The 57,671-nt window shown below is 60.0% G+C and carries 41 protein-coding genes (1 of these 41 running past the window's edge); 21 read left to right on the forward strand and 20 right to left on the reverse strand.

Going from position 1 to position 57,671, the window contains the following annotated elements; genetic code table 11:
- Positions 1–205: 205 nt before the first annotated feature.
- The 3 genes from CAF80_RS21700 to CAF80_RS21710 all read right to left on the reverse strand — a co-directional run bounded on the left by CAF80_RS21700 (position 206) and on the right by CAF80_RS21710 (position 4,858).
- Entirely contained in the window at positions 206–574 is a 369-nt protein-coding gene (locus tag CAF80_RS21700; RefSeq protein WP_085667918.1) for a DUF6124 family protein, read from the reverse strand.
- Between the two features lie 375 nt (positions 575–949).
- Entirely contained in the window at positions 950–3,361 is a 2,412-nt protein-coding gene (locus tag CAF80_RS21705) for a glucose/quinate/shikimate family membrane-bound PQQ-dependent dehydrogenase (protein ID WP_085667919.1), read from the reverse strand.
- 135 nt (positions 3,362–3,496) lie between these two features.
- On the reverse strand, positions 3,497–4,858 hold the full coding sequence (locus CAF80_RS21710) for a carbohydrate porin (RefSeq protein ID WP_085667920.1): 1,362 nt from the start codon (positions 4,856–4,858) through the stop codon (positions 3,497–3,499).
- Between the two features lie 301 nt (positions 4,859–5,159).
- On the opposite strand from CAF80_RS21710, the gene CAF80_RS21715 reads away from it, so the two are divergent.
- Positions 5,160–5,390 carry a VF530 family DNA-binding protein gene (locus CAF80_RS21715; RefSeq protein WP_007956650.1) on the forward strand — a complete coding sequence of 77 codons (231 nt, stop codon included), beginning with the start codon at positions 5,160–5,162 and terminating at the stop codon, positions 5,388–5,390.
- A 1-nt stretch (position 5,391) separates the two neighbouring features.
- Positions 5,392–6,030 carry a Pr6Pr family membrane protein gene (locus CAF80_RS21720; RefSeq protein ID WP_074688503.1) on the forward strand — a complete coding sequence of 213 codons (639 nt, stop codon included), beginning with the start codon at positions 5,392–5,394 and terminating at the stop codon, positions 6,028–6,030.
- 18 nt (positions 6,031–6,048) lie between these two features.
- On the opposite strand, the gene CAF80_RS21725 is transcribed toward CAF80_RS21720, so the two are convergent.
- Both CAF80_RS21725 and CAF80_RS21730 read right to left on the reverse strand, forming a co-directional pair.
- Positions 6,049–6,834, reverse strand: a complete 786-nt coding sequence (locus CAF80_RS21725) for a siderophore-interacting protein (protein WP_064383885.1) — start codon at positions 6,832–6,834, stop codon at positions 6,049–6,051.
- Entirely contained in the window at positions 6,831–7,406 is a 576-nt protein-coding gene (locus tag CAF80_RS21730; RefSeq protein WP_039765773.1) for a PadR family transcriptional regulator, read from the reverse strand. Before CAF80_RS21730 ends, CAF80_RS21725 begins: the two co-directional genes overlap by 4 nt.
- Positions 7,407–7,907: 501 nt before the next feature.
- Between CAF80_RS21730 and CAF80_RS21735 the strand changes: the two genes are divergently transcribed.
- The 6 genes from CAF80_RS21735 (at position 7,908) to CAF80_RS21760 (ending at position 14,815) form a co-directional block, all read left to right on the forward strand.
- On the forward strand, positions 7,908–8,408 hold the full coding sequence (locus tag CAF80_RS21735) for a CS1 type fimbrial major subunit (protein ID WP_039765776.1): 501 nt from the start codon (positions 7,908–7,910) through the stop codon (positions 8,406–8,408).
- 83 nt (positions 8,409–8,491) lie between these two features.
- Positions 8,492–11,014, forward strand: coding sequence for a CS1-pili formation C-terminal domain-containing protein (locus tag CAF80_RS21740; protein WP_039765779.1), 2,523 nt, complete (start codon positions 8,492–8,494; stop codon positions 11,012–11,014).
- Between the two features lie 4 nt (positions 11,015–11,018).
- Positions 11,019–12,233 carry a hypothetical protein gene (locus tag CAF80_RS21745; protein WP_085667921.1) on the forward strand — a complete coding sequence of 405 codons (1,215 nt, stop codon included), beginning with the start codon at positions 11,019–11,021 and terminating at the stop codon, positions 12,231–12,233.
- Positions 12,234–12,277: 44 nt separating this feature from the next.
- On the forward strand, positions 12,278–13,021 hold the full coding sequence (locus CAF80_RS21750; RefSeq protein ID WP_039765783.1) for a pilus assembly protein: 744 nt from the start codon (positions 12,278–12,280) through the stop codon (positions 13,019–13,021).
- Between the two features lie 34 nt (positions 13,022–13,055).
- Positions 13,056–13,556, forward strand: coding sequence for a CS1 type fimbrial major subunit (locus tag CAF80_RS21755; RefSeq protein ID WP_052266521.1), 501 nt, complete (start codon positions 13,056–13,058; stop codon positions 13,554–13,556).
- On the forward strand, positions 13,553–14,815 hold the full coding sequence (locus CAF80_RS21760; RefSeq protein WP_235375864.1) for a hypothetical protein: 1,263 nt from the start codon (positions 13,553–13,555) through the stop codon (positions 14,813–14,815). The genes CAF80_RS21755 and CAF80_RS21760 overlap by 4 nt, the downstream gene beginning before the upstream one ends.
- Positions 14,816–14,883: 68 nt before the next feature.
- Here CAF80_RS21760 and CAF80_RS21765 read toward each other — a convergent pair whose 3' ends face one another.
- Positions 14,884–19,932, reverse strand: a complete 5,049-nt coding sequence (locus CAF80_RS21765) for an NEL-type E3 ubiquitin ligase domain-containing protein (RefSeq protein WP_085667922.1) — start codon at positions 19,930–19,932, stop codon at positions 14,884–14,886.
- Positions 19,933–20,083: 151 nt separating this feature from the next.
- The gene (locus tag CAF80_RS21770) at positions 20,084–23,227 is read right to left on the reverse strand and encodes a transglycosylase domain-containing protein (protein ID WP_085667923.1); all 3,144 of its coding nucleotides are present in this window, start codon (positions 23,225–23,227) and stop codon (positions 20,084–20,086) included.
- A 314-nt stretch (positions 23,228–23,541) separates the two neighbouring features.
- Between CAF80_RS21770 and CAF80_RS21775 the strand changes: the two genes are divergently transcribed.
- The 5 genes from CAF80_RS21775 (at position 23,542) to CAF80_RS21795 (ending at position 32,119) form a co-directional block, all read left to right on the forward strand.
- A complete protein-coding gene (locus CAF80_RS21775; protein ID WP_139831673.1) occupies positions 23,542–26,721 on the forward strand; it encodes a dermonecrotic toxin domain-containing protein in 3,180 nt (1,059 codons plus the stop codon).
- A gap of 301 nt (positions 26,722–27,022) precedes the next feature.
- Positions 27,023–28,444, forward strand: a complete 1,422-nt coding sequence (locus tag CAF80_RS21780; protein ID WP_039765788.1) for an amino acid permease — start codon at positions 27,023–27,025, stop codon at positions 28,442–28,444.
- Between the two features lie 172 nt (positions 28,445–28,616).
- Entirely contained in the window at positions 28,617–30,122 is a 1,506-nt protein-coding gene (locus tag CAF80_RS21785) for a glucosyltransferase domain-containing protein (RefSeq protein ID WP_074688489.1), read from the forward strand.
- Between the two features lie 108 nt (positions 30,123–30,230).
- The gene (locus CAF80_RS21790; protein WP_085667925.1) at positions 30,231–30,605 is read left to right on the forward strand and encodes a GtrA family protein; all 375 of its coding nucleotides are present in this window, start codon (positions 30,231–30,233) and stop codon (positions 30,603–30,605) included.
- Positions 30,602–32,119 carry a glucosyltransferase domain-containing protein gene (locus CAF80_RS21795; protein ID WP_052266524.1) on the forward strand — a complete coding sequence of 506 codons (1,518 nt, stop codon included), beginning with the start codon at positions 30,602–30,604 and terminating at the stop codon, positions 32,117–32,119. Before CAF80_RS21790 ends, CAF80_RS21795 begins: the two co-directional genes overlap by 4 nt.
- Before the next feature lie 38 nt (positions 32,120–32,157).
- On the opposite strand, the gene CAF80_RS21800 is transcribed toward CAF80_RS21795, so the two are convergent.
- Positions 32,158–33,777, reverse strand: a complete 1,620-nt coding sequence (locus CAF80_RS21800; protein ID WP_039765795.1) for an FMN-binding glutamate synthase family protein — start codon at positions 33,775–33,777, stop codon at positions 32,158–32,160.
- Positions 33,778–33,813: 36 nt separating this feature from the next.
- The gene (locus tag CAF80_RS21805; RefSeq protein WP_011335770.1) at positions 33,814–34,614 is read right to left on the reverse strand and encodes a LuxR C-terminal-related transcriptional regulator; all 801 of its coding nucleotides are present in this window, start codon (positions 34,612–34,614) and stop codon (positions 33,814–33,816) included.
- 125 nt (positions 34,615–34,739) lie between these two features.
- Between CAF80_RS21805 and CAF80_RS21810 the strand changes: the two genes are divergently transcribed.
- Positions 34,740–35,555, forward strand: coding sequence for a carbon-nitrogen hydrolase family protein (locus tag CAF80_RS21810; RefSeq protein WP_085667926.1), 816 nt, complete (start codon positions 34,740–34,742; stop codon positions 35,553–35,555).
- A gap of 222 nt (positions 35,556–35,777) precedes the next feature.
- The gene (locus tag CAF80_RS21815) at positions 35,778–37,103 is read left to right on the forward strand and encodes an APC family permease (protein ID WP_039765797.1); all 1,326 of its coding nucleotides are present in this window, start codon (positions 35,778–35,780) and stop codon (positions 37,101–37,103) included.
- A 7-nt stretch (positions 37,104–37,110) separates the two neighbouring features.
- Here CAF80_RS21815 and CAF80_RS21820 read toward each other — a convergent pair whose 3' ends face one another.
- Genes CAF80_RS21820 through CAF80_RS21840 form a run of 5 tightly spaced genes read right to left on the reverse strand, consistent with a single transcriptional unit; the run spans position 37,111 to position 45,410 of the window.
- Positions 37,111–38,514 (reverse strand): ATP-binding protein, encoded by a 1,404-nt coding sequence (locus CAF80_RS21820; protein ID WP_085667927.1) that lies wholly within the window; start codon positions 38,512–38,514, stop codon positions 37,111–37,113.
- A complete protein-coding gene (locus CAF80_RS21825; RefSeq protein WP_085667928.1) occupies positions 38,511–40,325 on the reverse strand; it encodes a DAHL domain-containing protein in 1,815 nt (604 codons plus the stop codon). Before CAF80_RS21825 ends, CAF80_RS21820 begins: the two co-directional genes overlap by 4 nt.
- On the reverse strand, positions 40,322–41,269 hold the full coding sequence (locus CAF80_RS21830; RefSeq protein ID WP_039765802.1) for a cytochrome-c peroxidase: 948 nt from the start codon (positions 41,267–41,269) through the stop codon (positions 40,322–40,324). The genes CAF80_RS21825 and CAF80_RS21830 overlap by 4 nt, the downstream gene beginning before the upstream one ends.
- Positions 41,266–43,140 carry a bifunctional diguanylate cyclase/phosphodiesterase gene (locus tag CAF80_RS21835; protein ID WP_074688485.1) on the reverse strand — a complete coding sequence of 625 codons (1,875 nt, stop codon included), beginning with the start codon at positions 43,138–43,140 and terminating at the stop codon, positions 41,266–41,268. Before CAF80_RS21835 ends, CAF80_RS21830 begins: the two co-directional genes overlap by 4 nt.
- On the reverse strand, positions 43,137–45,410 hold the full coding sequence (locus CAF80_RS21840; protein WP_085667929.1) for an EAL domain-containing protein: 2,274 nt from the start codon (positions 45,408–45,410) through the stop codon (positions 43,137–43,139). Before CAF80_RS21840 ends, CAF80_RS21835 begins: the two co-directional genes overlap by 4 nt.
- A gap of 256 nt (positions 45,411–45,666) precedes the next feature.
- Between CAF80_RS21840 and CAF80_RS21845 the strand changes: the two genes are divergently transcribed.
- From CAF80_RS21845 to CAF80_RS21860, 4 genes are read left to right on the forward strand one after another with little or no spacing between them, the layout of a single operon-like run.
- Entirely contained in the window at positions 45,667–47,025 is a 1,359-nt protein-coding gene (locus CAF80_RS21845; protein ID WP_085667930.1) for an HD domain-containing phosphohydrolase, read from the forward strand.
- Positions 47,026–47,082: 57 nt separating this feature from the next.
- Positions 47,083–47,517 (forward strand): NUDIX domain-containing protein, encoded by a 435-nt coding sequence (locus CAF80_RS21850; protein WP_085667931.1) that lies wholly within the window; start codon positions 47,083–47,085, stop codon positions 47,515–47,517.
- A gap of 23 nt (positions 47,518–47,540) precedes the next feature.
- A complete protein-coding gene (locus CAF80_RS21855) occupies positions 47,541–48,179 on the forward strand; it encodes a LysE family translocator (RefSeq protein ID WP_085667932.1) in 639 nt (212 codons plus the stop codon).
- Positions 48,180–48,181: 2 nt separating this feature from the next.
- The gene (locus CAF80_RS21860; protein ID WP_085647243.1) at positions 48,182–48,712 is read left to right on the forward strand and encodes a GNAT family N-acetyltransferase; all 531 of its coding nucleotides are present in this window, start codon (positions 48,182–48,184) and stop codon (positions 48,710–48,712) included.
- Here the strand turns inward: CAF80_RS21860 and metR are convergent.
- Entirely contained in the window at positions 48,696–49,613 is a 918-nt protein-coding gene (metR, locus tag CAF80_RS21865) for a transcriptional regulator MetR (protein WP_007953158.1), read from the reverse strand. The two genes, CAF80_RS21860 and metR, sit on opposite strands and share 17 nt — an antisense overlap.
- 111 nt (positions 49,614–49,724) lie before the next feature.
- Here metR and metE point away from each other — a divergent pair, with 111 nt between their 5' ends.
- Positions 49,725–52,037: a 5-methyltetrahydropteroyltriglutamate--homocysteine S-methyltransferase gene (metE, locus tag CAF80_RS21870; protein WP_085667933.1), complete on the forward strand. Its 2,313-nt coding sequence runs from the start codon at positions 49,725–49,727 to the stop codon at positions 52,035–52,037.
- 62 nt (positions 52,038–52,099) lie between these two features.
- On the opposite strand, the gene CAF80_RS21875 is transcribed toward metE, so the two are convergent.
- On the reverse strand, positions 52,100–52,600 hold the full coding sequence (locus CAF80_RS21875; RefSeq protein WP_074688480.1) for a hypothetical protein: 501 nt from the start codon (positions 52,598–52,600) through the stop codon (positions 52,100–52,102).
- Between the two features lie 246 nt (positions 52,601–52,846).
- Here CAF80_RS21875 and CAF80_RS21880 point away from each other — a divergent pair, with 246 nt between their 5' ends.
- Positions 52,847–53,881: an alpha/beta fold hydrolase gene (locus CAF80_RS21880; protein WP_074688478.1), complete on the forward strand. Its 1,035-nt coding sequence runs from the start codon at positions 52,847–52,849 to the stop codon at positions 53,879–53,881.
- Between the two features lies 1 nt (position 53,882).
- On the opposite strand, the gene CAF80_RS21885 is transcribed toward CAF80_RS21880, so the two are convergent.
- The 4 genes from CAF80_RS21885 to CAF80_RS21900 all read right to left on the reverse strand — a co-directional run.
- Entirely contained in the window at positions 53,883–54,212 is a 330-nt protein-coding gene (locus tag CAF80_RS21885) for a GlpM family protein (protein ID WP_166742312.1), read from the reverse strand.
- Between the two features lie 20 nt (positions 54,213–54,232).
- Positions 54,233–55,513 (reverse strand): sigma-54 dependent transcriptional regulator, encoded by a 1,281-nt coding sequence (locus CAF80_RS21890; protein ID WP_235375867.1) that lies wholly within the window; start codon positions 55,511–55,513, stop codon positions 54,233–54,235.
- Between the two features lie 44 nt (positions 55,514–55,557).
- Positions 55,558–57,471 (reverse strand): sensor histidine kinase, encoded by a 1,914-nt coding sequence (locus CAF80_RS21895; RefSeq protein ID WP_039765823.1) that lies wholly within the window; start codon positions 57,469–57,471, stop codon positions 55,558–55,560.
- 64 nt (positions 57,472–57,535) lie between these two features.
- On the reverse strand, positions 57,536–57,671 hold the 3' end of the coding sequence (locus CAF80_RS21900) for an amino acid ABC transporter ATP-binding protein (protein WP_007953170.1). Its footprint extends 599 nt past the window's final position; 136 of the gene's 735 nt are visible here — the last part of the coding sequence; its start codon lies beyond the right edge, outside the window; the stop codon is at positions 57,536–57,538.

The following is a 57,671-nucleotide window of genomic DNA, read 5'->3' on the forward strand; positions in this document are numbered from 1 at the left end:
TGGTGGTGGTGGTGGTGGTGGTGGTGCGAAGAGGAGGGAGTCGATTGGGGGCTTTAAAACCTGAGTGCGACTCGGTATCTCACGTCGGCGTACCTCTCCCAAACAACGCGGTCAGTCCCCTCTCCCTCCGGGAGAGGGCTAGGGTGAGGGCAGCGTCCTGACTGACTCACCACAAGCCTGACTCCCGCAGAGACCTCATCAGCATTTATGCCGGATATCGACTGACCTCGACGTTATCCAGCACCCGATTCACCGCCAGTTCCGCCAGCATGATCACCTGCTGAATCCCGAGGATCCGATGTCGCTGCGGCGTATCGACAAAAGCCGCTACATCACTGGCCATGACGCTTGCTGTAGCCAGGGACTCACAGGCATGGGCCAACAGGCTTTCATCGTCCATGTCTGGCGAGATCTGGAACATCTGGCTCGGTCGGCGACCGGGGCATTTTTTGGGGATGGGATTGAAATGGTGGTCGAGCGCGCGTTCGGCGGCTTCGTGGAGTTTCTTTGAATCGGCGGATTCGTAGGGCGAGGTTTCGTCTGTTTCGGGTGGATTCGGTGTTGGCTTTTTCATGATGGAACTCCATTCGGGATGTGGAGTTCGCCGCTCACTGCGACCAAGCAATAGGGTGGCGAACCGTACGCAGGTTGGTCGACCAGGGAATGGATACCCGGCAGGGCCGTTAGCCCTCCCACGCACAGTTCGCCATTAAGCATGCTGAAAAGTGCGCCATTCTAAACCCGGACGACCAAGCCCGTTCGCTGAATTTGCAGCGACCCCCAAAGCCTATCCACCCCATTTCCGAGCGACAACCGACGCGACATGTCAGAAACATCCCCTGCAAGCACCCTGTCTGTAGGACATACACACCCTGTGTAAAAAACGCAGCCCACAAAAAAGGCGACACCCCTCACAGGGCGTCGCCTTTCCTTTTACCGCCGTTACAACTTACTCCGGCAGTTTGTACGCAATCACATAGTCACCCATCTTGGTGCCCAGCGAGCCGTGACCACCCACCACGAGCAGGACGTATTGCTTGCCGTCCTTGCCGGTGTAGGTCATCGGAGTCGCTTGACCACCCGCGGGCAGACGCGATTTCCACAGTTCTTTACCGGTGTTCACGTCGTAGGCGCGCAGGTACTGGTCGAGGGTGCCGCTGAGGAAGCCGACGCCCCCGGCGGTGACGATCGAGCCGCCCATGCTTGGTACGCCCAGGGTGAAGCCGATCGGGATTGGCGAGCTGTCGCGGCTGGTGCCGTTTTTGCGTTTCCAGACGACTTTGCCGGTGGTCAGGTCGATACCGGCGACGTAGCCCCAGGCCGGAGCCTGGCACGGTACGCCCAGTGGCGACATGAACGGGTGCATGATCACCGCGTATGGCGCGCCGGTGTTCGGTTGAACGCCAGCGGTTTCGCTCTCGCGTTTGCTGCCGGCGGCGACTTTCTCGCGTGGCACCATTTTCGAGACGAAGGCCATGTAGTTCGGGCTGGTGAACAGCATCTGGCGAACCGGGTCGACCGAGACGCCGCCCCAGTTGAACACACCGACGTTACCCGGGTAGATCAGGCTGCCCTGTTCCGACGGAGGCGTGTATTGGCCTTCGTAGCGCAGTTCCTTGAACTGGATGCGGCACAGCATCTGGTCGAACGGGCTGGCGCCCCACATGGCTTTTTCGGTCAGTTCCGGGGCCAGCAGGTTCAGGTCCGAACGGGCCTGGGTCGGGGCGGTGTGGTCGCCTTTCACGGCGCCTTGGGGAACCGGGATTTCCTTGATCGGAATGATCGGCGTGCCGTCACGACGGTCGAGGACGTACAGGCTGCCCTGTTTGGTCGGGGCGATCAGCGCAGGCTTGATGCCGTCGGCGGTTTTCATGTCCAGCAGGGTTGGCTGGCTGCCGACGTCCATGTCCCACAGGTCATGGTGGGTGAACTGGTAGTTCCAGCGCACTTTACCGGTGGCCAGGTCCAGAGCCACGACGCCGGCGCTGAATTTCTCGGCGCCCGGGGTGCGGTCGGCGCCCCACTGATCCGGAGTCTGGTTGCCCAGTGGCAGGTAAACCATGCCGAGTTTTTCATCGACGCTGGCCAGCGACCACATGTTGGCCGAGTTGCGGCTGTAGGTTTCGCCTGGCGCCAAAGGCTCGGTGGCGTCTGGCTTGTCGCTGTCCCAGTTCCAGACGAGGTGACCGTCACGCACGTCGAACGCGCGGATCACGCCCGATGGCTCGTTGGTCGATTCGTTGTCGGTCACGTGGCCGCCCATGATTACCAGATCACGGGTGATCGCGGCAGGCGAGGTGGAGTAGTAGCCACCGGCGGTGAACGGGCCGATACCCTGGGTCAGGTCAACCACGCCGTTGGTGCCGAAGCCTTCGCAGATCTTGCCGGTGTCGGCGTTCAGTGCGATCAGGCGTGCATCGGCAGTCGGCAGGTACAGGCGACGCGGGCAGGCCTGGGCGACGGCTTTGCCGGCCTCGGAGATGACAGCGGACGCCGTGTTTTCAGACTTGGCGTACGCGGCTTCGTCGTAGTACGACACGCCACGGCAGGTCATGTGCGCGAAGCCCTTGAAGCCGACCGGGCTCTTGATCTGCGGGTCGAAGCGCCACAGTTCCTTGCCGGTGTCCGGGTCCAGCGCCAGCACTTTGCTGTGGGCGGTGCAGGCGTAGAGCATGCCGTTGGCTTTGAGCGGGGTGTTTTCGTTGGTCAGCTCGACCGGGTCATCGGCGGTCGGCAGGTCGCCGGTCTGGATGCGCCAGGCTTCCTGCAGCTTGCCGACGTTGGCCGGGGTGATCTGCTTGAGTGGCGAGTAGCGGTCACCGAACTCGGTGCGGCCATAGGCCTGCCAGTCGCCATCAGGCATGGCTGGCGCGGTGCTGGTGGTGTCGGCGGTGTCGCGACCCAGTTCGCCAAAGATTTCGCCCGGGTGGGTGAAGAGGCTGGCCAAAGCGGTGACGCCGGCCAGAATCACAGCCACGGTCAGGCCGCCGGTGCCCATCGGCGCAGGGCCTGCGAGCAGCAGCGGACGACGGAACCACGGCAGCAGCATCACAAAACCGAGGACAAACCACAGCGCCAGACGCGGCACCAGTTGCCACCAGTCCAGGCCGACTTCCCACAGCGCCCAGACGGTGCTGGCGAACAGCACGATGGCGTACAGGCCCAATGCTGCGCGGCGACGCATCAGCATCAGAATGCCGGTCAGCGTGATGCCGATACCGGCCAGCAGGTAATACAGCGAGCCGCCGAGCGTACTCAGCTTGATTCCCCCGGCCAGCATGGCCAGGCCCATCAGCAGAAGCAGAATGCCGAGCAGGTTCGGCAGAAGACGGCTTCGACTCGAAGCACCTTCAGTGCTCATAGTGTGATTCTCCGTGACGTTTATGTAGTCCCGCGCTGTAGTCACTTTAGATGACGATTGGGCGCAGGCATGGTTCAGATAAAAACTTGTCTTGCTATCGAATTTCTTTCGCAGGACTGAGCCGCGTGCGCTGGATTAGAACGACGACTGGATCTTGATCCCGCCGATCAGCGCGTCGTCGACCTTGTCCACACCGCCCGGATGGCGGATGTATTGCAGGTTCGGGCGCACGGTCAGCCAGTTGGTGACGTGCACGCCGTAATAGAGTTCGGCGCTGTATTCGGTGTCCTGCGGCGGCAGGAAGGACGGATCGTCATAGTCGTAGACGGCGCGGGCCTGATTGGTCGCCTCGGCGTTCTTGCGGTAGGCCGGGTTGACGTGAACGCGGGCAAGGGCGAAGCCGATGTCATCTTTTGCGCGGGCGTCGAACGGGCCCTTGTAGACCACACCGGCCTGGACGTAGTTGTCGATGGCGTTGGTCTTCTTGTCATGCATCGTGCCGTTGGCAAACACGCTCAGACCGCGGGAGTTGTCACTGGCCACGCTGGTGATCTGCTGCTGCACGCCGAGCCACACGCCATGCTTGCTCGAAGCGCTGCGATAGGCTTCGCCGCTCAGGGCAGCGGGCTGGCCGTTGCTGTCTTTATAGGCATCGGTGGCCTTGGCGTTGCTGTAGTAGTAACCGGCGCGGTATTCGCCCGGCAGGCCGTTGAGCTTCGGTTTCCACACCAGTTCGATCGGCAGGATCGCGCCCTGGGTGCCGCTGCCGCTGAGCTTGAAGCCGTTGCCGCGATCGAGGTTCGACGGGTTCTGCTCATAGGCGCCGACTTGCGCGTACAGCTCCGGCGTCAGGTGATATTTGACGCGCAGCGCCCATTGGCTGACCGGCCAGTTGTACCAGATGCCGCCGACCCAGTTGCCGACCTGCGAGCCGCAGAACGCCAGGTTCTGGAAGTCGCACGGGAAGGTGTTGAAGTCTTCGCCTTCGCCGAAGCGGCCGACCTTGATGTCGAGCTTCTGGTCGAAGAATTTCTGCTGGTACCACATCTGCGTCAGGCGGGTGGTCTGGCCACGGCCCCAGACTTCCTGGGCCGAGGTGAAGCCTCCGACGCGCGGGTCGTTGATGCGGTCGTTGCTGATGTTGTTGCCGCTGCGTTTGGTCACGGTCAGCTGAAATTCAGCGTCGTTCCAGCCCAGCAGTTTTTGCAGGTCCAGATGGGTGCCGAGGCCCCATTGGTCGCTGTAGCGCGCGGTGCGGTCGTGGTCGTAGCCGCCGTGCAGATTGCTGCCCATTTCGCCGGTGTAGTCGAGCTTGAAGTCGATACCTTTCGCCGAGAGTTCGCTGCGGGTGCCGTTCCAGTCACCGAGCATCCACGGTGATTCACTGTCGAAGGCCGGGGCGGCCTGAGTGCAGGTGGCGAGGCCAAGGGCGGTGCAGCCGCCGATCAGGCGCAGGGTTGAGATAGCGCTGTCTCGGGAGAACGGAAAATCGGGCATGAATAGGGTCTTTCTTGATCTTTTTGGGGGATAAGCTGGCCGCTACGATTTGACGCAGGCAGTGAAGCGGTTCAGCAGAAGGGCGGCAGGATAATGTCCTGTTACAAAAACACAAAGGGCTTTTGCTGACATGAACCCTTTCGGATTCGGTAACAGTGCGGCAATACAGCGCATTGCGGGCATTAGCGCAGACCTGCGATCTTCTCCGGTTGGCCTACATTAAACCCAAGGCCTTCCACCCGCCCATGCCCTCGGCTAAGGTGCGCGGCTTCTGTATTTTCACTTCGCCCAAAGGCCCGGCATGAACGACCACAACCCCGATCCGCTGCACGGCGTGACCCTCGAACAGATCCTCAATGCACTGGTGACCCACTACGAATGGTCGGGCCTGGCCGAGCGCATCGACATCCGTTGCTTCAAGAGCGATCCGACCATCAAGTCGAGCCTGACCTTTTTGCGCAAGACGCCATGGGCGCGGGAGAAAGTCGAGCGGCTGTACGTGAAACTGATGCGCACCAAGCGACCACTCTGAGATGGACGCCGTATTGCGGCGACGCCTGATTACTTCGGCTGCGGTGCTGGGCTGGGCCGGGCTGGTGATTCAGCTGTACCTGATTTTCTTCGCCCGGCTGAGCGTCGGCGCCAGTCTGCTGGGCGGGCTGGTGAGTTTTTTCAGTTACTTCACCGTGCTCACCAACACCCTGGTGGCGGTGGTGCTGACCTGCGCGGTGACCGAGCGCGAATCCGCTGCGCGGCGCTGGTTTCTGCAACCGTGGGTCAGCAGCGGGATTACCGTCAGCATCGCGGTGGTGGGCCTGGCTTACAGCATTCTGCTACGACATCTGTGGCATCCGCAGGGTTGGCAATTTATCGCCGACGAATTGCTCCACGACGTGATGCCGCTGCTGTTTCTGGCTTATTGGTGGTTGTGCGTGCCGAAGGGCAGCTTGCGTCTGAAGCACCTGCCGCTGTGGCTGATTTATCCGCTGGTGTACTTCGCCTATGCGCTGTTGCGCGGGCATTTGCTGGGGGCTTACGCGTACCCGTTCATCGACGTGGCGCTGTTGGGTTATCCACAGGTGTTCGTCAACGCCGGGGGGATTCTGCTGGGGTTTGTGCTGATTGCGTTGCTGGTGATTGGCATCGACCGCTGGCAGGGGCGGCGCCTTTAGCAGCGCCGCCGCTCGTATTCACTCTTCTTCGGAGCCTTCTGCGCGCCAGTAACCGACCGCTTTGACGAACTTCTCGTCGAGTCCGTGCTCATCAAGCAGCACCCGGCGGATCTGCCGCGAAACCTTGGTCTCGGTCGCCACCCACGCATACAGATTGCCCTTGGGCACCTGCAACTGTTTGACGGTCGTCAGCAGATTGTCCTTGCCACCCTCACGCAAAACCCAGATCACATTGACCTGCGCCGCGCTTTCCAGGGTTTGCTGCTCCTTGCCGTTTTCCACTTCGATCACCACCAGCGCCTTGCGATTGGCTGCCAGGCCTTCGAGGCGGCGGGCGATGGCGGGCAGGGCGGTTTCGTCGCCGATCAGCAGGTAGCTGTCGAAAATGTCCGGCACGATCATCGAGCCACGCGGGCCGCCGATGTGCAGGAATTGCCCGGGCTTGGCCTGTTCCGCCCAGGTCGAGGCAGGGCCGTCGCCGTGCAGGACGAAGTCGATGTCCAGCTCAAGCTTGTCGAGGTCGTAGCGGCGCGGAGTGTAGTCGCGCATTTCCGGCATCGGCACGTCGCTCTTGCCGGCGCCGAGCACCAGGGTTTCCAGCGCCGCGGCCTGTTCGGCGTTCTGCGGGAACAGCAGTTTGACGTGATCGTCGGTACCGAGGCTGATGAAGCCGGCCAGTTCCGGCCCGCCGAGGGTGATGCGACGCATGCGCGGAGTCAGGTCGACGACGCGCAAGACTTCCAGGCGACGACGTTTGATTTCATGCATGACGCGGTGAATGGTTTGGGTATCGACTGCGGTCATTCGGCTTTCTCCGGGGCAGATTGAACGGCGGGGCCGTCGACGATGGCTTTGGCGGTGTCATTGAGCAGGTCGCGCACCCGCAGGATTTCTTCCGGGCTCCAGCGACCGTGGTGCATCTGCAGGGCATGGCGCAGGTTATGCACCGCTTCGTGGATTTCCGGCGGGCGATCATGGCCGCGCAGCGAGCGCTTGCTGACGTCGATGCGCATGCGCACGCCGTCCAGGGCCACCGCCTGTTCGCTCAGGGACTGGCGACCGGCATCGGTCACGGCGTAGCGTTTTTTGCCGCCCTCGGCATCGCCGCTGATCATTTCGCTTTCTTCAAGGAAGGTCAGGGTCGGGTAGATCACGCCGGGGCTGGGGCTGTAGGCGCCGTCGAACATGGTTTCGATCTGGCGGATCAGGTCGTAGCCATGGCAGGGCTGTTCGGCGATCAGCGCCAGCAACAGCAGTTTCAGATCGCCGGGCGCAAACACCCGTGGTCCGCGACCGCCGCGCTCGCGGCCGTGGCGTTTTTCGAAGCCGTCACGGCTGTCGCCATGCTCGCGGTGGGGGGAATGATGGTCTCTCATTTCAGTCTTCTCTCGTCATATTTAGATACAACGTAAGATATATCTTTAGGTTGCGGCAAGCGTTTTTTTCACATCGCGCTTGCGCCCTGACGAGTGGCTGCCCAGCCTCAAGACCTTTTTCGCGAGCCCACGAAGCGAGTGGCTTTCTGTAAACGCAATGACCACAAAGTTAAAGTTGTCACTCTATAAATGATTGAGCATATGCTCTAGAAAGTGCCATTATCGCCGGGTTTGTTAGTTGCAATTGCTGTATGGTTTTTTATCAGAAAGTGTATGTAGGGTCTGGCTTACAGTTAGTGACATGAATATTTGAAAATGCGCGTTTTTTCTTTCTGGATGTGAGCATGTTTAACTACATGTTCGTGGGAAGTTGCCTGCTTACTTTCCGGTGATAACCGTCGATCATGCCCCGGCGTTGAAAGTTCAAACCGGCACGAACCGTCCGGGCGAGCGTTGTTTTGAACTTTCAATGCTCCATCCTTTTAAAAAGACAGGGTATGAATGATGTTCAAGAAAATCGCAATGGCTGCTCCACTGGCTGCACTGGCACTGGGTTCTTCCATGGTATTTGCCGCCGGTGAAGCGCGTCACTCCATCAGCCTGGTGGCCCACGTGCCAACCAACGGTTTCTACGTGGTGCCGGTCGACCCTGACCTGGTCAGCAAGGATCAGGACATGAGCTTCAGCCCGATTACCGGCACCATGAAACCGGTCAACGGCTTCTTCGATGTGCGCAACAACAACGGCTCGGTACACGGTTCTCTGGAAGGTGTACCGAAACTGGTTGGGGGTTCGAGCATTATCGATCTGGAAGTCAAGTTCAATAATGTGGTGCTCACCCAAACTCCGCAAATGGTCGTCGGTGAAGCCGAGTCCGATGTGAACTATCGTGCGCCGGTAAGTATTACCGCCAAAGGCACTAACTTCACCCCGGGTGACTACACCGGTTCGGTGACCATGATGTTTGACGCTGTTACTCCGGTGGCCGGCGTAAAGCTCTGACTTCTGAAAAGTAACGAAAGCCGACTGACAGAACTTTCTGTCAGTCGGGCTTCTTGTGTGTTTTGTAATCAGAGTAACTGTTCATGTTTCCGATGACGCCCATCGCGGCTGCGCTTGCGTTGCTGTTTTGTGCCGCAGCTGTGGCGGCACCTGCGGCTTCCGGTACGACACCGCGAAGCCTGTTGGCTCAGGCCAAAGGTTTGCCGACGGATTTTGAAGAGCACTTTTTTGATGTTCCCCTGGCCGTGCGGGTGGAGCTCGATCAGCAACCGCTGGGCGAGGCCATGGTGGTCTTGTCCCGTGACGATCGCCTGACACTGCTGGAATTCACCGATACCCATGACAGTCGTTTCAGTGCTGCAGAACGCGACGTCTGGGCCAGCTACCTGAAACCGGGGGTTGCCCTCGGCGCCTGCACCGGGCAGTGCCCCGAACAGATGCTGGCGGTGCACTACAACCTGGAGAGCTCGCTGGTATCGATCGTCACCGAAAACGCCGAGCGCGACACCGAGGCCAAGCGCTTCTATGACCAGCCCGACGGCGGCAGCAGCGGTCTGATCGTGCGCAACCAGCTCAATCTCAATGGTGGCCAGGAACAGGATCTGGGCGGGCGTTTCGGCCTGGAAGCCAGCGCCAGCCTCGGGAACTGGAGCCAGACATTCAACATGCAGCTGGCCCGTCTGGGCGGACCGGATGACCAGCTGTATCACGCCGTGCATGAACTGCATACGCAGCGTGAGCTGCAGGGCAGTTTCGTGCGTCTGGGCTACTTCACGCCGGCATCCGAAGGCCTGACCCGTCAGCCCCGCACATTTGGTACAAGTCCTGATACGACCGTGGGCGTGATGTACGGCAGTTCGGACAGCCTGGCGATCAATTCGCCAAAGCCGAGCATCTATCCCATCTATGTGACGGCCAACCGTCAGGCATCGGTGGAGGTTTATCGCGACGGGCTGTTGATCAATACGCAGTCGGTGCCGGCAGGCTTGCAGACCCTCGACACCCGGCCGTTGCCCGGCGGAATCTATGAAGTCGAAGTGCGCCTGATCGAGGATGGCCAGACCACCTCGACCACCCAGGAGCTGGTGTACAAGCCGAACAACTGGCGCAACCTCGACGAGCGCTGGCGCTACAACCTGTTCGCGGGGCAGGAAGCCAAGCTGCTCAGCAACTGGGACCGCCAGGCCAGCGGCGACCCCACGGCGGGGGCGTCGATCAATTACCTGTGGCACCCACGGGTGATTCTCGGACTCTCGGCTCGCCAGATCCGCGAAAAGCTGCAATACGGCACCTCCATCGACTGGACGCTGGCCAACAGCGTCAGCCTGTACGCCAACGTTTACCAGACTGAAGACCACGGCACCGGTCTGGACGTGCAGGGGCTTTACAACTACGGCGCCGGCAGCCTTGTGATCAGCCATAACCGCAGTTGGCTGGATACCACCGACATCTATGACACGCTGCCTGACGGCACGCGAGTGCGTCAGCGCAATGTGTTCATCGGCCAGACCAGCAATTCATCGCTGGCACTCAATCACCGGGTCAGCAGTAAAAGCTCGATCAATGCCCGTGTGTCCCACAGTGAAGGCAACACCGAAGGATTCGGCGTGGATCTGGGCTGGACTCAGCGCACCGTACTGTTCGGCAGCGATGCCAACTGGCGGCTTTCGCTGTTCGATCGTCCCGGTAGCTTCAGCAGCGGCGATGCGCGCAATCGCGGGGTCGACCTGAGCCTGAATCTGGCGCTGGGCGGGCCGGGTCAGCAGATCACCGGCAGCATCGGCTCACGCACGGCGCGAGAGGGTGGGCGCGACAATAATGCATCCCTCGGCTGGCGCATGAATCTGCAGGATCACGTGCTGCAAAACGTCTCGGTGACCGCGCTCAGCGACACTTATGGCCTCGGCCTGTCCAGCCTGGCGAGCTTTCGCACGGACTCGGTCAACGGTGACGGCTTCGTGCAGCGCTCGTCGTACAACGGCAATTTCACCGGCGGTCTGAACCTGGACAGCACACTGGTGATGGGCGGCGAGCGGATGGTGCTGACCAGCCAGCATGACATGCGCGGCGCCGGCATGATTGTCGACGTCGAGTCCGATATCGATGACATCGCGCTGCGTGCCGATGACTACAGCGGCGGCAGCGCACCGCTGAGACCGGGCCGCAACTTCATCCCGATCACGGCTTATCAGAACAGTTCGGTGAGCTTCGACTTCGAGGGCAATACCGTTCCGGCCGCCACGATCGAGCCGGCTCGCACCCGCTATCACATGAACAAGGGCGGCGTGGAGTACCGCAAGGTGCGCGTGATGAGAACCATGACCGTGCTCGGGCGGCTGGTCGACGCCCAGGGACGTCCGCTCAAGGGCCATCATGTGATCAACCACGCCAGTCGCGGGGTGACAGAGGTCGACGGTTTCTTCTCGATGGAAATGAACGCCGGCTCCCCCACGCTGGAGGTGCGTCAGGGGCAACAACTGCTCTGCCAGTTCCGCCTCGACGCCGATCGCCACCGCAGCGAAAACAATGTGTTGATGATCGGTGATCTGCGTTGCACGCCCGATACGTTGGCCGATGTCAACGCAACCGATCAGAAGGCAGGTTGAATCCATGAAAAAGTCTACATGGTGGCTCGGGTTGCTCGCAGCGGCGAGCACCTTTCCGGCAGGTGCCGTGAATCAGGAGATCCGCGCCCTGTTTCAGCCCGATCCGGCGCATCCGAACAAGAACGTGTTCATCAACAAGACGCCGAGCAGCGGTTATTGCGCCATCTATCCCGAACAATGCGCCGACAACCAGGTGTTCAGTATCGAGTTGCCCGTGCGTTTCACCTCCAGCCGCTTCATGACGGCCGGCTTTCCACTTTCACTGAAAGTGCCCGCCAGCTGGAGACAAGTGACGGTCACCAATCAGGACACCCGGGAAACCGAAATTGTCGAAATGCGGGTCACGGGCATCGGCTCCCGGTTCGAGCTGAGCGACAGCGCCGCCAATCTGGTCGGTGTATCGGACATCCTTGAAGGTCATCAAAAACTCTGGACCACCAGCAGTTGGGTTTATGCACCGGCTCCGTGTCAATACAGCGGCGTGGGTGCTTACTCGCCCACTGCTTATCGGTTCTTCTGGAAAACCCCCGTGGAAGCTGCCTGTACCAAGGTGGCGGCTTACCTCATTCCCGGGATGGTTTTCCCAACCCTGGATTTCGCCTATGAACTGCGCACACCCAATCCGCTGCGCATGTCATCCGGGCTCTACACCGGGTCTTTGAATTACACCCTTGGGCCAGGAGGGGACTTCGACGTCGGCTCGCAAATGTATCCGGATGACAGCCTTCTTACGCTGGATTTCGTCCTGGACGTTCAACACACCCTGAAGGTCGATCTGCCACCCGGTGGCAACAAGGTGTCCCTGGAACCTGCCGGCGGCTGGCAGAGCTGGCTGGAAAGCGGTCGCCGACCGAGCCGGATCTACCGCGACCAGCCGTATTACCTGTCGGCCTCGTCACGTTTCAAAGTGATGATGCAATGCAACTCTCTGGGCGGTACGGAATGCCATATGGGCAGTCCGACGGGACGCAGTGCCAGGGTGGAAACGACGATGACGGTACCGCCGGGGATCTCCGGCCCCGGTGGTGCCGACGGCTGGAGCGGCAGATTGCAATACAACACCTGGGTTGGCCCGTTCCAGCCTGTTCAGTACGTCGATCGCAAGGCGGGCAACCTGCGTTTCGAGATACCCGAACGATATTTCTACAGTTTTCTGCAACCCGGGGTCAGCGACACGCTCACGGGCCATATCACCATTATCTGGGATTCGGAAATCTGACGAGCCGGATCGATCTCTTTTCATTTTCAAAAGGGTTGAAAACGATGACACGCCTGTTTCTGCTTTTACTGCTCGGTCTGCCTGGCGGGCCCGTACTGGCCGGGCCGCAAATCAATGTCGGCACGGTGTATGACTACCTGGACGGCAACAAGAGCACCTACCTCAAACGTGTGTTCAACAGTGGTGACAGCACGGCGTTCGTCAAGGTCAACGTGCTGGAAATCGTCTACGACGCCGAAGGCAAACCGCAGGAAGTCCCGTTGGAGAATGCAGCCGACGGCGGCTCTCGCGATGGCGTGATGGCGAGTCCGGCGCGCCTGATCGTTCCCGCCGAGGGCATGCAGGGAACGCGACTGCTGTACATGGGCGAGCGGACACGCGAGCGTTATTTCCGTGTGCGTTTCGTACCGGTGGTGCCGGAAAAGGAAGACGCCTTCGTGGTGGGGGACGAGGAGCGCGAGGACTATGCCAAAAGCATGTCGGCAGGGGTGAACCTGATGACCGGCTTCGGCACGATTCTGTTCGTGCGCCCCAAGGACACTCGCTTCCAGACGACCGTGGAGGAAAACGACCGCCGTTACGAACTGCGCAACAACGGCAACTCCGTGGTGATCGTCGATGAGTTCAAGAGCTGTTCGCTGAGCAATGACACCGATTGCGGGGCGGTGACCAAACACCATGTCCTGGCTGGCAAGTCGTTCGGGTTCGACAAGGAGAAGGGGCGTGAATACCGCTTTTTTCTGATCGAGGGTGACAGCAAGAAAGCACTCAAGGTCGCGAGTCGATGATCCGCCCTCCAAGGACGCAGCAGGTAACAAAGACATGAACAAACAATGCGCGCGCCTGGCGCTGATGGTCGCCGGCAGTCTGATGAGTGCTCTGGCCGGTGCGGCCCGGGAAGAACACGTCTTCGAAGTGTCGCTGACGATTCCGAGCCGGCCGTTCTACATCATTCCCAGCGAACCGGACTGGGTGCATCGCACGCAGCAACTGCACTGGGACTATCCCTCCGAAACTCTGAGCACCCTGAGCAAGCATTTCGACGTGCGGCACGACACCAGTGCAATCGAGGCGCGTCTGGACAGCCCCGCCTACCTGTCGAACGGCCGCTCGGGTGAAGAGATCTGGCTCAAGGTCAGTTTCAATGGCGTTGTGTTGGGACCCGAGGTGCCCCCGCGAGAAGTGGTCTCGAAGGAAGACGCGGCCATCGGTAAACGGGTCCTGCTGGAAATCGAACCGGTGAAGCCTGCCGGTGGGTATCGACCAGGAGACTACAGCGGCAATGTGATGCTGCTGTTCAATGCACGGGCACCCGGCGCATGAACATCACCCGACTCCCTTTATTGTTCGGCCAAAGATTTTTAACGATGAATAGATCCACAGCAGGGATAGGCCTGGCTGCGCTGCTGGGTATGTCAGTGACGCACGCTGCGAATCAGGAAATCCGGGCGGTGTTTCAACCCGACCCTTCCAAACCCGGAAAAAACATGTTCATCAACACGACGCCGAACAGCGGCTATTGCGCAGATTATCCCGCGCAATGTGCGGCCAATAAAATGTTCAGTATTCGTACGCCGCTGATTTTCCAGGCCATTCGTTCTCTGATGCCCGGAGATGAGGTGTCGCTGCGTGTCCCTTCCAACTGGCGTCAGGCGGTGGTGACCAACCGGGATACACAGGAGACAGCCATCGTGGAGGTGCGCATGATGGGTGTCGGTTCCCAATACTATCTGAGCGATCCGGCGACCAGTCTGGTCGGGGTTTCTGACCCGGCTGAGGCCCATGGCTTGCTGTGGGGGACTAACTGGGCCAACGCAGCCCCCCCCTGTCAGAATTCCGGTGTCGGTTATTACACCGCCACGACCTTCGGCTTTTTCTGGAAAACGCCGGTCGAGGCAGCCTGCGTCAAAGCCGCTGCCTACCGGATTCCGTCGATGGCGTTTTCCACACTGGATTTCGCCTACGAGTTGCGTACACCCAATCCTCTGACAATGTCCACCGGGCAATACACCGGCTCGATACCTTATATCCTTGGCTCGGGTGGACAAATCGACTTCGGCCCTTTGTTGAGGCCCGTGGACAGCCACCTGATGCTGGACTTTGTTCTGGATGTGCAGCACACCCTTAAAGTCGACCTGCCACCGGGCGGAAACAAGGTCTCGCTGGAGCCTCAGGGTGGCTGGCAGCGCTGGCTCGCCAACGGCAGCCGTCCTGCGCAGATCTACCGTGACCAGAATTTTTTTATCTCCGCCTCCGCCCCTTTTAAGGTCATGATGAAGTGTGATTCCTTCCAGGTTTTCGGACCCGATTGCCGCCTGGTCGGAGAGTCGGGCGCCACCTGGGTTCACACACTGCTCAGTCTGCCCGGCGGTATTACCGGGCCTGGCGGAGTACCGGTCAGGGATGTGCCGTTGATGAACAATGCCTGGGTGGGGCCGTTCCAGCCCGGCCACTACGTGGAGCGCAAGTCGGGCAACCTGCGGTTCGAGATGCCTCAGGAGGCCATGGATTTCATGTTTCGTCCCGGCGTCAAGGGTACGTACAAGGGGGACATCACCGTCATCTGGGATTCGGAAGTGTAGGCACAGGGTGTTGCCCCGGGAAGGCCTCGGCAACCGGGCCTTCCGGAGGCTGGGCGGGCTGACGTGTATCAGATGCCAGCCCGGGCCATCGCTTCACGCGTCAGTTGTCTGCTCAGTTCCCGTTCCTGATAACCGATGTCCCGTTGCCGGCTTTCGAACTCCTCCTGACTCATCTCCTCGCCGGTCAGCACTTCATCCAGCGGGACGGACAGTTTTTCGGCCAGTTCGACAAGCTGCTTGCGCACGTCCGTCGGTTCCTGACCCTGGCTTTGCGCTTCCTGCCACTCCTTCGTCAGGGACAATAATTCCAGCTTGTCCTGATGAAGCTCGGTGTTGCGAGCGAAATCACTCGGATATTGCTTGCGCAGGTATTGCTCCCAGAAGGGTTGCTCGATCATCTGGTTGACCAGACCGTCGCCCGCTTCCGCGTCGATGATCGTGGCGTATGCCTGATCGATGGTTTTATCCGTGACGCCGGCTGTCGGGCGAAAGTTCATGGCTTCGGATTGCCATGGCAGTTCCAGGCGTTTGGCCAGCCCGGTTTCATAAGCCAGGTGGACCTCGACCTCATCGGGATCGCCTCCTCTTTGCCGGATATCGGCCCGTGCAATCCCGGTGACTTGCTCAAGGCGGGCGGAGCCTTTGGCCAGTTTCACCAGCTTGCCTTCGACTTCGTCAGCGCTGACTGAAAAGTGCCGGGCCTCCGAAGCCAGCACCTTCACCCCCATGTTGTTGAAGAGCTGCGCACCGGCATCTGCGCAACCTTCGGGTTCGGTGGACATGAGGAACAGTTCTTCGCGTAACGGGGTGTCGATTTCAATGGCATTGACCATGCGCCAGACACGATCGGTGAGTTGCGCTTTCGCACGGCCTCCCTGCTTGTAGTCGGCCGATCGAGTAAGTCCTTCCAGCACGGTGAAGAAGCCGAGGGAATCGGGTTCGTTCACCAGATAGTGCCAGGCCTCCGGTCGATAGGCACCGGTACCGGGAGATTCGCTGTACATCGATGCATCGCTGGGCGGTATCCACATCAACATCAGATCTTCGGCGGGCTGCTGATACCTTACCCTGGGACTCATCCCCACTGATTCGCGGTACAGTCCGTACGACTTGCGTACCTCTGGCGTAAGCTTTGTCCGATCGACCCGGGTGCGGGCAATGAGAAAGGCCTTGTCCGAGCCCGGGGCAACTTCGGGAATCGAGTGGAGCCGGTTTTTCAGCAGATCGAGGAAAAAGCCCTTGGGCCTGGGATGGCTGAACAGCCCCGCCGGCCAGGCGGTGATATTCGTATTGGCCAGGTTCAGCACCTTGAGTTTCGGCATATGCTGAATGGGCGGCGAGTCGCCCAGGGGATTGTTGTCCAGCCTCAGGGTTTCCAGATGCTCGAGGTTCTGCAGCTGTTCGATGGCGGGCGGAGTCAGTTCGATCATGTTGTCACTCAGGCGCAGGGTTCTGAGCTGACGCTGTTGGCCGATGCTGTCGGGCAGCGTTCTCAAACCGCAGTTTCTGGCGCTGAGCTGCTGCAGATTGGGGAAGTCCTTGAGCAGGCCGCTTGGTCCGGGTGAGAACTGCTGGCGATCCAGATTCACCGTAGTGACTTGTTGCAGAAAGGGTTTGAGATCATTCGGCATCTGTTTCCACCAGCGCTCGAGGTCGCTTGGCAGGACTTCCGTGGACAGGTCAAGGGCATACCCGTCTTCCAGACTGGAGCTGCGTTCACCGAAAACCTCGGACTTTCGGTCGAAACACTCCATCAGGCGCTCCGCGATGAGCCTGCCACCCTTGCGCTCGTAATCCCAATAGGCGTCCGGCAAGCGTCCGCCGTCATCCGGGTCATAGTCCCGCAGATAACGCTGGCGCCAGTTCTCGAGTTTTTGCTTCAGCTCCTCGCGCTCCTGTTTCAGGCGTGCGATTTCCTGATGCGGGTCGCCTTTGGCATGCAGTGAGCGGGTGAATGCGGCCACCTCGTTTTCATCGAAGTGCGGATACATCTCCTGCACTTTGGTTTCGACGGTTTTTTCCGCGAACGGCCAGACCTTCGACAATCCCGGACCTCGTAGCAGCAACTCGGTGTCCCGTGGCACAACGGCGCGCAGGGGGGGGCGGGCGAGCAGAGTCCGACGTTCGGTCGGGGGGGCGGTTTTGACCGTGACCCATTGTCTGAACATTTCTCCCTGGTCAGTGCGATAGCCCAGCGCAGCACGTTTGTCTTCGGGCAGGGCCAGCAGGACAGCTTGATAGAAATCATCGGCGTCATGCTGCTTTCGCTGAGCGGCATCCAACACTTCGTAGCGGCCGCGATCGTCTCTGATCAGCGTGCGCACGGTGCCCGCTTCTTCGGGGCCGGTACTGGAACGTAGTGGCCCGTCAGGGGTTCCGTCCCGGACTTCGATACGCAAGTCGCCGAAGGTGTCGGTGTGAATCTTCAGGGTATTGAGGATGAGCCGTTCGGTATCCGGTACCAGCAGCGCGGGTTCGTGCAGGCCCTCGACGGCGCGCGTCGCACGGGTTTCGAAAGCGCTTTCACGGGCCATGTTCTTCACGCGCAGCGGAATACGCTGTTGTTCGGCGATGATTTGCCGCTCGCCATCCGTTGCCCGTTCCAGCAATGGACGCGCCACCGAGGACGGCAGTTGTGGAAATTCGCTTTGCAGCAGGTGCACCTGTGGATCGTCGGAGCGGTCCTGAAGACGGTATTGGTAATCGAAAATCTCGGGTGTCCGGGTTTCCACGGCGTGCGCCAGTTTGTCCCGCAAAGCCTGGACCTGCCGGTCGCGGGGATAGGGACTGCCCAGCAGGGCAGTCATGTCCTGTTCACTCAAAAACGCCGTCAGTCGCTCCGGCAGTCGGCCGCTTGTCATGTCCGCCAGGCTGATGTTCAGGGTGTTCTCAGGCGTGACGCCTGAATGACCGTACTGGCGAAAGGCGCCACTGAGGTCCGCGTTTTCATAGACTCTCAAGCCCTTCTCGACGGGCCATCCCGGCAAGCTTGGGGCGATGGTCTCGAACCAGAACGAACCGGCGGGCAGTGGCTGTCCGGTGCGCACCAGGTGGCTCAAGCCACGGGTACGTTCCCAGGTCTTGAAGCGGGTGAGGGTGTCTGCCAGCAACGGAGGCGGGGCGGCGTTTTCGACGTGCATGCGACGCAGCGAGTCGTCGGAGGTACCGCTGATGCTGCGCAGCTTTTCCAGTTCGGCGGGGTTATAGCCCTCGGTGGAGTGCCCCAGACGCTGCATCAGTCGCGATCCCTCCCAGTCTTGCGGCTTTTCGCCTTCCAGAGTCCAGGCCCCCTGGCCGTTATGCCGGGCTTCGGGCCAGTAGGCCTGGGCGCGTGTCGGGTGAACGATGCGATGCGTCTCGCCCTGCGGGTCGAGTTGCACTTCGTAGTGTTTGCCTTCGATGGGCAGGAAGGTCTTGCCCGAATGACGATGCAGGCCAAGTGCATCGGGTTTTGATGTCTCTGGCAGCGCCAGGCCCGGTTGCTCGTAGGGCGTGAGGTCGGGGTGCCACAGGCGCGTCTTGCCGTCGATCGAACGCACCGGTTTCATATTCTCGACCAGGGGCGACAATTTGAGCCGGAATGCACTGCCGATGTTCGAGCCGGCGTGGAATGCCGCCAGTTGCAGGATATCGGTGATCACACCCAGCACATGCTCGCCGAATTCGGCGTAGTGCCCCTGAATCAGATCCCCTACCCCTTCGATCGCTTCGTTGATGATTTGAAACGCGGTATAGGCCAGCATGGCTTCGCCCAGCAATGGCACGAAAGGGGTCACGACCAGCAACGCCACACTGAAGATGTCGGAAGCGATTTTCTTGAAGTTTTCCCACCAGGCCCAGCGTGCGCGGCTGTCTGCGTCCGCTGTGGACACGGCGATGACTCGGGCGTCGTTGAGGATCTTGTTGAGTTGTTGCTGGTAGAGGTAAGTCCACAGCGGTTCAGTGATCGGGGGCGCGCTGAATTGCAGTTGTGGTTTGTCCACAGGCGTTTCACGCCAGGAGGGGCGGGGATCGCCTCGTTCCTTTGGATACCATTTGATGTAAGTGAGCCGCTGTTGAAGGTCGGCGAAGAAATGGCCGCGCTGTTCGTGATCGACGAACTGACTGAAAAACTGGCGATACGTGATACCGCTGGACTGCGCGGTCTGGTTGTCTCTCAGCTGGCGGCTCAGTTCTTTCATGAATTCGATCGTCGAGGGGTACTCCTTGAGCGGGTGTTCGGGATCCTGTGGCACGTAGGCGATCATTGTCTGCGAGTGCTGCTTCTGATCGGGATCGGGCCGGATGATCAGGATCCCGGTGAAGTTCAGGTCCATCATGCCCAGCTCGCACACCTTCATGGCTTGCTCGCCCAGCTTCAGGTGCTCCTGACCTTCGAGCAGGTCTCGAATGAGCAAATGGGCCTGCCGGCCGATATCTTTTTTGGCCAGCGCAATGTGCGCGGCTGCCTTTAGGGCCGCTTGCTGACTGCGCTGGACTTGCAGTTTCAGAAAAGCCTGGGCGACCGGCTCCCTGTTGAGCAGATGTTCTTCGAGGTGGGCCTTGTATTGCGCACCGATATCCAGCTCCCGACACAGTGACTGGAACTGGCTCACACTGATGATTTTGTCGATCGGTGAAATATCGAACAGCTCACGGGCCGCATCGGTCTTTTCCAGGAACGCGGAGTGTTTCTCGAATGTTTCGTCGTAGGCAAAGTTGTGCAGTGCTGCATCCAGCAATGAAACTGTTCTTGCGGTATAGCCGGGTATAACTTGAATGGCCCACCAGCTGCTTTCCCGGGAAACGTATAACCGCAGATAAGTATTTTTTACGTCGACATCGATGTTGAATTTTTCAAGCAGCTTTGCCTTCAGCAAAGGTTCGGCGAAAGCCTGAATGTCCTTCAGTTTTGCGAGTGTATTGTCGATCGTGTTTTGTGCATTCCAGGCTTTCCTGTTGGCATTGTTCATGCGTTCCAGGTGCTTGGGCGGTGCTGCGCTTATCCACTTTTCATTGCGCAGGGGCACTCGCCTCAGTGCGTGACTTCGATGCAATTGCATATCGAGAAAAACGGAGTCGATGTTCGACTTAATCAAGTCGTAATGTTGCCCTTTGTTTTCAATTGTTGCGGTCATTGCTAAAGCCTTGAGTCAGTCGGAAGTTTCAAGGCTAACGTTCGGGGGCGGGAATGATTAGTTTAAAAGCTGGTTGTACAAGTGCGGTTTTAATAGCGGGTCCGATTGAATATTGGAATGTTTAAAACATATAAATAACACCCGGGCGTTTTCAATCCGGCACAGAGGCGCGCGCATTCAGGGAAGCCACTCTCGATGCCTCGGGCGGCAGACATTGTGAGTCGCTGCCCGGTTGCAGGTAAGGCATCAGGATCGGGGCCATGCCCTTGAGCACTTGCACCGGCAGGGCCGAGGTGAATTTGAAGTTCTCCGCCGAGCGCCCCGGCACGAACGCGGTGAGCGTGCCGAAATGGTGGTCGCCGATGTAGAACACGAAGGTCGCGGTGCGGTTGATCGACTTCGAGCTGAGAATCCGCCCGCCGGAGCCAATCGCCTCGATCCGGTTGTCGCCGGTACCGGTCTTGCCACCCATGACCAGCGGTGTTCCATCGTTCAGTTTGAAACTGCCGGAAACACGTTTGGCGGTTCCCGAGTCCACCACTTGCGACAGCGCTTCACGCATCGCCGTGGCGACTTCGGACGGCATCACCCGTTTGCCCACATGAGGGTCATTGACCAGTTTGGTTTCGTAAGGCGTGCCGGCGGCAAAGTGCAGGCTGTCGATGCGCAGGGTCGGCATGCGCACACCGTCGTTGAGGATGGTGCCGATCAGCTCGGCCAGCGCAGCGGGGCGGTCGCCGGAGCTGCCGATGGCGGTGGCCAGCGACGGCACCAGGTGATCGAACGGATAGCCGACTTTCTGCCAGCGCTGATGGATCTCGAGGAACGCCTCGATCTCCAGCATGGTGCGGATCCGGCTGTCACGGGCACCCTTGTGCCTGCTCTTGAACAGCCAGCTGTAGACTTCCTGACGCTCGAACTGGCTGGCCTTGACGATGTCCTTGAAGGTCGCGTCGGGGTGGTTGAGCAGGTAGCCGATCATCCACAGGTCCAGCGGGTGAACCTTGGCGATGAAGCCCTGATCCGGCAGGTCATAGGTGCCGGGGCCGTAGGCCAGGTAGAGCCGTTCCAGGCGTTCGTCGGTGAGTTTTTCGGTGAGCTTGGCGCCTTTCAAATGCGAACGCACGAAGCTGTTGAAATCCTCCTGGCTGGCGTTGGGCAGCAGGTAACGGTGCACGGCAGCCATGCGGATCGGGGTCGGGCGCATGCTGTCGAGGAAGGTGTCGAGCCGGGCCTGGGTGTCCTTGTTGCGGTACTTCTTCCAGAACTTGAGCAGGAACGAAGTGCCTTCGCGGTCGGCGAACGAGGCGAGGTATTCCTGACGTCGCGGGTCGCGGTCGTCCTTGAGCAGCTCGGCGCTGTTGTTGGGGCCGGAGTAGGTGGTGTAACGCACCAGGTCACGCATCAGACGAATGAACGGCAGGTTGATCGACTCACGCAGGGCATCGCGCAGGGTCGGCAGGCGGCCGTTGTCTTCCTTGCGAAAGTTATGGAACGTGTGCAGCCCGCCACCGGTAAAAAAAGCTTCGCCGGGACTGGCTGAGTATTTGCGATCAAGGGCTGCGCCGAGCAATTTCGACAGGTCGCGATCCTTGTTCTGGATCAGGTAATCGACCACCCACCGGCTCAGGCGATCCTGTTCCGGCACGTCGACTTTTTTCAGTTCCTGCAAGGTCATGGCGCCGTACTTGTCATGCAGCTCGGCGATGATTTGCAGGTAGGTGGTCAGCACCCGCATCTTGGCGGTGGAGCCCAGTTCCAGCTTGCTGCCCTCGTTGATATCGAACGGTTGGTCGGTGCTGTCGGTCTGCACCCGCACGCGCGAGCCGTCCGGCGTCAGCTCGAACAGGGTGAAGCTGTAGCGCACCTGAGTGGTGCTGGTGGGCGTCAGCAGGCGTTCGCCCATCAGGCCGACTTCGGTCGCATAGGCCGGGTCAGCCAGTCGTTTCAGATAGGCGGTGGCCTGGGTTTGCAGTTCGCCTTGCAGGGTGCTGGTGGCGGACAGGTCGAGGCGGTCGAGGTCATACAGCGGACGGTTGAGCATCGACGCCAATCGACTGCGGGCGACACTGATGCCTTTGTTGGTTTCGATTGGCTGGATCGTCGGTTGGGTCTGCCAGTCGCGATAGCTGATGGTGCTGGCCAGCGCCGCATCGGCCAGGGCGGCGTCGATCACGCCGTTCTGTCTGAGCAGGCGCAGGTGGCTGTTGGTCAGTTCGACCAATTCTTCGCGGCCCTTGGTCAGGTAATGCGAAGGGCGGCGCTGGGCGATCATCAGCGAGAGCATTTCGCGCAGAGCCAGGCCCTTGTCCGCCATGGACTGCGGATCGGTCGCCGAGCTGGAGAGTTTGCGGTTGGCCTCGTTGAAATCGGCGCCGTACCAGACCCGCAGGCCCTCGGCCATGCCGTGCACTTCGCCATGCCCCGGCACGGCCGACAGCGGCACGCTGTTGAGGTAGTCACGAATGATGTTCTGCCGTGCCGGCAAGGTGTCCGGGCCGCCCTGATAGGCGCGCACGCTGGCGGAAATCATCTGGCGGATCTTCTCTGCACCGGACACCGTCAGACCATCGGGCGAGTGGCGGTATTTCTCAAGCTGGGTGGCCAGGGTACTGCCACCGGCCGACTGCCCCGGCAAGTGCAGCAACTTGGCGACTTGCGACCACGCGGCCATGCCGAAGCGCGGCCAGTCCACCGCCGGGTTGGCCAACGGTTGTTTTGGATCGAGCAGAAAACGGTTTTCGATGAACAGCAGGCTGTTGACCACCACCGGTGGAATCGACTCGAAACTCGCGTACAGCTGTTGCGGATAGTTGTACTGATAGAGCGGCGCGGCGCGGCAATCGGTGATCGACAGGCCGGCCTGGATCTTCTCGGAATAGGGCACGAACAGGCCCTTGTCGGTGTAGTTGAGCAGGGCCGGAGAGAAGCGCGTCTGCTCGGTGATCACGTAGTTGCGCTTGATCAGCCGTGGCAGGAACTCGTCCAGCGAGCTGTACCCCAGACGCAGGTCGAACGGCCCGTTGCCCGGATAGCGGATCGCTTCGCTGGGCCCCGGCTGCAATTCGTATTTGAGTTTGGCGGCGTACTGGCTGACCTCGCGGGACTGGAAACGCGAGGTGCGCATTTCCTTCATCGCGGCCAGGCCCACGACAATCGCGATGATCACCACCAGAAGCCAGAAAGCCTTCCACCCGTGCCGGTTGCGGCGGGGTTTTTCAGGTAAAGGCGCTTCATCCACACGTTCAGTCGGAACCACTTTTTCACTCGAATCGGTTTGCCACAAAGCGCCCATAGTCGATTGATCCATTCACGCAGATTGATCGGACTTGACTGAAGCTTAGTCGCTGGTTGGCGTCGGTGAAAAAATTGTGAAGGTCATCGAGCGGAGACGGGATCGAGCGACGGGGCGGTGAGGATCCGAGGCGCACAGGTATCGTCGCGTCTGTATCGGGAAACATAACAAGGTGAGCAAAAAGTTTCTGACTGACGCTCGCCAATCTGGAAAAAAGTTGTCTGGTTTTGCAATTAATTGATGTGTTTTTCAAGTGTCAAATTCAAGTTGGGTGTTGTTTATTAAATGCTCATTTCTTAAGTTGGAGTTTCATCGTGGGTACGTACTTCCGGTCTTTTGCACGCTTCGCGCCTGCAGTAATTAATAATGTTGAAAGTTTAACCGATGAGTATTCGGAAGTGGTCCTGGCAGCAATTCCACCCGCGCTTGTTAATATGTCGAAGTCCAATCTTGAGATGTTGAAAAAGATTACACCGTCGACACCTGATTGGCTGAAAAGCGCTTCGCCTCAACAACGGGCGGAGGCACGCAGGGCCATAGAGGAAAGCGTGGCCGCGCACACTGCATTCAGTGCCCTGATGGACCAGGTCAAGTCCCCGGAGGCGTTCGCCGAGCCACTGCTCAGGGCGAAGCTGAAGGACGAGACGGGATTTGATATTGAGCTGCAGAACTTTTGGCTGGCATTCTCTCCTTCTTCGATCCCCTCTTCGCATCCTCCGACTGAACGTTACACGTTTTTGCAAGCAGCCCTTCACAACTTCGATGAAGAAGAAACGGACTTCAGGTCATTTTCCCGTATCGGTTGGGAAGCCTATCAACCGACCGATATGCGGATCAGTGCACTTCGTTTCATCGAATTGTGTCGAGAGCTGGATGTCGGCCAGCTTTATCAGGCCCATATCCGGCAAGCACTGAAGCTGGATGATGCGACGGGTCTTAAAACGCTGAGTGATGCCTTCACTGCTTATCAGAGCGCTTCGTTGAAAGCGTCAAGTCATGTTGCTGTGCTCAAGGGCGATATTGAGGCCAGACATCATCGGGCCCTGCTTGAAGTAGCTGACGGCAAAAAAGATGTGAAGGTTGACGGCAAGTCTCTCTGGTATCGCGGCATTAGCTTCATGAATATGCCATTGGAAGGTTGCGCGATTTTCGAGATTGCCGATCCGGAAGACGATAGCGTTCTCGATAAATTGCTGCCAACTGTTGATGGATTCTGGCCAAACGACTTGATCGTCTGGATTCCTGATGATCCCGATCATCCGCTGAGACTTTATCCGAAGCTAACGGCACTCAAGTCTCAACTTGTCAGCCAGTTTGTGCGCAAGCCTCAGGATGAAGAGGCCGACCCGCAAGCACCGACCGACTATCAGGTGTTTTTTAGCCGCTTCGTAAAACATAAAGACCGGCCGAAGTTTTTTTCCAGCTTTACCGAACTCGTCACTGCGAACGGTCCGAAAATCCGTCGTCAAAAAAAGGAGCCGGACTTTCTCCTGCAGGAGCTGATAGTGAGCCCTTCAGGCGATCGCTGGGATACGAGCCTCGACATCTGGCAGGTATCTTTCAGACGCTTCAGGCATCGATTATTGGCTGATGCACGCAGTGCCGCTGTGCCTACCGCTGATGCTGATGCTCGCGGGCGCCGTGCCTGGCTTTCACAACTCCTGGACATTGGTTTGATGGCGTTGAACCTGGTGTCTTTCGTGGTGCCCGCAGTCGGGGTTCTGATGCTCGGCGTCACGGCGATTCAGCTCATGGATGATGTTTTGGAGGGAATTGAGGATTTGAGCCTCGGCGACCGGGAAAACGGTTGGCAGCTCATCCACGGGGTTCTGGTGAATCTGGCGATCATGGGGGCCGGGGCCGCGTTGATCGGGAAACTTGCATCGGGAGGCCGCACGGAGTTTTTGCCGATCGAACTGGAAAATGGACAGAAACGGCTCTGGAAACCAGACCTGGCGGCTTACCGGAGCAAAGTGTCGCTGGCCGATGTCGAGCCCAATGCTCGCGAGCAGTTTCTCGTCGCGAACAAACTGTATGTACGCGTCGAAGGACACGTTTATGAAAAACGTTTCGATCCAGTAACCAACACTTGGCGCATCGTCCATCCTCGCAACCCCAACGCTTATCAGCCTTTGCTTTCCGAAAGTGCAAACGGCTGGAATCACGGCCCGCACCGCCCCGTACCGGCACTGTCGCCCGAACTCCCCCCCGTTGCGCCCGTTGACGGGCACGTTCTAACGGGCGAAGGGGCTTCGCTTGACGTCGCTCCCGCACATCCCCCGGCGGTGTCGGGCATCGATAACCGAGTCAATGCCCGATACGCGGTCGAGGAGTCGCTGATTCTTGGACTTCAACCGGCCAAAGGTGTTTATCGCAGTGTCGACGGGCAATGGTGCTACATCCGCAACATCGACGATGCCGGCGTCGTCTCGGTGTATCGGATCCGTGATTCGTTCAATCTCAACGCCGAGATCATGGACGTCAACATTGTTGATCCGCAGAGTAATCGTGCGACAGAGCTGCGCCTGCGCGAGGTCGCGCCCGATCAATGGCAACCTCTGTCGTTGAGAGGGGGGGCCAGGCCTGACAACTTACTGGCTAAAATAGCTGCTTTCGAGCGCAAGCAACTGCCCAACGGTCTATGGGAGCCGAAAATCCTAGTGGTTTCCCTGTCCGACACGAGGTATTTGCCAAGTGATTGGGGGCCCATGCATGAGCTTCCGTTTTCCATCGAACCGACCAGCATTCACCAGGCACTCGAGATGTCCGAGTTGGGTCGACTGCCTGTTGCAACCGACTTGATGGAAGGCCCCACGGGGAAATTGTCGCCGGGAATCGCGTCGCAGCTCGACATGCGAGAGGGAGGGGGCAGCTTCCTGTTTACCATGCAGCGCATGAAGTATTCCGGTGCCGTCGAAGGGGAGTTCAATGCACTCAAAGTCATCGACCTTGAGGCGGGCGAACGCCCTGAGGGTACGAATGCGATTTCTGCGTATTGGTCGCCGCAGGGAGGCTACGTCGATGTCCCCATTCACCCTGGATGGGGGCAACCGGATCATGTTTTCACACCCGGTTTCAGCGGTTGCTCCCTGGTGGTGGAACAGATGGATGAAAACCTGCTTCGGGTCCGGCATGTCGAGGCCAGCCATGAAGCTGCCCAATACGTCGATCTGGCCCCGCAAGAGCATGGATGGGGGCTGAGTGCCGCCATGGAGCTTCCGGACTACGGACTCCGTCTGGACCAGAACGGCAATCCCGACTCGATACTGACGGGCTTCGCCTTCATGAAGTACGACCGAACGGCTCGCGTCTGGAAACTGCACTATCAATCCAATCAGGGGGCGACCGCCATTGGCCAATATTCGAAGGAGCAACCGGGCTGGTTTTCCCGTCCCGATACGGTGGTACGAGTCTATGGCCGGACGAAAGTCTTGAAGGTCGATACCCGGCCAGTGACGACCATCGAAAGGTCTGTCGCACCGGCCGGCCTGTGACGTTGCACCATTGCTGTGCAATACTCGCCGGCCATTTGCGCGGTGAATAATCCTCGAAATGCAGGATGGTTTGTCTCGTAAACCTGTCAATCGACGAGGTTTACGTCTGAATCAGATGCCTTATAGAGTGAAAAAACCTGTCGCAAGCTTTTTATACTGCACGCCCCGCTGATCCCGCAGGTTGCTTCTGCGGGACGGTTCTGCCCACGAAGCAGGGCCGGTATTTACCCAGGCGCAGGCTTATCGGCCGACGCTTGAACACTCGGTGGTCACATCCAATAACAAGACGAGGAAGTCCCCCATGCCAGTCGGCAATCACCCGCCCCATGGCGAAACCGCTCAAGGCGGCCCGCTCAAACGCGAACTCGGTGAACGGCATATTCGCCTGATGGCGCTCGGCGCCTGCATCGGTGTCGGTCTGTTTCTCGGTTCGGCCAAGGCCATCGAAATGGCCGGCCCGGCGATCATGCTCTCGTACATCATTGGCGGTCTGGCGATCCTGGTGATCATGCGCGCCCTCGGCGAAATGGCCGTGCACAATCCGGTGGCCGGCTCCTTCAGCCGCTATGCACAGGATTACCTCGGCCCGCTGGCGGGCTTTCTGACCGGCTGGAACTACTGGTTCCTGTGGCTGGTAACCTGCGTCGCCGAAATCACCGCGGTGGCGGTGTACATGGGCATCTGGTTTCCCGATGTGCCGCGCTGGATCTGGGCGCTGGCGGCGCTGGTCAGCATGGGCTCGATCAACCTGATCGCGGTGAAGGCCTTCGGTGAATTCGAGTTCTGGTTCGCCCTGATCAAGATCGTCACCATCATCGCCATGGTGCTCGGCGGCATCGGCATCATCGCTTTCGGTTTCGGCAACGACGGCGTGGCGCTGGGGATTTCCAACCTGTGGGCCCACGGCGGCTTCATGCCCAACGGCGTGACGGGCGTGTTGATGTCGCTGCAGATGGTGATGTTCGCCTACCTCGGTGTGGAGATGATCGGCCTGACCGCCGGTGAAGCGAAGAACCCGCAGAAGACCATCCCGAATGCGATCGGCTCGGTGTTCTGGCGGATCCTGCTGTTCTACGTCGGCGCGCTGTTCGTGATCCTGTCGATCTACCCGTGGAATGAAATCGGCACCCAGGGCAGTCCGTTCGTGATGACCTTTGAACGTCTGGGCATCAAGACCGCCGCCGGCATCATCAACTTCGTGGTGATCACTGCGGCGCTGTCGTCGTGCAACGGCGGCATCTTCAGCACCGGGCGCATGCTCTACAGCCTGGCGCAGAACGGCCAGGCGCCGGCCGGTTTCGCTCGCACCTCGAGCAACGGCGTACCGCGTCGCGCGTTGCTGCTGTCGATCTTCGCGCTGCTGTTGGGCGTGCTGCTCAACTATCTGGTGCCGGAAAAAGTCTTCGTCTGGGTGACCTCGATTGCCACCTTCGGCGCGATCTGGACCTGGGTGATGATCCTGCTGGCCCAGCTGAAATTCCGCAAAGGTCTGAGCGCCAGCGAACGGGCCGGCCTCAAATACAGAATGTGGCTGTATCCGGCCAGCTCGTATCTGGCACTGGCCTTCCTGGTACTGGTGGTCGGCCTGATGGCGTACTTCCCGGATACCCGCGTGGCACTTTATGTGGGCCCGGCGTTCCTGGTGCTGCTGACCGTGTTGTTCTACGTGTTCAAGCTGCAACCGAGCGATGCGTCCCAGGGCGCGGTGCGTTCGGCTTCGTAATTCGTTGTTGTGGAACCCTGAAAGCCCCGGTCGAAAGTCCGGGGCTTTTTCGTTGGGGGCAAGGTTGAGGCCGCTGGTCTGAAAACGCCGCAAAAAACGACTTCTGATTCAGAGTCATGTTCGAAGGTTTAGCTACGTTGTTTCCAGCGCAGCCGTGAACAGAGGCGCGGGTATGAGGATCAGCGATTTTCTCGTACGAGAACTCGGCCGCCGTCAGGTCGTGCTGTTCTTCCTGCTCGCCACGCTGCTGTACATCCTGCCGCTGATCCTCGCCGACTTCCCCTACATCGACGACAACTGGCGCACCCTCGCTGCCGGCAACGCCTGGGCGGGGCAGGGGCGGTTGTTCATGGACTGGCTGTATCAGGCGCTGAGCGTCACCGGCGCTGCGCCGAATATTTTCCCATTGCCGCTGTTGCTCGCCACGGTCGCCATGTCGTTCGCGTTGACCCGGCTGACCTTCCACTATTTTCCCGAACCGACCCTGGCCTGTTGTCTGGTGGTGTTGCCGCTCTGGTACAACCCGTTCCTGTTGCAGAACCTGTCCTATCAATATGACGGCGCCGGCATGGCCCTGAGCCAGGTCACGGTGATTTATGCGATCACTTTTTATGGCACTTCACGCATTCAGCGTTGGCTGGTGCCGTCGGTGCTGCTGGCGCTGGCGATCGGGTTGTATCAGATCAGCCTGAATGTGTTTCTTGGGTTGTGCTGCCTGGAATTGCTCAGGAATGTTCACCGGCGAGTGCCATGGAATGAACTCTGGCACCGGTCGGGCTGGCGGCTGGCGCAACTGCTGCTGGCGGTGTTGATCTACAGCGTCACGGCCTATCCATTCACTGACGCCGGACGCACGCAATTGCTGAATGCGAGCGCCGATCCGTTGCTGCAGATCGGCATCAATATCGGTCGGGTGATGGAGAAGGTTGCGCTGCTGTTTCACGGCGGCTACACGGCAATTTTTATTGTGCTGGTGCTGTGTGCTGTGTTCGGCGCCGTGCAGTTGGGGCGGCAGATTCGCGAGCGCAACCTGTCGCGCGCCAGGGCTTTGCTCCTGGGCTCCAGCTGCCTGCTGGCATTGCCGCTGATTGCGCTGCTGGTGCCGGGCATGACGCTGCTGTTTCGCGATTTCAACGAAGGTGCACGCACCCTGATGGGGTTCGGCGTGCTGTTGATGTTGCTGTTCTATCTGACCTGGCTGGGTTTGATGCCGCTGCACCAACGGTTGCCTTTGATGCTGGGGATTCCGCTTCTGGCCACGCTGTCGCTGTCCTTCGCTTATGGCCGGGTGCTGACGATGGAAAAAACCTTCGCCAGCAGTGCGCTCTACAGCCTGAGCCACGACATCTCGTCCCATCGCGAATTGCGCGAAGCCAAACGGATTTATATCTCGGTGACGTACTCCGACCGCTGGCTGGCGGGAGCGGTGGGTACGTTCAAGCAGTTGCCGGTGCTGCAATACCTGCTGAATATCGACTACTTCATGCTCGCCGAAAACCTGCCGTCGGCCGGCATCACCAATGTGGTTGCAGAACGCGAGCGACGCAACGCGACCCATGTCGGCCTGATGGGCTATCCACCCTTGGTGGACAGCCTCTATTACCGCCTCTACCTGATCGGTGATTACGGATTCATCGTGATGAAAGAACCGCCCCATGGCCGGCTGTTGCAATGGTAACCGTTAGTCAGAAACCAGCGCCTACCTGTAATTTCTGACAGTAGACCGCACCCGTACCTTGCCCTAGCGTGAAAGCTCCGCCCGTTGCAGTGACAGCAAGGATTCACGATGAGGATCTTGTGGAAAGGATTTCCCGCCCAAACGGCAATCGGCCTCGCCGCAACGCTGGTCCACTGGCAGGTTTTTTTCGTACTGACCAGCGCGGTTCAGCTCGATCAGGCGGCCAGCAACTTCGCTGCGTTTTGCATCGCCGCATCCTTCGCGTTTTACATGAACGCGCTCTACACGTTCGAGACCGGAACGTCGGTGCTGGTGTACCTGATATTTATCAGCGTGATGGGGGCGTTGAGTTACGGCACAGGCGTGATCGCCGATGCACGGAGTCTGCCGGGGCTGGTGACGGTGTCGGTGTTTTCACTGCTGGATCTGTTGCTGGGGTACTGCTTTTTCCGGTTTGTGTTGTTTCGGGGGCGGCAGTCATGAAAAGCGCTTCTGCTAATGCGAACGAACACTTTCTGAGCAGGCCCTGGAGCGCACAGGAAATCTATTTCTTTTTTCAGATAGCAACCTTGCTGCATGTTTTTCCCATTTTGTTCGCCGACTACTTGTACATCGATGACCAAGGGCGATCGATGCTCGGAATCAAGGGCTGGACTGAAGACGGCCGACCGTTGGTGGAGTTGCTGTATTCCGTTCTGACATTTTCCTCATCGTTGAATATTTTTCCATTACCGTTACTCATTGCCACCGTTGCCATGTCTTTTGGACTGAGGCGACTGGTCACTCACTATTTTTCTACTCCGGGGTTTGTTGAGTGCCTAGTGGTTTTACCCCTGTGGTTCAGTCCGTTTTATTTACAGAACCTTTCATATCAATATGACGGGCCGAGCATGACGTTGGGCCTGGTTGCAGTGATTTATGCAATCACTTCAAATCCGGCATCGGCTGTGGGGCGGGTAGTACTCTCCGCGATATTGATTGCTCTGGCGCTTTCTTTTTATCAGGTGTGTCTGAACGTTTTTATCGGTCTGGCGTGTATCGATGTCTACCGCTGCATGATCTCTGGTACAGCGTCTGAAGTGCGGAAGGAACTCTTGCTGAGAACCGGACAATTGGCAGGGGGATTGCTTGTTTACTGCTTGAGTTCGTATCAGTTGATAAGCGGTAGCCGTCAGGGATTTGTCGAGATTGATAATTCCACGGTGAGAGAGTTGCTCATGCGAATTGATACTTTCAATCAGCACATGTTTCTTCTATTCAATATTGGCAATGTTTGGTTTTTTTCGTTGCTCATCTTTGTTGCAGCTTTGTGTTTTGTGCTCACGGGGTATCGTTGTGTCGCTCGACAGGAGGGCGGCTGGGCCAAGTCGAACACGTTGGTGTTGTACCTGATGACATTGCTCGGGGCTGTGTCTGCGATTTATGGCATCGGACTTCTCGTGCGCTATCCAAACTTTGGTGCGCGGAATCTGATGGGGTTTTCTTCTATGTTGGTTTTTTTGATGTTTTTGAACCGACAAGGATTGATGCAAGTAAACCGATACCTGACATACCTGTTGGTCATTCCGATTGCTTTTATGCTTAGCTTCTCTTTTTCCTATGGTCGGGTCATGGTGGCGAAAAAACAATTCGAACAAGTTGTCGTTCAGAACCTAAACTATGACGTTGTTTCTCATGCAAATCTTCGAGCTCTGGAGCGGATCAATTTAATCGCCGATACCCGTTATTTGTGGATTCCTGGTGCAAAAAAAACAATTGATGCTTCACCTGTGCTTCCTTACATACTTGGTCTGGATTTTATCTTGCTGCCAGAAAATATGCTCAGGGCTGGACTGACAAATGTTTTTGGCGGTGTAAAAGACGAACGCGATACAGTGGGGTGTGGGACGTGTCAGCAAGTTCTAAGTAATCGCTATTACGACATCTACATATTGGACAAAACCGGTTATGTGTTTATGAAACGCTGGAATGAGGTGAAAGATTCCGATCACCTCTGATCCAGCGTTTTACCTTGAAGGAAGGTACATAGATTCGGCTACGCAGCCATTCCATCCTGCGGCTCAAAACTGTCCGCCCGCGCCATCTGCCACATCCGCGAATAGAACTCGCCGTTCACCTCTCCGGTGAGCAATTCCCCCGGTTTCAGGAACACATGCAGCTGCGAGAACAGTTTGATTTCAGTGGCCGACATGCGCCGCACCAAATGCTTGGCCGACAGTTGCGACGGATGGTCGAGGCCGGCGGCAGCGAGCATTTCTGCCAGGGCCTTGAGCGTATTGCGGTGGAAGTTGTAGACCCGCTGGGCCTTGTCCGGCACCACCAGCGCGCGCTGGCGCAGGGTGTCCTGGGTGGCGACGCCGGTCGGGCATTTGTTGGTGTGGCAGCTTTGCGACTGGATGCAGCCGATGGCGAACATGAAGCCCCGCGCGGAGTTGGCCCAGTCGGCACCGATGGCCAGCACGCTGGCGATATCGAAAGCGCTGACGATCTTGCCGCTGGCGCCGAGCTTGATCTTGTCCCGCAGATTCAAGCCCACAAGCGTGTTGTGCACGAACAGCAGACCTTCGCGCATCGGCACGCCGATGTGGTCGGTGAACTCCACCGGCGCGGCGCCGGTTCCGCCTTCCTTGCCGTCGACCACGATGAAGTCCGGCAGGATGCCGGTTTCCAGCATGGCCTTGGCGATGCCCATGAATTCCCACGGATGGCCGAGGCAGAACTTGAAGCCCACCGGTTTGCCGCCGGACAGTTCACGCAGTTGCTGGATGAAATGCATCATCTCGATCGGCGTGGAGAAGGCGCTGTGGCGCGATGGCGAGATGCAGTCTTCGCCCATCAGGATGCCGCGGGTGTCGGCGATTTCCTGGGTCACTTTGTGCTTGGGCAGAATCCCGCCGTGGCCGGGTTTGGCGCCCTGGCTCATCTTGATTTCGATCATCCGCACTTGCGGGGTCTGCGCCTGGGCGGCGAAGCGTTCCGGGTCGAAGCGGCCGTCGCTGGTGCGGCAGCCGAAATAGCCGCTGCCCAGTTCCCAGGTCAGGTCGCCGCCATGTTCGCGGTGATAGGGGCTGATGCTGCCTTCGCCGGTGTCGTGGGCGAAGTTGCCGAGTTTCGCACCCTGGTTCAGCGCGCGGATCGCGTTGGCACTGAGGGAGCCAAAACTCATGGCCGAGATGTTGAACACCGACGCCGAGTACGGCTGGGTGCATTGCGGGCCGCCGACGGTGACGCGGAAACTGCTCGGGTCGCTCAGCGGCGCCGGGCGCATTGAGTGGCCGATGAATTCGAAGCCGGACTGATAGACGTCGATCAGGGTACCGAACGGTTTGTCGGCGGTTTCATTCTTGGCCCGCGAATACACCAGCGAACGCTGGGCGCGGGAGAAGGGCAGGGCGTCGCTGTCGGATTCCAGCAGGTACTGGCGGATTTCCGGGCGGATGCCTTCGACCAGATAACGGATATTGCCCAGGATCGGATAGTTGCGGCGCACCGCGTGCGGGCTCTGCAGCAGGTCGAACAGACCGATCAGGCTCAGCACCCCGGTGACGGCGGTGATCGGCCACAGCCAGTCATGTTCGAGAAAGGGCAGGCTGGCGAGGGTGAACATCACGCAGACGGCAAAGAAGGCGTAGCGGCTCAGGAGTGACAGGCTCATACGGTTTCCTTGGTTCGGATGGTTTTTTTGCGGCAGTCAGGCGTTCTGCGCCTGTAGAAAGATCGAAAACAGCTCCGACTGGGATTTGATCCCCAGCTTGCTGTACATGTGTTTCTTATGGACTTTCACGGTTTCAACAGAGATTTCCAGCTTACGGGCGATTTCTTTACTGGAGCAACCGCTGAGCATCAGGCGCCCGACATCCAGTTCCCGGGCGGTCAGTTGCGCGCCCTTGAGCTGCTGCACCGACGCTTCGAGCTGCACCCGCCAGTCCGGTTGCGCAGGCGCCGGGGCCAATGCCACGGTTTCGTTGATTTCATAAGGCAGGCGCTGGCGCAACAGGCCGAGCACCCACGGCTGGATCAGTGACAACAGGGCAATCTGCTCGCCGGTGAAGCGTTGCTGGCTGCCCAGCGACAGGCACAGCGTGCGGTCGCCCTCGAGCTGGCAATTGAACTGGATTTCGTCGGCCACCACATTCAGACGAAAGTATCGCTGGTAATACTCGGTCAGTTCGAAGTGCTCCGGCGCGACCTCCGACAGGCGATACAGCCCGGTGCGCGATTGTTCGCGGCAGGCGATGTAGAACGGGTCGAGCAGGTACAGACCGCGCAGGTAGTCCTGAAACAACTGGTCAGGACTGCCGTCTGCGCCGGGGCATTCGGCGAACACCTGCGGGTGGCGGTCGGCGCTGAACAGCAGCGCCACCCAGCTATCGAACGGCACGTACTGGTCGAGCAGGCGCACCAGTTGCGCCCAGAAATTCGGCTTGTCGAGGGCGTCGATCAACTGCCCGACGGCGCGGTGCCAGGTGATGTCGTCAAACGAAAGAGTCATGCCTCTACCCCTATCGGGTTACCCCGGCCGCGTAATTCCCTGGCCGGTCGAATGCGAAGCATACTGGCCCACAGACAGCCGCCGGGCAATCTTTCGGCACCCGGCGCTCATAACAAGGACTGCCCATGAAAGTCGAACTCGCCCAACTGGCGGGCCGTGACAAAGACACGGCGTACAACCTCGAACGCGCCCTCGCGGCGATTGCGGCCTGCGCCGCCGACACGCAATTGATCGTGTTCCCCGAGACCCACCTGATGGGCTTCCCGACCGCCGACACCGTGGCGCAAATCGCCGAGCCGCTGGACGGCCCGACCGTCAACGCCGTGCAGGCCGCCGCCCGCGAACGCAACCTCGCCGTGGTGATCGGCATGGCCGAGAACGACAACGGCCGCTTCTACAACACTACGCTGCTGATTACCCCTGAAGGCATCGCCCTGAAATACCGCAAGACCCATCTCTGGGCTTCGGATCGCGGTGTGTTCGAGGCCGGCGACCGTTACGCCACCTGCCTGTGGAACGGCGTGCGGGTCGGTCTGCTGATCTGCTACGACATCGAGTTCCCGGAGTCGGCCCGGGCCCTGGCGCAATTGGGTGCGGAGTTGTTGATCGTGACCAACGGCAACATGGACCCGTACGGCCCGACCCACCGCACCGCGATCATGGCCCGGGCCCAGGAAAATCAGGCGTTTGCGCTGATGGTCAACCGCGTGGAAGCGGGGGATGACGGGTTGATGTTTGCCGGCGGCAGTGCGCTGGTGGATCCGCTGGGTACGGTGCTGTTCGAGGCCGGGCGTGAAGAAGGGCGGTTCAGTGTCGAGCTGGATTTCGGCCAGCTGGAGCTGGCGCGCAAGGATTATCGGTATCTGGATGATCAGCGGTTGAGGTTGCCGGGGGAGGTGGTTGAACACGCCTCGGGAGTACGTGAGCTGCTGATCCCTTGACCCGTTGTACCCGATCGTTCCCACGCTCTGCGTGGGAATGCAGCCCGGGACGCTCTGCGTCCCAAGAGCGGACGCGGAGCGTCCATGGAGGCGTTCCCACGCAGAGCGTGGGAACGATCACGCACCTTTAAGCCTTACCCAAAAAACAACAACGCAACACCCGAAACATTCGCCGAACTCGGCCTCTGCCATAAATCCAATAAAATCCGGAGTAAGTCGCCCATGGCTCGTTTGCAACGCACCCTTTCGCTAGGGTCGGTGGTGCTGTTCGGCATCGCCTACATGACGCCGATCATTGTCCTCGGCACGTTCGGCATCCTCGCCCAATCCACCGCCGGCATGGTGCCCGCCGCGTATCTGGCGGCGCTGGTGGCGATGTTTTTCACCGCCATGAGTTACGGGCGCATGGCCGCCGCGTTCCCGGTGGCCGGCTCGGCCTACAGCTATGTGCGCAAGGCCATCAGCCCGAAACTCGGCTTCATCGCCGGTTGGGCGGTGCTGCTCGATTATCTGTTTCTGCCGATGGCGATCTGGCTGATCGGCGCCGCGTACCTGGCTTCGGCGTTCCCGTCGATTCCGCAGTGGATCTGGGTGCTGGCGTTCATCGGCATCACCAGCGCGATCAATATCATCGGCCTGAAACTGGCCAACGGCATCAACGCCTTGCTGATGCTGGTGCAGTTTCTGGTGCTGATCGCCTTCGTCGCACTGTGCGTGCATTACGTCGGCGGCGATGCCAGCACGCCGTTGTGGTCGATCAAACCGTTCTTCAACGGCGACATGCAGATGCCGCTGATCATGAGCGGCGCGGCCATTGCCTGCTACTCGTTCCTCGGCTTCGATGCAGTCAGCACCCTCACCGAAGAAACCCGCGATCCGCGCCGCACCATCCCTCGGGCAATCATGCTGATCACTCTGATCGGCGGGCTGATTTTCGTCGGTGTCTCGTACTTCGTGCAGATCGCCCATCCGTCGTTCCAGTTCGACAGCGTCGACTCGGCGGCCTACGAAATTGCACGCAACATCGGCGGTGATCTGTTCGTGTCGATCTTCCTGATCGGCCTGATCGTCGGTCAGTTCGCCTCGGGCCTGTCGGCGCAGGCCAGCGGTTCGCGTTTGTTGTTTGCGATGGGCCGTGACGGCGTGTTGCCAAAGTCGTTCTTCGGCACCCTGCACGCGCGCTTCGGCACACCGGTCAACAGCATCCTGCTGTGTGCCGTGGTGGCGTTGCTGGCGCTGAAACTCGACGTGACCACCTCGACCTCGTTCATCAACTTCGGCGCGTTCCTGGCGTTCAGCCTGGTCAATCTGTCGGTGATTTTTCACTACTGGATCGGCGGGGATAAAAAAGGTCTGCGCGAACTGGTGCTGTTCCTGGTCTTCCCGTTCATCGGTCTGCTGGCGGACTTGTGGCTGATGGTCAGCCTCGATCACCTGGCGGTGTATCTGGGCCTGAGTTGGCTGGCGATTGGTGTGCTGTATCTGGCGGTGCTGACCGGTGGCTTCCGTCGCCAACCACCGGAGATGGACTTTCAGGAAGCGGCCTGATCAGGCATCAGGCCGCCGGCCGGGTTTGGCGCAACGGCAGTTGCACGCGGAACGTCGTACCGAATCCCTGTTTGCTGCTGACGGAAATGTCACCGCCGTGTTTTTTTACAATGCCATAGGACAGGGACAGGCCCAGGCCCGTCCCCTGGCCGACCGGTTTGGTGGTGAAGAACGGGTCGAAGATCTTTTGCAGGGTTTCGGGTGCAATGCCCGAGCCCGTATCGGCGACTTCGATGACTGCCGATTCTCCCTGCACGCCAGTGCGCAGGGTGATGGTGCCGCGCTCCGGACCCATGGCCTGCGCCGCGTTGACCACCAGGTTCATGATGACCTGATTGATTTGCGAGGGCAGGCATTCGATGTCCGGCAGCTCCTGATATTCCTTGATCACATCGGCCTTGTACTTGAGCTCGCTGGCGACAATGTTCAGGGTCGATTCGATGCCCTGTTGCAGATTGGCCCATTGCCATTCCTGATGGCTGTCGACCCGGGAGAAATCCTTCAGGTCCCTGACGATCTGGCCGACCCGAGCGATGCCTTCCTTGGATTCCCTGATCAGCACCGGAATGTCTTCGAGCAGAAAATCCAGTTCGAGGTCCTCGCGCAATTGCTGCAACTGCCCAGCCAGTTCGGCGGGCAGGGTTTGCCCGGCGGTGTGATAGGCGCCGAGCATGGTGAGCAGTTGCTGGAAATAGCCGTCGAGCGTGCCGAGGTTGGAGGAAATGAAACCGATCGGATTGTTGATTTCATGGGCGACGCCAGCGGCCAGTTGCCCCAGCGAAGCGAGCTTCTCCGATTGCACCAACTGGCCTTCCAGCTGTTTGCGTTCGTCGATTTCCCGCTGCAAGGCTTCGCTGGCCTGCTTGAACTGGGCGGTACGCTGATCCACCAGATGTTCCAGGTGATGCATTTGCAGCGACGCGCGCTCGGTCATCTGCCATTTGGTCAGAAGGGTGTTGGCCATCTGCTGGACTTCGATGTTGTCGAAGGGTTTTTTCAGAATCAGCAGCCGGTCATGGGCGTGCAGACGATCCAGCAATTCGTCCCAGGAATAGTCGGAATAGGCGGTACAGACCACCACCTGCAACTGCGGATCCTGCTGCCACAGCGCTTCGATGGTTTGCGCCCCGTCCCAGCCGTCGGGCATGCGCATGTCGACGAACGCCAGGGCGTAGGGACATTGTTCCTGCAAGGCCAGGTTGAGTTTGGCCAGGCCTTCTTCCCCTCCGTAGGCCGAGTCCAGTTCGAAAACCGCTCGCCGGGGTCTGGCGGTTTCGCCGAACAGCGCGGCTTCCATTTCGTCCATCTCTGCCGACTGCGCTGAAGCCGGGGCAAGGATCTTGCGAAAGTCTTCGTGGATCGACGGCATGTCATCGATCAGCAGAATGCGGCGGTTCGACAATTCGCTCATGCGTTCTCCGTTACCGCGATCAGCGGAATCTGCAAGGTGAACAGGGCGCCCTGGCCAGGCCCGTCGCTGTGGGCCGTGAGGTGGCCGTTCATCTCGATGGCCGCCAGGGCGCAACTGTGCAGGCCGAAGCCGTGGCCCTCTTTGCGGGTGGTGAAACCGTGGGCAAAGATCCGCGTCATGTTTTCCGGGGCGATACCTTCGCCATCGTCCCTGACGCTGATTTCCAGATAATTCCCGTCGACTATTTTTACGCCCAGGGTGATGGTGCGCGGGCGGTTGCTGAGGTCGGACATCGCGTATTTGGCGTTGCTGATCAGGTTGATCAGGATCAGCAGCAAACGGTGTTTGTCACCCATCACCTGCGGCACTTCGGCGTAGTCCTTGACCACTGTGACGTGGTGCCGGGTCAGGGCTCCGGCGTTCATGCGCAGGGCGTCTTCGAGCAGTTCGCTGATGTACAGCGGCTCGGTCAGGCTGCTGGCCCCGGCATAGGATTGCTGGGTGGCGACGATGTCCTTGATGTGATCGACACTTTTGTTCATCTGGTTCAGTTCGTCGACCATTTCCTGCTGTTCCTGGGCGATGGCAACGACCAGTTGATTGAGATAGCCGGGCAGCAATTTGCCCTTGGGGTCTTCGCTGAGGAACTGGCCGAGGTCGTCGGGGTGTTCGTTGATCAGCTGCATGGCCTTGCCCAGCCCCAGGATCTTGCTGTTGCGTAACTTGCGCGCGATCAGGTCGGAGGAAATGTTCACGCTGTTGAGCACGTTGCCGACGTTGTGCAGCACGTTGGTCGCGATCTCGGCCATGCCGGCCTGGCGTGCGGCGTCGAGCAGTTCGCTCTGGGCGTTCTTGAGCTCCCGGGTACGCTCGTCGACCCGTTGCTCCAGCACATCGTTGGCGGTTTGCAGGGCTGCGTTGACCCGGTTGATCTCGGCGAAACTGCGGATCAGACGGATGGCCAGCCACAGCAGCGACAGCATCAGCAGGACCGAGAACAGCAGCAGATAGAAGTGATATTTCCTGTCGATTTTTTCGACCCGCTGCTGATCCCGGTTGAGCATGTTGGTGATGTTGTCCAGGCGCTCGGCCACCGGAACCGCCTCAATCTCCTCGAGCAAGCGGTTGACGATCGGCTGCTCGCGCAGGATCAGACTGATGTGATTGCTCAGGATCCTGATCGGGGCTTGAAAGTCCTGGGGCAGGCGTTGCGCGTTCACCGCCAGTTTGTTCAGGCCCAGGACGATATCGGCGGCCTTGTCGTCGGAGGTGACCTGAGAGAACTCCAGTGCGCTGAGCAGCAGGTCATAGGTATCGGTGGCGATGTTCTGCACCTGAATCTTGTCGAGATCGGACAGGCCGGCCAGTTGTGCCTGAATGTCATCTTCGGCGGTCGGCAGGAACGCCAGGGAGTTGCGCAGCAAGGCGTTGTGCGACTTGAACTGCTCCACCAGCCGGGTCTTTTCCTGCATCGCCTTGAGAAAACTCTCGTGGGCTTCGTCCCATTGTGTCGAGTCGTTGCGCCCGTGCCCGGACTCCATGGTGTCGAAGCGTTCCCACAGGCGGTTCATCTCGCTCATCGGCGAGACCAGCGGGTCGTAATTGTGGGAGATCGCCACCCGGGCCTTGAGGATTTCGTTTTCCCACAGCGAGTCCTGCTGCTTGATCTGGCGGATCAGGTCCCGGGATTCGGTGTAGGCCGTCGTCTGCTCGGTGCTGGACTTGAGGTAGAGAAACACCAGGATCGAGGCCAGCAGCACGGCGACGAGCCCGATCAACATCAGGCTGACACGGCGTGAAACCTTCATCATGGCTGGCCCTCCGGATGGCCGGTCAGGGTCTTGAGAAACAGGATGATCAGGGTCTTGTCTTCTTCGCTCGGCATGCGCCCCAACTGATACTGGAACATCACGTCCACGGCCCGTTCGAGGGTGGGCGCCGAGCCGTCATGGAAGTACGGTGCGGTCAGCGCGACATTACGCAGGCTCGGCACCTTGAACACGGCGCGGTCGGCTTCGTCGCCGGTCACGTTGAAACGGCCCTGGTCGGCCACCGTCGGGTTACCGCGATCGGCGATGTAGTCGCCGAACACACCAAATTTCTGGAACATGTTGCCGCCGATGTTGACGCCCTGATGGCAGGCAATGCAGCCGTACTCCTTGAAACGCTGATAGCCGTATTTTTCTTCGAGGGTCAGGATATCGGTATTGCCCAGCAGGTACTGATCGAAACGGGAGTCGGGGGTCAGCAGCGTGCGCTCATAGGTGGCCAGCGCATTCTGGATATTGGCCCGGTTCACGGCATCGGGGTAGGCGGCACGAAAGCTTTGACCATAGGCTGCGTCGTCAGCGATCCGTTGCACGACGGTGTTCCAGTCGCTGCCCATTTCGTGGGGGCTGGTGATCACGACGTTGCTTTGTTCTTCCAGGGTTTCGACGCGGCCGTCCCAGAACTGGCGGAAATTGAGGCTGGCGTTGAATACGGTCGGCGTGTTGACCGCCACCGGTTGCCCATCGAAGCCGTTGGAGAAGGCGCGGGTGTCGGCGCCGCTTTTATCCAGTTGATGGCAGCTGGCGCAGGACAGCGTGTTATTGATCGACAATCGCGGGTCATGGAACAACTGGCGCCCCAGCTCGACCCGCCTGGCATCCAGGTGCGGCATTGGCGGCAAAGGTTTCAGCGGCTCGTCCAGCGGTGCGGCGATGGCATTTGCGCACAGACCGAGCAGTAGAACCAACGACCCCGGGCGATTCATGAAACACCCCACGTGCCAGGCTGAGCAGACTCCAGCAACCGGGCGAAGGCCTCTGCCGGCAAGGCCTTGCTGAAATAAAAGCCCTGGCCCTCCTCGCAGTGGTGAGCCCTGAGAAACTCCAACTGTTGTGCTGTTTCCACACCTTCGGCAATGACGTTGAGGTTCAGGCTCTTGCCCAGGCTGATGATCGCGCCGACCAGGGCTGCATCACCGCTGTCATGGCTCAGGCCGCGAATGAACGACTGATCGATTTTCAGCACATCGATGGGAAAGCGGCGCAGATAGCTCAGGCTGGAATAACCGGTGCCGAAGTCATCGATGGCCAGCCGAACCCCCAGCGCCTTCAGCCTGCCCAGCGCGTTCATCGTTGCATCGACGTTCTGCATCAGCACACTTTCGGTGATCTCCAGTTCCAGCAGACGGGGATCGAGCCCGGTCTGTGCCAGTACCTGCTCGATGCCCTCGACGAAATGGCGCTGGCGAAAGTCGATGGCCGAGGTGTTGACCGACATGCGGATCGGCGGCAAGCCCGCCTGTTGCCAGTCCCGGGTCTGCCGACAGGCTTCGCCCAGCACCCATTTGCTCAGCGGCACGATCAGGCCACTGTCTTCGGCCACCGGTATGAAATCCGACGGATAGACCCAGCCATGTCCCGGTTTTTGCCAGCGCACCAGTGCTTCGGCGCCGACCACCCGGCTACTGACCAGGTCGATTTTCGGCTGGTAGTGCAGGACGAATTCGTGCCGCTGCAGGGCCTGGCGAATGCCCGTTTCGATGCCTTGCTGTTCCCGGGCACGCTGGTTCATCGCCTCGATAAAGAAAGCGATCTCGCTCGGCCCGGTTTCCTTGGCGTTGCGCATGGCCGTTTCAGCTTTTTTGATCAGTTCGATGGCTTCGAGCCCGTCGTCGGGATAGATGCTGATGCCCAGACTGGCCGTGATGCTCACGGGATGCCCGACAATCGTCTGTGGAATACGGATGGCGCCCAGCAGTTTCTCGGCAATGCTGCGGGTCTGCTGCGGGTGGTTGATGTCGCTGAGCATTACCACGAACTCGTCGGAGCCATAACGAAAGACCGAATCCGATTCGCGCACGCAGGCGAGCAATTGCTGGCCGACCCGTTTGAGCATCTCGTCGCCCGCCGGGTGGCCCAGGGCATTGTTGATGCGCTTGAAGCGATCCAGCCCGAGAAACATCACCACCAGTTGTTTGTCATGGCGCCGGCAGGCGGCCAGCGATTGAGTCAAACGGTCACCGAGCAAGGTGCTGTTGGGCAGGCCCGTGAGGCTGTCGTACTGCAACAGGTGCGAGACCTTGAGCAATTCATGCACGCGGGCTTCGATGGTCTGCTCGAGACTGAGCATTTTCAGCGCCGCATCCTGGGCCAACTGCCATTTCCAGGTCAGGGCATTGGCCATCTGGCGGATTTCCAGGGTGTCGAACGGTTTTTTCAGGATCAGCAACTGATCGCCGAATTCCAGTCGTTCGGCCATGGCCTCCCAGCTGTAGTCGGAATAGGCGGTGCACAAGGCGATTTGCAGATTCGGATCGACCGCCCACAGTTTTTCGATGGTTTCCAGACCGTCCCAACCGGGCGGCATGCGCATGTCGGTGAACGCGAGGGCATAAGGCCGGCCTTCTTCCACCGCATGCTGCACCAGTTTCAGCGCTTCCTGCCCCTGATAGGCGGAGTCGAGCTGGAACGTCAGGTGCGATGATTGCCGGGTGCCGAACAGCGTTTGCTCGAGCGTATCCAGGTCTGCTGCACCGCTGGTGTCCGGGGTCAGTATCTTGCGAAAGTCATCATGGATCGCCGGGGTATCGTCGACGATCAATATGCGCCGGTTGGTCTGCGCAAAAGGTGTTTTCATCCCTCGTCCTCCCTGGGCAGCGGGGCGGTCGCGTTCCCGTCCTTCAGCAGGCGGGCCGCCTGTTCGGGGCTGACAGCCTCCCTGAAGCAAAGGCCTTGCACGTTTTTCAGCGGGACCGAAGAGGTGAGGGCGTCATCCCGATCTGTGGGCTGGACGCTTTCGGCGCTGATGTCGATCGCCAGATCCCGGGCGAAATTGACGATCGCTCGCAGGGTATTGGCGCTGCCTTCATCCTGGGCTGCACTGTCGATCAGGGATTGGGCGAGTTTGAGGTGATTGACCCGGTAGGTTTTCAGGTAATCGAACGATGAGTATTCGGTGCCGAAATCGTCGATGGCGATCTTTACCCCAAGCTCACTGAGGCGCGGCAGCACATCGTTGTGGGTCCATTTGGTCTGGGCCAGGGTCGCTTCGGTGACATCGAAACGCAGATCCCACGGTGCCAGTTCCCAGCGGGCGGTGGTGCGCAGCACGTCATAGATGAGTTCCGGGCCGCTCTTGAGTTGCGCCAGGGAAATCCTGATCGCCATCACCGGAGGCGCCACTCCCTCGTTTTGCCACTGGCGCATCTGCCAGCAGGCGTGATCCAGGATCCAGCGACCGAGCGGGATGATTGCGCCGGTCTTTTCCGCTGCCGGTACGAAGGCCGACGCCGGCAGCAGACCAAGCCTGGGATGTTGCCATTTGACCTGCGCGGCCATGCCGAGAATCTTGCCGCTGTGCATGTCCACTTCCGGCGTGTAGTCGAGCTTCAGTCCTCCCCGAGTCAGGGCCGTCATCAACTCCTCGGCCAGGGTCATGCGCTCGGCGACTTCGCGAGTGATTTGCTCGGAATGGAACTGGTACTGATTGCGCCCCGTTTCCTTGGCGCGGTACAGCGCCATGTCGGCGCCGGCCAGCAGACTGTCGGCATCCAGACTGTTGGCGCGGTACAGGCAGATGCCGATACTGACGGAAATGCGCAAGGCATTGCCTGCCAGTTGGTAGGGCTCCAGAAGCGCATCGCGGATCTTGGTCGCGATGGCAGCAGACTGGGTCGGGTCGCTGACGTCCAGTTGCAGGATCGCGAACTCGTCTCCGCCCAGCCGTGCGACCACGTCATTTTCCCGTACATTGGATTTGATCCGTTGCGCCACTGCCTGCAACAACAGATCGCCGACCGGATGACCGAGGGTGTCGTTGATCCGCTTGAAGTGATCCAGATCCAGGTAAAACACCGCAAAAGGTGCCGCTCCCCGACGCGCGGCGGCGAAGGCCTGATGCAGACGCTCGATCAGCGTGGCGCGATTGGCCAGTCCCGTGAGACCGTCGGTGCGGGCCAGCAGGTTCATCTTTTCTTCGGCCAGCCGGCGTTCGGTGATGTCAAGAATGATCCCCTCGACTTCCAGCAGTCGGCCGTCGTGATCGCGCACCGGGATGTAGCGGTTTTCCACCCAGCGCCAGTCGCCCGCGCCGGTACGCAGGCGAAACTCGATGGAGGCGCCTTCGGCATGCCGATCGAGCACCCGGCCCATGGCGGTATCGACACTGACCTGATCGTCCGGGTGAATCAGCGTCTGCGCCCAGTGGGCCGAACCCACCAGATCAGCCGCGACATGGCCGTAGCGGGTGATGTTGTGGGAGATGTACATCAGCGGAAACGACGGTTCACCGCGCAACCGGTAGAGGATGGTCGGGCTGTTCTGCACGATGATGTTGGCGTCGGACAGTTCCCGGGTACGCTCTTGAACCGCCTGCTCCAGCAGGTTCATCTTCATGGCGGCGTCTTCGGTCATTTGCCACTTGACCGTCAGGGCGCTGGCCATCTGCCGGATTTCGATCGCGTCGAAGGGTTTTTTCAGGATCAGCAGGCGATCGGTCAGGGCCAGCCGCCGGTCGATGTCTTCCCACGAGTAATCGGAGTAGGCGGTGCACAGGGCCACCTGCAGCTTGGGATCGACCTGCCACAGCCGCTCGATGGTTTCCAGGCCATCCCAGCCCGGCGGCATGCGCATGTCGATGAAGGCCATGGCGTACGGGCGCCCGGCGGCGAGTGCGGCTTCGACTTTGTCCAGCGCTTCGCGGCCCTGATAGGCCGAGTCCAGTTCGAAACGGTCTTTCGGTGCGACGGGGGCGGAGGACGCATCGCCGAACAGCAGGCTTTCCGTTTCATCCAGGCTGTCGGCTTCAGCCGTGGCCGGTTTGAGGATCTTTGCGAAATCGTCATGGATCGACGCGGTATCGTCGACGATGAGCACGCGGCGGTTGGTGTGTCCGGGTTGCGCACTCATGACGCAATACCCGTGTGTTCACGCACATTCGTCATCAGGAGCATCCTTTTCCCCTCATCACATGCCTGCGCGCAGGTCGATGGTGTCGTCCAGCGACTTGAGCATAGTTGCCAGGGCGCAACTTTGCCTGGCGTGGTGTAACAGGGGATTTACACGCGCCCTGCGAAAATCATCTAGCCTGTGATTCAAGCGCGGGCAAGCAGGGGAGGTCTGCCGGCGCGGCAGTCATGTCCAACGTTTTTCACGAGGCTTCGCCATGGAAGAGCCGTCCGCCCCGATTTCGCCGCCCCGGCCCAAAGTGCTGCTGGTCGATGACGAAGAACCGATCCTCAACAGCCTGCGCCGCCTGTTGCGCGGTCAGCCTTATGACGTCTTGCTGGCCACCAGCGGTGCCCAGGCGCTGGAAATACTCGAACAGCAACCGGTGAATCTGGTGATGAGCGATGCGCGCATGCCCAACATGGATGGCGCCACGCTGCTGGCGCGCGTTCATGAGCTGTACCCGGCGACTGCGCGGATCATGCTCACCGGCTACGCCGACCCTTCGGCGATCATCAAGGCCATCAACGAAGGGCAGATCCACCGTTACATCAGCAAACCCTGGAACGACGAGGAAATGCTGCTGACTTTGCGTCAGGCCCTCGAGCATCAGCATCTGGCACGCGAGCGCGAACGTCTGGAAAAACTGACGCGAGTGCAAAACGAACAATTGAAATTGCTCAACAGCACCCTGGAAAAACACGTCGCCGCCCGTACCGCCGAACTGCAGCAGACCGCCGACATGCTCGACCTGGCCTACGAGGAGCTCAAACACAGTTATGTGACCGGCACCGAAGTGTTCTCGCTGCTGGCGAATTTGCGTCTGCCGCCGGCCAAGCAGACCAACCGGCAGATCATCGAGCTGGTACGCGGCTACTGCAAGGTTCATCGGCTGGACGAAGCCGCCAGCCGCGACCTGACCATGGCGGCGGCGCTCTACAACATCGGCAAACTGAGCTGGACCGACAGCATGATGACCACGCCCTCGGACCTGCTGCACTCCACAGAGCGCGACCGCTACCGTGCCTATCCGAAACAGAGCGAATCGCTATTGATGACCCTCGACCCGATGAAGGACGCGGCGCGGCTGATCCTGCACCATCAGGAACACTGGGACGGCACAGGCTTCCCCGACCGTCTCAAGGGCGAAGCCATTCCCCTGGGCTCGCGCCTGTTGAAACTGGCGGTGGATTTCGTCGAATTGCAGCGCGGGTTGATTCTCGAACGGCAGATGAACAGCGATGAAGCGCTGTTGTACCTGCGCCAGTACGCCGGCAAAGTCTATGATCCCGAGCTGATCGAGGACTTCGTCAAGGTGTGTGCGACGGTCAGCGATATCACGCTGACCGATCCGAGCGTCAGGGTGCTGGGCACCCGGGAGCTGGCGGCCGGGATGATCCTGGCGCGCAACCTCAATGCCGACAACGGCATGTTGCTGCTCAACGCCGGCAAAGTGCTGAGCGCTCCGCTGGTTGAAAAACTGATCAGTTTCGAGGCCATGGAGGGCGGCAAATACAAGGTATTCGTAAAGGTGCCGCAAGAGCCTGAGACGACGCTTGCGGCCCAGGGTGGATGACGCTGGCGCGGTCGGCATGGGATCCTTGCGGCTTTTCTCAAGGCCGGTGACTGACCCATGACTTCTGTATCCGCAGTTTCCCCCCGCATCATCCGCATCGCCGCTGCGCTGCTGATCGGTCCCGACGGCCAGACCCTGCTGGTGCGCAAGCGCAATACCACGGCGTTCATGCAGCCGGGCGGCAAGATTGAAGCCGATGAACTGCCGGTGCATGCGCTGGCCCGTGAGCTGGAGGAAGAACTGGGACTGGTGATCGATCCGGCGCAGGCGAGCTTTCTCGGCCAGTTCTCGGCACCCGCTGCCAACGAGCCGGGATTCGTTGTGCAGGCCGAACTCTTTCAACTGACCATCGACGCCGGGGTGTCTCCGGCCGCCGAGATCGAGGAGGTGATCTGGATCGACCCGGCCACCGACGGCGATGTGGTTCTCGCCCCATTGACACGCGACCTGATCCTGCCGTTTTATCGAGCCTCGCTGACTGCGATCGCCTGATCATTCGTGCAAAGGACTTCGTCATGATCCCGCTTCAAGACCTGTTGATTTTCGCCGCCGCCGCCCTGCTGATGGTACTGACGCCGGGGCCGAACATGATCTACCTGATCTCGCGGTCGATCTGCCAGGGACGTCGCGCCGGGGTGACCTCGCTGCTCGGCGTGGTGGCGGGATTCTTCGTGCATCTGTTCGCGGCGGCCGCCGGTTTGACTGCGGTGTTTTTAGCCGTGCCGATGGCCTATGAAGTGTTGAAGTGGGCCGGCGCGCTGTACCTGTTGTGGCTGGCCTGGCAGGCGGTGAAACCCGGCGCCCGCTCGCCGTTCGAGGCGCAACAGTTGCCGGCGGATTCTTCGCGCAAACTGGTCACCATGGGTTTTCTCACCAGCGCACTGAACCCGAAAATCGCGGTGTTCTACCTCTCGGTATTCCCGCAGTTCATCACCCCCGAGCACGGCTCGGTGTTCACCCAGAGCCTCATCCTCGGCCTGACCCAGATCAGCGTCAGTTTCAGCGTCAACCTGTTGATCGCGCTGTTCGCAGCGGGGATCGCTTCGTGGTTCGTCAACAATCCGACCTGGCTGGCGGCGCAGCGTTATTTCATGGGGTTTGTGCTGAGCGGTCTGGCCGTGCGGCTGATGCTTGAACAGCGCAAGGCCGCCTGAACATGTGGATCGAGCGGCTGGACGCCAGTCATGCGCTGGCCTATCGCGAATTGATGCTGGAGGCGTATGACCGGCATCCGCAGGCGTTCACCTCCAGCGTGCGCGAACGTGCAGTGATGCCGTTGAGCTGGTGGGAATCACGCCTGACCAGCAAGCTCGACGCGGTGTTTGGCGCGTTCGAAGAGGGCCGGCTGGTGGGGATCGTCGGCCTGGCGTTCGAGCCTCGGGAGAAGGCCCGGCACAAGGCAACGGTGTTCGGCATGTATGTGTCGGCCGAGTTTCGTCAGCGCGGGCTGGGGCTGAAATTGATGGAGGCGGTGCTGGGGGAAGCGCAGCAGCATCCGGCGCTGAAAGTCATTCAATTGACCGTCACCGCCGGTAATGATGCGGCGTTTCATCTGTACCAGCGCTGCGGCTTCGTCCAGTTCGGCCTCGAGCCGATGGCGGTGCGGGTCGGCGAGGACTACTTCGACAAGATCCACATGTGGTCCCAGCCTTTCGTGCCAACCGCCAGTCTCAACGAACCGCGCTGACCCCATCCAGGGTCGAGAACGAGGTGTCCTTGGCCGTCAGCAGGAAATCGCGCATGTACGGCGCGTCCAGCATGTCGGCGCGGATCGCCGCGTACAGCGTCGCGAACAGACCTTTCTCGCCCAGCCGCTTGCCCTTCACGTAACCGCGCGAGCTGTATTCATGCAGCGCCCAGTGCGGCATGCCGCACACGCCACGGCCGCTGGCCACCAGCTGCATCATCATCACGGTCAGTTCCGAGGTGCGCACCTGCGCCGGCTCGATGTCGGCCGGTTCGAGGAAGCGGGTGAAGATGTCCAGCCGGTCGCGTTCGACCGGGTAGGTGATCAGGGTTTCGGTCAGCAGGTCTTCGGGGACGATGTACGGTTTGCTCGCCAGCGCATGCTGATTGGCGACCGCGAGCATGGCTTCGTAGGTGAACAGCGGCACGTAGGTGATGCCGGCGATTTCCAGCGGGTCGGACGTCACCACCAGATCCAGGTCGCCGCGAGCCAGCGCCGGCAGCGGGGCAAACGAGAAACCCGAAGCGAGGTCGAGTTCGACTTCCGGCCAGGCATCGCGGAACTGGTCGATGGTCGGCATCAGCCACTGGAAGCAGCTGTGGCATTCGATGGCCATGTGCAGACGCCCGGCGGTGCCACCGGCCAGCCGTCCGATATCACGTTCGGCGGCTCGCAGCAGCGGCAGGGTCGCGTCGGCCAGTTGCAGCAGGCGCAGGCCGGCGCTGGTGAAGCGCACCGGTTTGGTCTTGCGCACGAACAACGGCATGCCCATGCGCTCTTCCAGCTCCTTGAACTGGTGGGACAACGCCGACTGGGTCAGGTGCAGGCGGTCGGCTGCATCGACCAGGCTGTCGGCTTCACGCAGGGCATGCAGGGTTTTCAGGTGACGGATCTCAAGCACCGCAGGCTCCATGAGGAAAATTTGTGATCAACACGAAAAGGTTGAGTTTGTCTCATGTTGCCCTGGCTGTCGACAATGGCGCCATCTTTTACGCAATGGAGAACACTCGACATGGCCGTGGCACACACCCTGGGTTTCCCGCGCATCGGCGCCGACCGCGAACTGAAAAAAGCCCTCGAAGCGTACTGGAAAGGCGATCTCGATCAGGCCGCTCTGAATCAGGTCGGCCGCGAGCTGCGCGCCAGGCACTGGCAATTGCAGAAGGACGCCGGCATCGACCTGCTGCCGGTCGGCGACTTCGCCTGGTACGACCAGGTGCTGACCCACTCGCTGACCTTCGGTGTGATCCCCGAGCGCTTCGACGGTGTGCGTGACGAACGCGGTCTGCCGACCCTCGACACCTTGTTTGCCATGGCCCGTGGAGCCACGTCTTCCTGCTGCGGCGGTGAGCACGGCAAGACCCAATACGCCCAGGAACTGACCAAGTGGTTCGACACCAACTACCACTACCTGGTCCCGGAATTCACCGCCGACCAGCAATTCAAGCTGAGCTGGGAACAGCTGTTCGATGAAGTCGAAGAAGCCAAAGCCCTCGGTCACAACGTCAAACCGGTGATCATCGGCCCGCTGACTTATCTGTGGCTGGGCAAGGCGAAAGGCAACGATTTCGACAAGCTCGATCTGCTAGAGCGCCTGCTGCCGGTGTACAACGAAATCCTCGGTCGCCTCGCCGCCCAGGGCGTGGAGTGGGTGCAGGTCGACGAGCCGATCCTCACTCTCGACCTGCCGCAGGCGTGGAAAAGTGCCTTCGAACGCGCCTATCACATCCTGCAGTACTCGCCGCTGAAGAAACTGGTGGCGACCTATTTCAGTGGCCTGCAAGACAACCTCGGTTTGGCCGTCGGCCTGCCGGTGCAAGGCCTGCACATCGACGCCGTACGTGCGCCCGATCAGCTCGGTCAGGTGCTGGATCGTCTGCCGACCTACAAGATTCTCTCGGTCGGCCTGGTCAACGGGCGCAACGTCTGGCGCTGCGAACTGGAGCAGGCGCTGGCGCAACTGCAACCGGCGCAGGAGCGTTTCGGCGACAACCTGTGGGTCAGCAGTTCCTGCTCGTTGCTGCACAGCCCGGTGGATGTCGAGCGTGAAGACAAGCTCGATCCGGAACTGAAAAGCTGGCTGGCATTCGCCGTACAAAAGTGCAGCGAAATCTCGGTGTTGCGTGATGCGCTGAACGACCCGCAAGCGCCGAACGTGCAAAACGCACTGGCCGCAAGCCGCGCGATTCAAGAGAGCCGCGCCCGCTCGCCGCGTATTCACAAGGCCGACGTGCAAGCGCGGATCGAGGCGATCAATGCCAGCGACAGCCAGCGCCATTCGCCGTTTGCCAAACGCATCGCCGCACAGCAGGCGCGTTTGAAATTGCCGAAGTTCCCGACCACCACTATCGGTTCTTTCCCGCAGACTGGATCGATTCGTCTGGCCCGTCAGGCGTTCAAGCAGGGCAAGCTGTCGGTCAACGACTACCACGATGCCATGCGCAGCGAAATCCGCCACGCGGTGCAGGTGCAGGAACGTCTGGGCCTCGATGTACTGGTGCACGGTGAAGCCGAGCGCAACGACATGGTCGAGTACTTCGCCGAACAGCTCGACGGTTATCTGTTCACCCGTTTCGGCTGGGTCCAGAGCTACGGTTCCCGCTGCGTCAAACCGGCGGTGATTTATGGCGATCTGTCCCGTCCGAACGCCATGACCGTGGACTGGATCACCTATGCCCAGAGCCTGACGGACAAGGTGATGAAAGGCATGCTGACCGGTCCCGTGACCATGCTGATGTGGTCGTTCCCCCGCGAAGACGTGTCGCGCAAAGTCCAGGCGCAACAACTGGCGCTGGCCCTGCGGGACGAAGTGGTGGATCTGGAAAACGCCGGGATCAGGATCGTGCAGATCGACGAAGCGGCGTTCCGCGAAGGCCTGCCGCTGCGCCGTGAACAATGGCAGGAATACCTCGACTGGGCGGTGCAAGCGTTCCGTCTGACTGCGTCGGGTGTGAAGGATGAAACCCAGATCCACACCCACATGTGCTACAGCGAATTCAACGATGTGATCAAGGCGATCGCCGACATGGATGCCGACGTGATCACCATCGAAACCTCGCGTTCGGACATGGAATTGCTCGAGGCCTTCGAAGCGTTCGACTACCCGAACGACATCGGCCCGGGTGTCTACGACATTCACTCGCCGCGTGTGCCGGACACCGCCGAGATGGTCAAACTGATGAGCAAAGCCGTGAAGCGCATTCCGGCGCAGCGTCTGTGGGTCAACCCCGATTGCGGCCTGAAAACCCGCGCCTGGCCGGAGACCGAAGCGGCACTGGTCAATATGGTCGCCGCGGCGCGGCAGTTGCGCAGTCAGTTGGCGTAATACCTCAGAACCGGCTCACATCGAAAAACCGCTGAGGCTCTGCATTCAGCGGTTTTTTTCGCTCAGCTCCAGCGTTGGGGGAGAGTCTGCCCCGGTGTGTAAATCACATTGTCGATGTAAAGCGAACCTTTGTTTTTATAAGGATCTGAGGGACCCGAGAATCGAACTTCGACCCTCTTTACGTCAGCCGGCATATTGCCGCTGTAGTTAAAGACTGTATCCGTGGGTTGCAGCGGCGCCAGGCCAAAGTCCGCCTGAATCAATTGACCGCCTGCGTCGAAGCCCGAAATGAAATAAACCAGGAACGGGTGAGTAACGTAATCAAATGGAGGCAGGTAGTACTGGGCAGTGGGTGCGGATGCACTGAAACTCAGGGTAAAAGACCCGGAGGGGGCTTCGAACTGGGTATAGAGCAAGATGCCGTCATCCACTCCAGGGTGCAGTTGCGCCTGGTAGCTGCGGTTGTGATTGACCACGTCGGCTTTGCCGTGAAGAGCCTGTGCGATCCATGGGGTAAACCTGCCCGACTCGAAATCCCCGTTTGTAATGAGATTCGCGCTCATATTGCCTCCCTGATGCGTTGATGGCCGCCTGTCGGCCGAGAATTCATGCTGTGTCAAAGGCAGTTTTTTAACGACTGTCAGATCTGACAGTCCCGACAAGCGGTAGGTGCCACAGGCAGTTGCTGGACTCTCGCCGATTCGACCGCTCGGCACTCTTCATCAAACTGTCATCGAACTGTGGCAGCGCGCTTGAACAAACTTCATCAGACTCGCGTTCTACTGGGGTTCTGCGTTTCGGTGTTTTTCATGTTCAAGGGATTTTTTGCAATCGCGGCGTTGTTGGCCGCGGTTTTTTGCGTTCCGGCGTCCTACGCGGCGTCGCGTTGCGACGTCAATGTACCGACCGAACGGGTCGATCTGGATCAGGTGAGCCTGGCGTACCAGAGCATCGGCCGTGCGTCGGATCCGGCGCTGTTGCTGGTGATGGGCCTGGGCGGCCAGTTGATCCACTGGCCGGATGAAGTGGTGGTTGCGCTGTGTCAGCAGGGCTTTCGGGTGATCCGTTATGACAACCGCGATGTCGGTCTGTCGACCTGGCGCCAGACGCCGGTGGAAGCCAACCTGACCTTTGAAGTGCTGCGCTACAAGCTCGGCCTGCCGGTGGCGGCGCCTTACAGCCTGACCGACATGGCCGACGATGCGCTGGGCCTGATGGATGCGTTGCACGTCGAGCAATTCCACGTGCTCGGCGCGAGCATGGGCGGGATGATCGCCCAGCACATGGCGGCGATGGCGCCGCAACGGGTCGAAAGCCTGACGCTGATCATGACCAGCTCCGGTGCCGAAGGGTTGCCGGCGCCGAGCGCGGCGCTGGTGCAATTGCTGTCACGGCGCGGCGCGCCCAATCGCCAGATTGCCCTGGAGCAACAGGCCGATCTGCTGGCCGCACTGGGCAGCCCTTCGGTCAGCGATGACCGGCAGGCCTTGCTGCATCAGGCGGCGCTGTCCTATGACCGGGCGTTCAATCCCGAAGGCGTGAAGCGTCAGATCATGGCGATCCTTGCCGAACCGAGCCGGGTGGCGTTGCTCAATCAACTGCGCGTCCCGACCCTGGTGGTACACGGCACGGCTGATCCGTTATTGCCGGTGATGCACGGCGTGCACCTGGCGGCGCATATTCGCGGCAGTCAGCTGCGGCTGATTCCGGGGCTGGCGCACCGCTTTCAGGAAGCGTTCAAGGAACCTTTGCTGGCGGCGGTGTTGCCGTATCTGCGCGAGCATCGCGAAGACACGTCGCACTGGGCGCAGATCGAACCGGTGGCGGAACACAACCTGCTCTGACTCAGGCGTGCAGCCGCACCCACACCGACACCAGCAGCGTCGCCGCCATCAACCATGCCACCGCCGCCACCGCCAGCGAAGCTTCGAGGCGCATGCGGTCGACCATCACGTACAGCGTTGCCAGATACACGAAGTACGGAATGATCGACCACATGCCGAAGACGATGGTGGTCTTCAGGTCGTCTATCGAACGGCCCTTGCCGACGATGTAGTGGGCGATCAGGGCGAAGGTCGGGAACAGCGGCACCAGCCCTGCGATGTAGTAGTTTTTGGTCTTGGCCAGCATGGCGAGGATCACCACCACGGCCGCGCCGAGCATTGCCTTGAAAATCAGATCCACATCGTTCTCGCTTAATGGCTCAAGCCGTATTTCTTCACTTTGTCGAACAGCGTGGTCTTGGCCATCCCCAGTTCCAGGCTGGCCTGGGTCAGGTTGCCGCCGCTGCGTTGCAGGGCGTCGCTGAGCAGGTTGCGTTCGAACGCTTCCACTGCTTCGGCGAATGCCAGACCCTGGCCCGCGCTACCCGCGCCGGTTTTCTTGAACGCTGGCAGGCCGAGGGCAAAACGCTCGGCGACGTTACGCAGTTCGCGCACGTTGCCCGGCCAGTCATGGCTCATCAGGCTCGACAACGTCTGGTTGTCCAGCTCCGGCAGCGCCCGGTCGAAACGCAGGGCCGATTGCTGGGTGAAGTGTTCGAACAGTTGCAGGATGTCTTCGCGGCGCTCGCGCAGGGGCGGCAGTTCCAGCGTCACCACGTTGAGGCGGTAGTACAAGTCACTGCGGAATTCCCCGGCTTTGCTCGATTCGTCGAGGTCGGATTTGGTGGCCGCGATCACCCGGCAATCCACCGCCACGCTCTGGTTCGAGCCGAGGCGTTCGAGGGTGCGTTCCTGCAACACCCGCAGCAGTTTGATCTGCAACGGCAGCGGCATGCTTTCCACTTCATCGAGGAACAGCGTGCCGCCGTCGGCGTGTTCGATCTTGCCGATCCGCCGTTTGCCGGCGCCGGTGAAGGCATTGGCTTCGTGGCCGAAGATTTCGCTTTCGAACAGGTTTTCCGGCAGCCCGCCACAGTTCAGCGCAACGAACTGTTTGCTGTGACGGCGGCTGAAATCATGCAGGCAGCGGGCGACCAGTTCCTTGCCGGTGCCGGTTTCGCCTTCGATCAGCACATTAGCCGAGGTGTCGGCGACGTTGGCGATCAGTTCGCGCAGGTTCTGCATGGCCGGCGAGCGCCCGATGATCCGTCCTTCAAGTGAGTCGCGCTCGGCCAGTTGCCGGCGCAGGGACGAGACTTCGCGATTCAGGCTGCGTTGCTCCAGCGCACGACGGGCCACATCGACCAGACGCTCGGGGGAGAACGGTTTTTCCATGAAGTCGTAGGCGCCTTTCTGCATCGCGCCGACCGCCATGGAAATATCGCCGTGGCCGGTGATCAGCACCACCGGCAGGCTGCGGTCGCGTTGCTTGAGTCGGGTCAGCAGTTCCAGGCCGTCGATGCCCGGCAGGCGAATGTCGCTGATGACGATCCCGGCGAAATTGTCACCGACTTGCTCCAGCGCTTCTTCGGCACTGCCGACGCCGATGCAGGGAATGTCTTCCAGCGTCAGCGCCTGCTGGCAGCCGAGCAGGACATGGGGGTCGTCTTCGACGATCAATACACTGAGGTCGTTGTTCATATTGGCTCGGCAGGAGTAGGGCTTACCAACGGTAAACTGAGGACGAAGGTGGTACCACCGCTGGCCGGGTGTTCGACACCCAGATGCCCGCCGGTGGCGGCGGCGAGGCTGGCCGACAGGGTCAGGCCGAGGCCCAGGCCCTGTTCGCCGGGCTTGGTGGTGAAGAACGGTTCGAACAGATGCTTGCGCGCTTCGGCGTCGATGCCGTGGCCGTTGTCGCGCACGCGCAGGCGATATTTGCCGTTGAATTCTTCGCCTTCCAGCCACAGTTCCGGCAGCGGTTGCGCCTGCATGGCGTCGAGGGCGTTGCCGATCAGGTTGACCAGAATCTGTTCCAGGCGCGTCTGGTCGATCTGCACCTGCACATCGTCGAACTGGCGATGCACTTTCAGGGCGGCACTTTCCACACGGGCGCCGAGCACTTGCAGGGCGGCGTCCACTGCTTTGCCGAGGCTGGCGCGGCCCTTGTCGTCGCCACGTCGGGCAAAGGAGCGCAGGCTGGCGGTGATCCGGCCCATGCGGTCGATCAGGTCGTTGATGGTCTTGAGGTTGGTGCTGGCGACATCGAGCTGGCCGCGCTCAAGGAAGCGAATGGTGTTGCCCGACAGCGTGCGCATCGCCGCCAGCGGCTGGTTCAGTTCGTGGGCGATGCTGGTGGACATCTGGCCGATGGCGGCGAGTTTACCGGCCTGCACCAGTTCGTCCTGGGCACGGCGCAGAGTCTCTTCGGCCTGACGCCGTTCGCGGATCTGGCTCTTGAGCCGGTCGTTGCTGGCGCGCAGGTCGGCGGTGCGTTCGGTAATCCGACGCTCCAGCTGATTGTTGGCTTCCTGCAAGGCTTCGCGGGCGGCGAGGCGGGTGGCGATGACCTTGCGCCGTTCGTTCCAGGCGATCAGCAGGAATGCCACCAGGGCAAACGCCACGGCCACCAGAATCCCCTGATTGATTGCCTCGCGCCGCAGATCCTGCAACGGCGTGAGCAGGGTGAAATTCCACGGGGTATCGCTCAACGGTCGGGTTTGCGCCAGGTAGCTGATGTTTTCTTCATCGCCATCCTGTTGGCTCGGCACTTCGCTGTTGGCCGGGAAGGTGAGTTTTTCCACGCCTTCGGACAGGGTTTCCCGGGCCAGCGGTTGCAGCTCGTTCAGCGGGAACCAGTAGTACTGCAGGCTGCGGGCGAGTTTTTCCTTGGTCTCGTCGCTCAACGGTATGACCGATTTCAGGCGCCGGGCCGGATCGCTGGAGAGAATGATGATGCCGTTTTCATCGCTGACGAAGGCTTCGAGACGCGCCCGTTGCCAGCGTTCTTCCATGGCTTCCAGGCGTACCTTGACCACCGCGACGCCGATGATCTTGCCGTGTTCTTCGAGGCCGTGGGCCAGGTAATAACCGGGTTCGCCGTTGGTGCTGCCGATTCCGTAGAAACGTCCGGGCTGGCCGCGAATGGCGTTCTGGAAGTAGGCGCGGAACGACAGGTCTTCACCAAGGTAGCTGTCGACGTCGCGCCAGTTGCTGGTCGCCATGACGCGGCCGGTGGTGTCCATGACGTAGATGGCCCGACTGCGGCTGCGCCGGTTCAGGCCTTCAAGGTAATCGTTGACCGTTTGCCGGTGTTCCGGGGTCGGGTCGTCCAGCAGCTGCGAAACGCTCGATTCGAGCTCCAGCAGGCTGGGCAGGTAGGTGTATTTGCTGATCTCGCTTTCGACCGCGCGGGCGTGCAGTTCCAGTTGGCGCTGGCCGTTTTCGCCGAGGCTGCGGATGCCGAAATGTTCGCTGGTCCAGAAGCCGATGTAACCCAGTCCGATCATCAGGGCGATGACCAGCGGCGGCAGGAACAGGTGGCGGATCAGACGGGGTTTCACGGCAAGTGATGGCGGCGTGGCGCGATAGAGAGTGGGGTCGCATTTCATCACAGATGCCTTGGGTCAACCACCTGCATTCCCCGACAGTGGATGTCGGGGAATGCAGCCGTTTTTAGTGCTGCAGGATTTTCTCGAGGAAATGCTGCGCGCGTTCGGAGCGTTGGCTGATGTCGCCAAAGAACTCTTCTTTCTTGCAGTCTTCGATGATCTTGCCGGCGTCCATGAAGATCACGCGGTCGGCCACTTTG

It is taken from the genome of Pseudomonas sp. B34(2017) (assembly GCF_002112915.1).
Classification (GTDB): Bacteria; Pseudomonadota; Gammaproteobacteria; order Pseudomonadales; family Pseudomonadaceae; genus Aquipseudomonas; species Aquipseudomonas pharyngis.

Coding starts and splice junctions, on each gene's coding strand:
- CAF80_RS21830 (WP_039765802.1), bottom strand. CDS start 41,269: ATGAATCGCCCGGGGTCGTTGGTTCTACTGCTCGGTCTGTGCGCAAAT.
- CAF80_RS21720 (WP_074688503.1), top strand. CDS start 5,392: ATGGACGCCGTATTGCGGCGACGCCTGATTACTTCGGCTGCGGTGCTG.
- CAF80_RS21815 (WP_039765797.1), top strand. CDS start 35,778: ATGGCTCGTTTGCAACGCACCCTTTCGCTAGGGTCGGTGGTGCTGTTC.
- CAF80_RS21755 (WP_052266521.1), top strand. CDS start 13,056: ATGAACAAACAATGCGCGCGCCTGGCGCTGATGGTCGCCGGCAGTCTG.
- CAF80_RS21835 (WP_074688485.1), bottom strand. CDS start 43,140: ATGAAAACACCTTTTGCGCAGACCAACCGGCGCATATTGATCGTCGAC.
- CAF80_RS21840 (WP_085667929.1), bottom strand. CDS start 45,410: ATGAGTGCGCAACCCGGACACACCAACCGCCGCGTGCTCATCGTCGAC.
- CAF80_RS21770 (WP_085667923.1), bottom strand. CDS start 23,227: ATGGGCGCTTTGTGGCAAACCGATTCGAGTGAAAAAGTGGTTCCGACT.
- CAF80_RS21850 (WP_085667931.1), top strand. CDS start 47,083: ATGACTTCTGTATCCGCAGTTTCCCCCCGCATCATCCGCATCGCCGCT.
- CAF80_RS21760 (WP_235375864.1), top strand. CDS start 13,553: ATGAACATCACCCGACTCCCTTTATTGTTCGGCCAAAGATTTTTAACG.
- CAF80_RS21880 (WP_074688478.1), top strand. CDS start 52,847: ATGTTCAAGGGATTTTTTGCAATCGCGGCGTTGTTGGCCGCGGTTTTT.
- CAF80_RS21765 (WP_085667922.1), bottom strand. CDS start 19,932: ATGACCGCAACAATTGAAAACAAAGGGCAACATTACGACTTGATTAAG.
- CAF80_RS21800 (WP_039765795.1), bottom strand. CDS start 33,777: ATGAGCCTGTCACTCCTGAGCCGCTACGCCTTCTTTGCCGTCTGCGTG.
- CAF80_RS21780 (WP_039765788.1), top strand. CDS start 27,023: ATGCCAGTCGGCAATCACCCGCCCCATGGCGAAACCGCTCAAGGCGGC.
- CAF80_RS21785 (WP_074688489.1), top strand. CDS start 28,617: ATGAGGATCAGCGATTTTCTCGTACGAGAACTCGGCCGCCGTCAGGTC.
- CAF80_RS21700 (WP_085667918.1), bottom strand. CDS start 574: ATGAAAAAGCCAACACCGAATCCACCCGAAACAGACGAAACCTCGCCC.
- CAF80_RS21855 (WP_085667932.1), top strand. CDS start 47,541: ATGATCCCGCTTCAAGACCTGTTGATTTTCGCCGCCGCCGCCCTGCTG.
- CAF80_RS21790 (WP_085667925.1), top strand. CDS start 30,231: ATGAGGATCTTGTGGAAAGGATTTCCCGCCCAAACGGCAATCGGCCTC.
- CAF80_RS21750 (WP_039765783.1), top strand. CDS start 12,278: ATGACACGCCTGTTTCTGCTTTTACTGCTCGGTCTGCCTGGCGGGCCC.
- CAF80_RS21825 (WP_085667928.1), bottom strand. CDS start 40,325: ATGATGAAGGTTTCACGCCGTGTCAGCCTGATGTTGATCGGGCTCGTC.
- CAF80_RS21820 (WP_085667927.1), bottom strand. CDS start 38,514: ATGAGCGAATTGTCGAACCGCCGCATTCTGCTGATCGATGACATGCCG.
- CAF80_RS21735 (WP_039765776.1), top strand. CDS start 7,908: ATGATGTTCAAGAAAATCGCAATGGCTGCTCCACTGGCTGCACTGGCA.
- CAF80_RS21795 (WP_052266524.1), top strand. CDS start 30,602: ATGAAAAGCGCTTCTGCTAATGCGAACGAACACTTTCTGAGCAGGCCC.
- CAF80_RS21875 (WP_074688480.1), bottom strand. CDS start 52,600: ATGAGCGCGAATCTCATTACAAACGGGGATTTCGAGTCGGGCAGGTTT.
- CAF80_RS21860 (WP_085647243.1), top strand. CDS start 48,182: ATGTGGATCGAGCGGCTGGACGCCAGTCATGCGCTGGCCTATCGCGAA.
- CAF80_RS21805 (WP_011335770.1), bottom strand. CDS start 34,614: ATGACTCTTTCGTTTGACGACATCACCTGGCACCGCGCCGTCGGGCAG.
- CAF80_RS21810 (WP_085667926.1), top strand. CDS start 34,740: ATGAAAGTCGAACTCGCCCAACTGGCGGGCCGTGACAAAGACACGGCG.
- metE (WP_085667933.1), top strand. CDS start 49,725: ATGGCCGTGGCACACACCCTGGGTTTCCCGCGCATCGGCGCCGACCGC.
- CAF80_RS21845 (WP_085667930.1), top strand. CDS start 45,667: ATGGAAGAGCCGTCCGCCCCGATTTCGCCGCCCCGGCCCAAAGTGCTG.
- CAF80_RS21715 (WP_007956650.1), top strand. CDS start 5,160: ATGAACGACCACAACCCCGATCCGCTGCACGGCGTGACCCTCGAACAG.
- CAF80_RS21730 (WP_039765773.1), bottom strand. CDS start 7,406: ATGAGAGACCATCATTCCCCCCACCGCGAGCATGGCGACAGCCGTGAC.
- CAF80_RS21740 (WP_039765779.1), top strand. CDS start 8,492: ATGTTTCCGATGACGCCCATCGCGGCTGCGCTTGCGTTGCTGTTTTGT.
- CAF80_RS21710 (WP_085667920.1), bottom strand. CDS start 4,858: ATGCCCGATTTTCCGTTCTCCCGAGACAGCGCTATCTCAACCCTGCGC.
- CAF80_RS21745 (WP_085667921.1), top strand. CDS start 11,019: ATGAAAAAGTCTACATGGTGGCTCGGGTTGCTCGCAGCGGCGAGCACC.
- CAF80_RS21725 (WP_064383885.1), bottom strand. CDS start 6,834: ATGACCGCAGTCGATACCCAAACCATTCACCGCGTCATGCATGAAATC.
- CAF80_RS21895 (WP_039765823.1), bottom strand. CDS start 57,471: ATGAAATGCGACCCCACTCTCTATCGCGCCACGCCGCCATCACTTGCC.
- CAF80_RS21705 (WP_085667919.1), bottom strand. CDS start 3,361: ATGAGCACTGAAGGTGCTTCGAGTCGAAGCCGTCTTCTGCCGAACCTG.